General features: G+C 63.8%; 43 protein-coding genes and 2 tRNA genes. 24 read left to right on the plus strand and 21 right to left on the minus strand.

Features of this window, described 5'->3' with window-relative positions; translation table 11 throughout:
- Window positions 1-39 precede the first annotated feature (39 nt).
- Window positions 40-594, minus strand: coding sequence for a TetR/AcrR family transcriptional regulator (locus HMPREF2990_RS02175; protein ID WP_070762506.1), 555 nt, complete (start codon window positions 592-594; stop codon window positions 40-42).
- A 108-nt stretch (window positions 595-702) separates the two neighbouring features.
- On the opposite strand from HMPREF2990_RS02175, the gene HMPREF2990_RS02180 reads away from it, so the two are divergent.
- From HMPREF2990_RS02180 to HMPREF2990_RS02195, 4 genes are all read left to right on the plus strand, one after another.
- Window positions 703-1,284, plus strand: coding sequence for a DEAD/DEAH box helicase family protein (locus HMPREF2990_RS02180; protein WP_070762507.1), 582 nt, complete (start codon window positions 703-705; stop codon window positions 1,282-1,284).
- Window positions 1,281-3,374 (plus strand): YhgE/Pip domain-containing protein, encoded by a 2,094-nt coding sequence (locus tag HMPREF2990_RS02185; protein WP_070762508.1) that lies wholly within the window; start codon window positions 1,281-1,283, stop codon window positions 3,372-3,374. The genes HMPREF2990_RS02180 and HMPREF2990_RS02185 overlap by 4 nt, the downstream gene beginning before the upstream one ends.
- A gap of 69 nt (window positions 3,375-3,443) precedes the next feature.
- A complete protein-coding gene (locus tag HMPREF2990_RS02190) occupies window positions 3,444-3,875 on the plus strand; it encodes a DoxX family membrane protein (protein ID WP_070762509.1) in 432 nt (143 codons plus the stop codon).
- Between the two features lie 30 nt (window positions 3,876-3,905).
- A complete protein-coding gene (locus HMPREF2990_RS02195) occupies window positions 3,906-5,432 on the plus strand; it encodes a cutinase family protein (RefSeq protein ID WP_168167108.1) in 1,527 nt (508 codons plus the stop codon).
- A gap of 1 nt (window position 5,433) precedes the next feature.
- On the opposite strand, the gene HMPREF2990_RS02200 is transcribed toward HMPREF2990_RS02195, so the two are convergent.
- The 7 genes from HMPREF2990_RS02200 to gyrA form a co-directional block, all read right to left on the minus strand.
- A complete protein-coding gene (locus HMPREF2990_RS02200; protein WP_070762511.1) occupies window positions 5,434-8,583 on the minus strand; it encodes a hypothetical protein in 3,150 nt (1,049 codons plus the stop codon).
- A 215-nt stretch (window positions 8,584-8,798) separates the two neighbouring features.
- Window positions 8,799-13,319, minus strand: coding sequence for a hypothetical protein (locus HMPREF2990_RS02205; RefSeq protein ID WP_141757764.1), 4,521 nt, complete (start codon window positions 13,317-13,319; stop codon window positions 8,799-8,801).
- Between the two features lie 403 nt (window positions 13,320-13,722).
- Window positions 13,723-18,102, minus strand: coding sequence for a hypothetical protein (locus HMPREF2990_RS02210; protein WP_070762513.1), 4,380 nt, complete (start codon window positions 18,100-18,102; stop codon window positions 13,723-13,725).
- Between the two features lie 424 nt (window positions 18,103-18,526).
- Window positions 18,527-18,599, minus strand: a tRNA-Ala gene (locus HMPREF2990_RS02215).
- A gap of 32 nt (window positions 18,600-18,631) precedes the next feature.
- Window positions 18,632-18,705: transfer RNA gene (locus HMPREF2990_RS02220), tRNA-Ile, on the minus strand.
- 105 nt (window positions 18,706-18,810) lie between these two features.
- Window positions 18,811-19,155: a DUF3566 domain-containing protein gene (locus HMPREF2990_RS02225; protein ID WP_038587442.1), complete on the minus strand. Its 345-nt coding sequence runs from the start codon at window positions 19,153-19,155 to the stop codon at window positions 18,811-18,813.
- A gap of 3 nt (window positions 19,156-19,158) precedes the next feature.
- Window positions 19,159-21,723 (minus strand): DNA gyrase subunit A, encoded by a 2,565-nt coding sequence (gyrA, locus tag HMPREF2990_RS02230; protein ID WP_070762514.1) that lies wholly within the window; start codon window positions 21,721-21,723, stop codon window positions 19,159-19,161.
- Between the two features lie 84 nt (window positions 21,724-21,807).
- Between gyrA and HMPREF2990_RS02235 the strand changes: the two genes are divergently transcribed.
- Window positions 21,808-22,017 (plus strand): CopG family transcriptional regulator, encoded by a 210-nt coding sequence (locus tag HMPREF2990_RS02235; RefSeq protein ID WP_070762515.1) that lies wholly within the window; start codon window positions 21,808-21,810, stop codon window positions 22,015-22,017.
- 3 nt (window positions 22,018-22,020) lie between these two features.
- Entirely contained in the window at window positions 22,021-22,293 is a 273-nt protein-coding gene (locus HMPREF2990_RS02240; RefSeq protein ID WP_070762516.1) for a TetR family transcriptional regulator, read from the plus strand.
- 88 nt (window positions 22,294-22,381) lie between these two features.
- Here the strand turns inward: HMPREF2990_RS02240 and HMPREF2990_RS02245 are convergent, their stop codons facing one another.
- Complete coding sequence (locus tag HMPREF2990_RS02245; RefSeq protein WP_141757765.1) at window positions 22,382-23,293, minus strand: hypothetical protein; 912 nt, start codon at window positions 23,291-23,293, stop codon at window positions 22,382-22,384.
- A 97-nt stretch (window positions 23,294-23,390) separates the two neighbouring features.
- Between HMPREF2990_RS02245 and HMPREF2990_RS02250 the strand changes: the two genes are divergently transcribed.
- The 3 genes from HMPREF2990_RS02250 to HMPREF2990_RS02255 all read left to right on the plus strand — a co-directional run bounded on the left by HMPREF2990_RS02250 (window position 23,391) and on the right by HMPREF2990_RS02255 (window position 24,911).
- Window positions 23,391-23,831: a hypothetical protein gene (locus HMPREF2990_RS02250; RefSeq protein ID WP_070762518.1), complete on the plus strand. Its 441-nt coding sequence runs from the start codon at window positions 23,391-23,393 to the stop codon at window positions 23,829-23,831.
- A gap of 415 nt (window positions 23,832-24,246) precedes the next feature.
- Window positions 24,247-24,405 (plus strand): hypothetical protein, encoded by a 159-nt coding sequence (locus HMPREF2990_RS12865; RefSeq protein WP_168167109.1) that lies wholly within the window; start codon window positions 24,247-24,249, stop codon window positions 24,403-24,405.
- 71 nt (window positions 24,406-24,476) lie between these two features.
- Window positions 24,477-24,911, plus strand: coding sequence for a DUF6918 family protein (locus HMPREF2990_RS02255; RefSeq protein WP_070762519.1), 435 nt, complete (start codon window positions 24,477-24,479; stop codon window positions 24,909-24,911).
- A gap of 138 nt (window positions 24,912-25,049) precedes the next feature.
- On the opposite strand, the gene gyrB is transcribed toward HMPREF2990_RS02255, so the two are convergent.
- The 5 genes from gyrB to dnaA all read right to left on the minus strand — a co-directional run bounded on the left by gyrB (window position 25,050) and on the right by dnaA (window position 32,527).
- Entirely contained in the window at window positions 25,050-27,113 is a 2,064-nt protein-coding gene (gene gyrB / locus HMPREF2990_RS02260; protein WP_070762520.1) for a DNA topoisomerase (ATP-hydrolyzing) subunit B, read from the minus strand.
- Between the two features lie 132 nt (window positions 27,114-27,245).
- Window positions 27,246-27,845 carry a DciA family protein gene (locus HMPREF2990_RS02265; protein WP_070762521.1) on the minus strand — a complete coding sequence of 200 codons (600 nt, stop codon included), beginning with the start codon at window positions 27,843-27,845 and terminating at the stop codon, window positions 27,246-27,248.
- Complete coding sequence (gene recF / locus HMPREF2990_RS02270) at window positions 27,838-29,010, minus strand: DNA replication/repair protein RecF (RefSeq protein WP_070762522.1); 1,173 nt, start codon at window positions 29,008-29,010, stop codon at window positions 27,838-27,840. The genes HMPREF2990_RS02265 and recF overlap by 8 nt, the downstream gene beginning before the upstream one ends.
- 27 nt (window positions 29,011-29,037) lie before the next feature.
- Entirely contained in the window at window positions 29,038-30,249 is a 1,212-nt protein-coding gene (dnaN, locus tag HMPREF2990_RS02275; protein WP_070762523.1) for a DNA polymerase III subunit beta, read from the minus strand.
- Between the two features lie 685 nt (window positions 30,250-30,934).
- Complete coding sequence (dnaA, locus tag HMPREF2990_RS02280; RefSeq protein ID WP_070762524.1) at window positions 30,935-32,527, minus strand: chromosomal replication initiator protein DnaA; 1,593 nt, start codon at window positions 32,525-32,527, stop codon at window positions 30,935-30,937.
- 898 nt (window positions 32,528-33,425) lie between these two features.
- Between dnaA and rpmH the strand changes: the two genes are divergently transcribed.
- The 9 genes from rpmH to HMPREF2990_RS02325 all read left to right on the plus strand — a co-directional run bounded on the left by rpmH (window position 33,426) and on the right by HMPREF2990_RS02325 (window position 40,254).
- Complete coding sequence (gene rpmH / locus HMPREF2990_RS02285; RefSeq protein WP_038593492.1) at window positions 33,426-33,563, plus strand: 50S ribosomal protein L34; 138 nt, start codon at window positions 33,426-33,428, stop codon at window positions 33,561-33,563.
- Between the two features lie 25 nt (window positions 33,564-33,588).
- Entirely contained in the window at window positions 33,589-33,972 is a 384-nt protein-coding gene (gene rnpA, locus HMPREF2990_RS02290; RefSeq protein ID WP_070762525.1) for a ribonuclease P protein component, read from the plus strand.
- Complete coding sequence (yidD, locus tag HMPREF2990_RS02295; protein WP_070762526.1) at window positions 33,973-34,287, plus strand: membrane protein insertion efficiency factor YidD; 315 nt, start codon at window positions 33,973-33,975, stop codon at window positions 34,285-34,287.
- Window positions 34,288-34,296: 9 nt separating this feature from the next.
- Window positions 34,297-35,277, plus strand: a complete 981-nt coding sequence (gene yidC / locus HMPREF2990_RS02300) for a membrane protein insertase YidC (RefSeq protein ID WP_070762527.1) — start codon at window positions 34,297-34,299, stop codon at window positions 35,275-35,277.
- 199 nt (window positions 35,278-35,476) lie between these two features.
- On the plus strand, window positions 35,477-36,073 hold the full coding sequence (gene rsmG, locus HMPREF2990_RS02305; RefSeq protein WP_070762561.1) for a 16S rRNA (guanine(527)-N(7))-methyltransferase RsmG: 597 nt from the start codon (window positions 35,477-35,479) through the stop codon (window positions 36,071-36,073).
- 7 nt (window positions 36,074-36,080) lie between these two features.
- On the plus strand, window positions 36,081-37,046 hold the full coding sequence (locus HMPREF2990_RS02310) for a ParA family protein (protein WP_070762528.1): 966 nt from the start codon (window positions 36,081-36,083) through the stop codon (window positions 37,044-37,046).
- Window positions 37,047-37,056: 10 nt separating this feature from the next.
- The gene (locus HMPREF2990_RS02315) at window positions 37,057-38,187 is read left to right on the plus strand and encodes a ParB/RepB/Spo0J family partition protein (protein ID WP_070762529.1); all 1,131 of its coding nucleotides are present in this window, start codon (window positions 37,057-37,059) and stop codon (window positions 38,185-38,187) included.
- 4 nt (window positions 38,188-38,191) lie between these two features.
- On the plus strand, window positions 38,192-38,836 hold the full coding sequence (locus tag HMPREF2990_RS02320; protein WP_070762530.1) for a hypothetical protein: 645 nt from the start codon (window positions 38,192-38,194) through the stop codon (window positions 38,834-38,836).
- A 179-nt stretch (window positions 38,837-39,015) separates the two neighbouring features.
- Window positions 39,016-40,254, plus strand: coding sequence for an RNA-binding domain-containing protein (locus HMPREF2990_RS02325; RefSeq protein ID WP_246817406.1), 1,239 nt, complete (start codon window positions 39,016-39,018; stop codon window positions 40,252-40,254).
- A 1-nt stretch (window position 40,255) separates the two neighbouring features.
- Here the strand turns inward: HMPREF2990_RS02325 and HMPREF2990_RS02330 are convergent, their stop codons facing one another.
- The 7 genes from HMPREF2990_RS02330 to HMPREF2990_RS12335 all read right to left on the minus strand — a co-directional run bounded on the left by HMPREF2990_RS02330 (window position 40,256) and on the right by HMPREF2990_RS12335 (window position 50,941).
- Entirely contained in the window at window positions 40,256-41,437 is a 1,182-nt protein-coding gene (locus tag HMPREF2990_RS02330; RefSeq protein WP_070762532.1) for an N-acetylmuramoyl-L-alanine amidase, read from the minus strand.
- 106 nt (window positions 41,438-41,543) lie between these two features.
- Window positions 41,544-41,867: a thioredoxin gene (trxA, locus tag HMPREF2990_RS02335; protein ID WP_070762533.1), complete on the minus strand. Its 324-nt coding sequence runs from the start codon at window positions 41,865-41,867 to the stop codon at window positions 41,544-41,546.
- Between the two features lie 129 nt (window positions 41,868-41,996).
- Window positions 41,997-43,007 (minus strand): thioredoxin-disulfide reductase, encoded by a 1,011-nt coding sequence (trxB, locus tag HMPREF2990_RS02340; protein WP_083316957.1) that lies wholly within the window; start codon window positions 43,005-43,007, stop codon window positions 41,997-41,999.
- A gap of 65 nt (window positions 43,008-43,072) precedes the next feature.
- The gene (locus HMPREF2990_RS02345; protein WP_070762534.1) at window positions 43,073-43,627 is read right to left on the minus strand and encodes an RNA polymerase sigma factor; all 555 of its coding nucleotides are present in this window, start codon (window positions 43,625-43,627) and stop codon (window positions 43,073-43,075) included.
- Window positions 43,628-43,741: 114 nt separating this feature from the next.
- Window positions 43,742-47,422, minus strand: coding sequence for a murein biosynthesis integral membrane protein MurJ (murJ, locus tag HMPREF2990_RS02350; RefSeq protein WP_070762535.1), 3,681 nt, complete (start codon window positions 47,420-47,422; stop codon window positions 43,742-43,744).
- A 43-nt stretch (window positions 47,423-47,465) separates the two neighbouring features.
- Window positions 47,466-50,003 carry a hypothetical protein gene (locus HMPREF2990_RS02355; protein ID WP_070762536.1) on the minus strand — a complete coding sequence of 846 codons (2,538 nt, stop codon included), beginning with the start codon at window positions 50,001-50,003 and terminating at the stop codon, window positions 47,466-47,468.
- Window positions 50,000-50,941 carry an NUDIX hydrolase gene (locus HMPREF2990_RS12335; protein WP_083316958.1) on the minus strand — a complete coding sequence of 314 codons (942 nt, stop codon included), beginning with the start codon at window positions 50,939-50,941 and terminating at the stop codon, window positions 50,000-50,002. Before HMPREF2990_RS12335 ends, HMPREF2990_RS02355 begins: the two co-directional genes overlap by 4 nt.
- Before the next feature lie 162 nt (window positions 50,942-51,103).
- Between HMPREF2990_RS12335 and HMPREF2990_RS02365 the strand changes: the two genes are divergently transcribed.
- The 6 genes from HMPREF2990_RS02365 to HMPREF2990_RS12870 form a co-directional block, all read left to right on the plus strand.
- The gene (locus HMPREF2990_RS02365) at window positions 51,104-52,522 is read left to right on the plus strand and encodes a CCA tRNA nucleotidyltransferase (protein WP_070762564.1); all 1,419 of its coding nucleotides are present in this window, start codon (window positions 51,104-51,106) and stop codon (window positions 52,520-52,522) included.
- Window positions 52,515-53,105: a YqgE/AlgH family protein gene (locus tag HMPREF2990_RS02370; protein ID WP_070762537.1), complete on the plus strand. Its 591-nt coding sequence runs from the start codon at window positions 52,515-52,517 to the stop codon at window positions 53,103-53,105. Before HMPREF2990_RS02365 ends, HMPREF2990_RS02370 begins: the two co-directional genes overlap by 8 nt.
- A gap of 57 nt (window positions 53,106-53,162) precedes the next feature.
- On the plus strand, window positions 53,163-53,828 hold the full coding sequence (locus tag HMPREF2990_RS02375) for an AzlC family ABC transporter permease (protein WP_070762565.1): 666 nt from the start codon (window positions 53,163-53,165) through the stop codon (window positions 53,826-53,828).
- Window positions 53,828-54,166: a branched-chain amino acid transporter permease gene (locus tag HMPREF2990_RS02380; protein WP_070762538.1), complete on the plus strand. Its 339-nt coding sequence runs from the start codon at window positions 53,828-53,830 to the stop codon at window positions 54,164-54,166. The genes HMPREF2990_RS02375 and HMPREF2990_RS02380 overlap by 1 nt, the downstream gene beginning before the upstream one ends.
- Window positions 54,167-54,301: 135 nt before the next feature.
- The gene (locus HMPREF2990_RS02385) at window positions 54,302-54,769 is read left to right on the plus strand and encodes a hypothetical protein (RefSeq protein WP_070762539.1); all 468 of its coding nucleotides are present in this window, start codon (window positions 54,302-54,304) and stop codon (window positions 54,767-54,769) included.
- 235 nt (window positions 54,770-55,004) lie between these two features.
- On the plus strand, window positions 55,005-55,316 hold a 312-nt coding region (locus HMPREF2990_RS12870), incomplete at its 3' end, for a hypothetical protein (protein ID WP_168167110.1).

Consider the following 55,316-nt stretch of genomic DNA (forward strand, 5'->3'; position numbering starts at 1 on the left):
GGCCCGAAACGGAACCAACGACCCAAAACGAACGTCTAACTAGGGTTGGGCTGAAACTCGCCAGGCGGTGAGGAGGTGGCGGACGAGGCGTTCGCGGACGTCGGGAAACAGCGCGGTCAGCGTCTCGTCCATGGGGCGGGTCACCACGATGAGTTCGGAGGCAAGCTCGATGGGCGTGGCGTCAGGACTAACCAACCCGTGCGGCGCGGCCGTGTCGAGGAGGACTTGGACGTGGCGGAAGAACTCGTCGAGGCGCTCGGAGCTGGCGGGGTGCTCGGGGGCGAGGGCGCCGACGAGGATGCCCACGCCGGCGTCGACAAGTTGCCAGATGAAGCGCTCCCAATTGCCTTCTGGGTCGGCGGAGAAGTCGGTGAGTGTTTTGCCGAGGAGGACGTCGAGTTCGTCGATAAATCGCAGCGCGCACGCCTGTCGCAGCGCGGCGCGGGAGGGGAAGTGGCGGTAGAGTGTAGCGATACCAACACCTGCGTCTTTGGCTACGGCCTCCAGGGTGACTGCGGAGTTTGGGCGGGTCCGGAACTGCTCGGTGGCAGCTGTGATGATTTGGTCGCGCTTTGCGCGCGCGTCTGATCGCATGGGTGTCTCCTCGGGCGCGATACTCTTTCGTCTTGACATCGCCGAATCTGCGGAGCACCATAGCAGGAGTTTTAAGTGATAGCTAACCCTCCACTTGGAGTTTTGAAAATGACAACAATTCTCAGCGCCACAGACCTTGTGCTGCGCAAAGGCGACACGCCGGTGAGCGTCGACGCCGAAGAGGGGTTCAACTTCCTGCACGTCGGGCGCGAGTCCAGCGCCACGACGCTGGCCATGACGCTGGCCGGGCGCTACAAACAGCACTCGGGCGACGTCGACGGGCCGGGGTTCAAGCGCACCGCGCTCGCGGGCGTGCACCTGATTGACTCCCTCGACCGCCAGATCCCCGTGCGCGACTTGCTGCGCGAGCAGATCGCGTGGTCGCAGCCCTTCTTCAAGCCCACCCCGCGGCGCCCGCTGGAGCACGACACCGTCGAGCGCTGGCTGGAACCACTCGGGCTGGAGGACTTGGACGAGAAGACGAAGGTCGGCGAGCTGCACGTGCTCAACCGCTTCCGTCTGCGTATCCTGCTCGCGCTGGTGTCGCGCCCGGAGGCGGAGCTTTTGATCGTGGACGACGTGGACCAGATCCGCGACATGTCGCTGCGCGCCGAACTGCTAGAAAACCTGCACGCCGTGGCCGAGGACGTTGCCGTCCTGGTCATCAGCGCAAACGAGGAGGACCGATGAGCGGACTGCATATTGGCTCGAACTTCCGCAAGTTTCTGCACGGCAAGCTGCCGCCTCTGGCCATGCTTGCGATCATGGTGCTCCCGCTGTTGTTCGGCGGCCTGTTCGTGTGGAGCTACTTCGACCCGCTGGGCAACCTGAACAAGGTGCCGGTGGCGTTGGTGAACTCGGATGAGGGCGAGGCGGGGCAACAGGTCGTCGATAAGCTGCTCGAAGAAGACCCGATGGACTTTCGGGTGGTCAGCGCCGAGGAGGCGCGCGAAGGTATCGCCGACGGTACCTACTACTTAGGTATGGAGATTCCGCGCGACTTCACCGAGGCCGCGAAGAGTGTCAAAGAGGACGACCCGCACCAGGCGAAGATCAACGTCACGCTGAACGAGACCAACGGGTTTATCCCCACCATGCTGGGCAGCCAGGCGACCCGCATGATTACTGATGCGGTGTCGGTGACGGTCGGCTCGAAGGTGGTGGAGCAGCTCTTCGTGGGCTTCAACACCATCAACGACGGCATGGGCCAGGCCGCCGAGGGCGCCGGCAAGCTCAACGAGGGCGCGAAGAAGGCCGGCGAGGGCGGGCAGAAGCTTGACGACGGCGCGACCAAGCTCGACGACGGCATGCAGGAATTTAACTCGAAGCTGCAAGAGCTGCCGGGCGCGGCGCACAAGCTTGACGACGGCGTCGGGCGGCTTGCCGACGGCGCGAACCAGCTCAACACCGGCATCGGCACCGCCGCTGACGGCGCCAACCAGCTCTCCGAGGGCATGGTGACGCTGCAGTCCGGCACCGACAAGCTCGGCGCGGGCGCATCGCAGGTCGCCGGCGGTGTGGACAAGATCGCGGGCGTGGCGGGCCAGCTGGGCGCGGCGCAGGCCGCGTTCGCGGACATCGACGCTTCGCTGAGTCAGGTCATCCGCGACCTGGACGCCTCCCCGATCCCGGGCACCGCGGAGCTCGCGGCGCAGGCCCGTGCTACGCAGGCGAAGCTGCACAACGGTGCGCTGTCGTCGGCGATGGATTCGAGCCTGGTGGGCCAGCTGCAGCTGCTGCAGAACGGCGCGCACCAGATCGCGACTGAGCTGAACGACCCGAATGCGCAGTACCGCGGCGGCGTCAACCGTGCGACGGACGCCTCGCAGCAGCTGGCGGCCGGTCTGGCGAAGCTGCAGGACGGCTCCGGCACGCTGGTCGCCGGTGTGGCGCAGCTCAAAGACGGCACCTCGCAGCTGGTCGTGGCGGCGAATACTGCCTCGGACGCGTCCTCGCGTCTGGCGGACGGCTCCAACCAGTTGGTCGTGGGCCTGGGCGCGCTCAACGACGGCCTGGTGCAGCTGGACAGCGGCACCGGCGAGCTCAGCGTCAAGCTCCACGACGCGCAGGAGGAGGCCCCGACGTGGCGCGGCGATCGTCTGGACAAGGCGGTCGAGACGGCGTCGCAACCGGTGGTGCTCAACGACACGGGCGATGACCTGGCCTACTTCGGCAAGGGCCTGTCGCCGTTCTTCCTCTCGCTGTCGCTGTGGTTCGGCGGCCTGATCCTGTACATGATCATGAATCCGATCAACCGCCGCGCGATCGACTCGGGCACGCCGGTCTACCGCGTCATGCTGGATACGCTGGTGCCTTCCTTCCTCGTCGGCGCGGTGCAGGCCTTCTTCCTGTGGGCCGTGCAGGTCTTCCTGCTGGACATCGACCCGACGTACACGGGCACACTCCTGCTGGTGCTGGTGGGCGTGTCGTGGGCGTTCATCTCGTTCATCTATATGCTCAACTGCATTTTCGGGAAGGCGATCGCCCGCCTGCTCACCATGGCGCTGATGTCGCTGCAGCTGGTGGCGTCGAACGGCCTGTACCCGCCGGAGGTGCAGCCGAAGTTCATCCAGTGGGTACACAGCTGGGACCCGATGCGGTACTCGGTGGACCTGATGCGCTACGCGCTCTTTGGCACCAACGGCGGCGATCCCCGCATGATTCGGGCGACGCTGGTGCTCATCGGCATCGCGATTGCCTCCTGGATCGTGTCCTGCCTGGGGCTGAAGCACCTGCGTCAGATCCCGGAGAAGGATCTGCACCCGGAGCTGTCGGTGTAACGGTTGCCAGGAACAAATTGTAGACGTATCATCAACTTTGTAATGGACCCCACCTACAAAGGAGACACCATGTTCCGCAACGAGAAGAAGAACCCTAGCACCCGCCTGGCCGCTGCCCTGCTGCGCGTGCCCACCGGCCTGTTTATCCTGAACTCCGGCGCGGGCAAGCTCGGCGCCGACGAGGGCACCGCCCAGTTCCTCCACGGCATGGCACAGACCGGCATCCCGGCGCTGAAGGATGTGGACCCGAAGACCTTTGCCAAGTTCGTCGCCTACTCCGAGACCGGCATCGGCGCGGCCCTGCTCGCCCCCTTCGTGTCCAACCGCCTGGCGGGCGCAGCACTTGCCAGCTTCGGCGCGGGCCTTCTCACTATGTACTTCGGCAACGACGCCATGACCGAGGACGACGGCATCCGCCCGTCCCAGGAGGGCACCGCGCTGTCGAAAGACTCCTGGCTCGTGGCCATCGGTGCCGCGCTCATGGCACTGCCGCGCAAGTAAGCAAGCCGCGGCGCGACTAAAATGTTTCGCGTGAAACGTCTCGCCGCCCTCACGCTTATTACAGCTCTCGCCCCGGCCACCCCGGTTGCACAAGCGCAGCCGTGGGACCTGGTGGCGCCGAGCTGTACCCCGGTCCACGTCGTGCAAGCGGCGGGGTCCGGGTTTTCGCATTCCTGGGACCCATCCGCGCGCGAGTCGCTTTTCGACGACAACTCCTCCCCCGCCGCCGACCTCACCGAACACTTCGGCGCCCGCACCGTGCGCACCTACCAGGTCCGCTACCCCGCCTCGCTCGGCCGCTTCAGCGCGCTCGGCAGCGCCAGCGGCGGCATCGAGGGCACCGAAACCGCTACTTATGGCGAGTCCGTCACCCTCGGCACCGACGACGCCGCCCGCGAGATCCGCACCGTCGCCCGCAACTGCCCGCGCACCAGGTTTATCCTGATCGGCTACTCGCAGGGCGCGCACTTGATTGGCGATGTCGCGGCGGCAATCGGCCATGGCAAGGTGGCGGGCGTGGGGCCGGATCAGGTGGCTGCGGTGGTGTTGTTTGCGGATCCGGGGCGTTCGGGCGTCGTGAAGCAAAGGCCCTTAGGCGACGCGAAGCTGTACGCGCCTGCGCCGAAGGGGCAGCTGGCACGCGGCGGCGAGCTGGTCAACGGCGGCGGATCGGGCGTTGTGCCTGGTCGTGTGGGGTTGGCCGGCGAGCGGGCGCTGAGTTTTGCCGGGCTGGAGGGCAAGGTGCTGTCGCTGTGTAATGCGGCGGACATGGCGTGTTCGACGGATCCGGCGTCGGCGCTGCGCGATTTGGCGAATGTGGCGATGCGCGAGGAGGTCGTGGGCCCGCCGAACGCGGCGACCGGCATGCATGTGCTGGAGTTTTCGCGGCAGCTGGACGCCGGTGTTCCCCTGCAGCAGGCGGTGCGCGTCTCGGGGCTTTCGCTTCTCGACGCCACCACCGCCGCCCTCATCATCGGCGAAATCGGCCTCTTCGCCCAGGCCGCCGACCGCGCCACCAGCGCCGAGCAGGCGGCGACCCCAGCGGAGCAGCTCGCGGCCGTCACCTTAATGTCCGCGCTGCCGAACCTGGCGAAAGAGGGCGTGACCTGGACGTATTTGCTACCCGCGCTGGAGGGGCTGCGTGGGGCGATGCCTGAGGACAGCGAGGCGGCAGGCTGGTACGACGTCGCGCTGGAGGCGATGCGGGCGACCCAGGCCACCGAACGCTTCTACCTGCAGCTGGCTGGCGCGGGCGTGGTGCCGCGCGTGCCCACTCCCACCGAGCAACGCCAGGCCGCGACGCACGCCGCGGTGAGCGCGCTGATGGACCAGGTGGCTGGTGCTGCGGGACTGGACGCCGCGATGCGCAACCCGGCCAACGCGAACCTGTTGGCGTCAGCGGCGCAGGCCGGCGACTTCGGGCCGCGCCACATGTCCTACTACAAGCTGGGCTACACCGACAGCCCCGGCGGCTTCAACATCGACGGTCAGCGCGGCTACGACTACGTGCTCGACTGGCTCGACGACGTGGTCCGCGGGGTGCTGCGGGAGCGGTGAGCTACTTGAACGCCTTCGTCGCGTTGTCGATGGCGGCGTTAATCTGCGCGCGTACGCCCTCCAGCCCCGGGATCGGCAGCTGGGACACGGCGATCAGCGCGAGCAGCAGCACCAACGGAGTCGCGATACCCACGGAAGAGGCGACAGTCTTCGGGTCCGCGGAACCGTCCTTCGGGGTGTTGCCGTTATTGCTGGACTTCGTGTTGATGTCGAAGCTGTAGCCGGTGGTGTTCTGGACGTTGTCGATCACCGGGACGAACGACAGCGTGCCACGCACGCCCTGCTTCGGGGTAAGCACCATGGTGTTGCCCTCGCGGGTGATGTCGACGAGGTCGGTACCCTCGGCAATGCCGATGTCGCCGCCTGCCTTGTCGAAGGTAACGGTGATCGCGCCGGTGTCCGCGTCGCGCTTGGTGCTGGCGATGTCCTTGTTGCGTGCGTTGAACTCGTTGTCGGTCGGGGTGGTGCCGGGGAAGGTCAGCGACGTGGTCTTGCCCTGGACGATCCCCAGGTTGTAGGTGCTGATGACGTTGCCGTCCTCGTCCTGCTCCTCAATCACCACGGTCTTGCCCGCAGCGTCTGCCTTCGGTTTGGCCGACCACTGGTTGCCATCGGTACGCACGGTTTCGAGGTGCTCCTCGCCGTCGATGACGACGAACTTGTTGGACTTGTCCACCACGGATGCGCGGAATTCGCCGTTGGTGGAAATGTCGAAGTTGTAGACACGAGCGTCTTCGGGCTCCGTGATCGTGAGCTTGTAGGTCGCGAAGACGCCGAATCTGTCACTCAGCGCGATGGTGACGGTACCGATCTTTCCAGCGCGGCCGTTGATGACGAAAGCGCCGCTGTCCTCGCGCACGCGGACCAAATCGATGCCGTCAATGTCGTTGCCCTCCGAATCCGTGGCGGAGACGAACTTGTAGGTGTCGCCCTCCTCCTGGTTGATACGCGCGGTGGCAGCCCAGGTCATCTCCTTCTCGACGACCGTATCCCGCTCAGCAGGCGTGATGTTGACGATGGAGCGCTCAAAGACGTGGCCATCCTCGGTACGGTTCTCAATGACGACCTTGCCGCCTGCGCTGCGGTTCGGGGTGACCTCGATCTTGGACTCGCCCAGGGTCGGGACGCTCTGGAGCAGATCCTCGCCTTCGGTGACGTAGAGACTGGTGCCAGTCAGCCCCAACTCGTTGTAAGGCGTGATCGTGTACACGGACTCGATCGGCTCAAACGGGGTGACCGAGTAGATGTGCTCGGCGACTGGGGTGTTCTCGTAGCCGTTGTCCTTTTGTTCGAGGACGTTACCGATCTCGTCCATGACGACTTCCTGGTTGACCTTCCGAACAAACTCGGTGACCTTGAACTTGCCCTCCGCGCCCGGCTTAAACCTCAGCTGCAGGTCGTCTTGGAGATCCTTGCCCTCATAGGCCTCTGGGTTCTCGAAGAAGTCATCGAGACTTGCGCCATCCAGCGGTTCGACTGTGAAGTGATTGTCCTCGTAGTTGTGCGATCGGAGCTTGACCATCGAGAGATCAACAACTTCGTGTACCGGTGTGGAGTCTGGTCGCTTGGCCGCAATGTAGACGGTTACGTTTTGAACGAGACGACCTTCGCGGTCCTTGATGTTGATGACGGCGGTGCCACCGTTCTTCTTCAGCTCAGCGTCGTCCTCATTCGGAGTGACGATCCAACCATTCTCTGCCGCAGTGATGTTTACAAGCTCTTCGCCCTGGATAACGTCGTACTTCCCTCCAGCAGGGCGTGGCAGCTTCGTGCTTCCCATATACGGGAGGGACTCGTGGACGATACTCTTCGTCGCGTACTTCCGATTCACCACATCGAAGTCGTGGGGACGCTCGGTGCCGTCGGCGTCAGTGACCACTACGTGGGCCGTGCCTTCGTCGCCCTTGGTCGAAGGGATCACCTTCCACACCGGTGTGCCGTTGATCTCGGTCGCAGACACCGACAGCAAGTTCTGACCCGTCGTGACCTTTGCGGTGCCGCCGTTCCTGGCAATGTAGGCAACTGTGCTGGTGGGCAGCTGGCGGTACACGGTTTCCTCGGGAGCGCGTGGCGGGGCGTCGATAATCTGCTCCGGCTCCTTCGCCGGGGCCTCCGAGTTGATGGTGTTGTTGAGCTGCAGGTGGTAGATGTGCTCGTTCGCTTGCTCATCGGTGATGACGACCGTGGCGGTAGCGTCGCCCTCGAAGCCCGGGCGCGGTGCAAGCACGAGCTCGTGGTCACGCTCGCCGCGGGTGACCTGGACGTACTTCGCGCCCTCGGTAACGTCAAAGGTCCAGTGGCCCTTGATACGCAGGTCCAGGTCAATGGTCTTGGACTTCTCATCGGCGGTAAACCCTGCAAACAGGAAGTACTCCGTTGAGGTGCTCTCAGTCGCCTCGGCGTTGTCAGGCAGGTCGAGCCCTGGCTGGTAGAGGGAGAGCAGACGCTCGCCCTCCCCGCCGAGAAGCACGGTGATGTACTCATCCTCGCCCGCAGTGAGCTCCTCGATCTTCTGCGTATCCGGGACGAGGACGTAGTTCAGGGTCTCGTTCGCAGAGCCCGGCTGGGTCCTCTGCGCGACTTTGAAGCCGGTGAGCTCGTAGAAAGCGTTCGCGTGGTTGTTGAGGACGTCGGTACGTGCCGTGTTCAGGGTTGCAACGTCGTTGCCAAGCAGGGCCCGCGTAAAGAGCAGTTTCTGCTCAAGCTGCTGCTTCAGCGTGGTTGAAGGCGCGGATTCGTACTCCTGGAGATCCTTCTGAAGCGCTTTGACCAGATTGATCGCGGCGACACGAACCTGGGTATCCAGGCTCTCGCCTTCGCCCACGCGACCAGACTGGCCGGTCAGCTTGCGAACCCGAACGTCATCGAGGTTGTTTGCCGCGTCATCGATGCTCCAGGCTGGTCCGAGGTCAGTGCGAAGCGGTGCGACCGCCCCATCAAAACCTTTCGCTTGCTGGGCAAACTTTGGCTGGAGAGCCTTGAACTGGCGGAGTGTGCCGGGCGCGACAGGCTGGAATGCTGCTTCGGCGACCTTGTCTGCGGACATCTTGTCTTCAGCGAAAGCATTAGGAGTGATGACGGCAGTGGCGCTAGTAGCGAGGACGCTGGAAATAAGTGCGGCTATGGCGCGCTTCTTGAGGGAGGGTTGCAACGGGAATCCTTCGAACTTTCCGAGAAAGCACAACGCGAGGTTGGACTGTCCTGGAAATAAGGTGGGTAATGACAGTATCTATTCTGTCACACCGACGGACGCCTCGCCGCAGACTTCAATACGTCTTTGTGTTATGGAGAATCTCATGTGGGTAAGAAGCGGAAAGCCGCTTGCGTGGGGTTTCCACACAAGCGGCTTTCTTAAGGCGTTAGAGACTACTTCTCGTCAGCAGCCTTCTCATCCTCCGGCTTCGCAGCCTCGGACTCAGCAGGCTTACCGGACGAGCCGTACATCAACGTCTCGTTATCGGTAGCCTTGCCCAGCTGGTAGGAGGACGTTGCCTCCTGCTGGCCGCAAGCACGCAATACCGCGTCGCCAATCAGCAGGCCAGCGGTAATCAAGCCGAGACCGCCAGCAGCGATACCGATCATCTGCGAATTCTCAATCGCAAACGCGCCCTGGACACCTGCAGCACGCTGCGCGCGATCACGGTCGTAGATACCCAAACCCTGCTGGATACGATCATTCGCCTGCTTGATCGCAGCGTTGAGCTGACCACGCACACCCTCCAGACCCGGGATGTGCACCTGGGACAGGATGCCCAGCGGGATCAGCAGCAGCAGCGGCGAAGCCAAACCAACCAGCGAAGCAATGCACTTCGGGTCGGAGGAGCCAACGTTGACGTTGCCACCGCCCTGGTTGTTGCTGGTGTTGACTCGCACCTTTACTTCGGAAGCCGACTTGTTCTGGGAACCTTCAAGCACCGGGATGAAGATGACCGTGCCGTTTGCGCCCTGCTTCGGGGTGAGGATGATGTTGTTACCGTCGCGGCTCTGGTCGACGAGCTCGGAGCCCTCAGCGATCGCGACGTCGCCGCCTTCCTTGTCGAAGACAACGGTGATCTGGCCGGTCTTCTCATCACGGATGATCTTGGCAACATCGCGGTTGTCGCCCAGGAACGCACCGTTGGAGGTGAGGCTCTCCGGGATGATCAGCGAAGTGATCGTGCGGACCAGGATGCCATCCTTGTCGTACTCCTCGGTTACAACCGTCTTGTTGTCGGTGCCGGACTTCGGGGTCAGCGTGAAGTTGCCCTTGTCATCCTTGCCCGTGTTGACGTGGTCGGCACCCTGCACAACCTTGAAGGTGTTGCCCTCAGAGATCGGCTCGTAGGCCTTCGCCTGGCCAACGATCAGGTAGTCACGCAGGTGGCGGGAACCGCTGGTTGCGCCCTGGACGATCTTCAGGTTGTAGGTGTTCAGAACGTTGCCGTCCTGATCCCACTCCTCAACCGTCGCGGTCTTGCCCACGCCGCTCTGCTTCGGCTTCACGGTCCACTGGTTGCCATCGTTGTTCGGAGTCTCGAGGTACTCGCCACCGTCGATGACGACAAACTGGTTGGACTTCTCCACCAGGGTTGCGCGGAACTCTGCATTAGTGGAGATCTGGTAGTCGTAGACGCGTGCGCCCTCAGCCTCGTTGATGGTGAGCTTGTAGGTCGCGTACACACCACGGTTGTCGCTTACCGCAATGGTAACGGTACCGGTCTTGCCAGCGCGGCCGCTGACGACGAACTCACCATTCTCTTCCTTGACGCGGACGAGATCGTTGCCGTCGACGTCGTTGCCCTTCGCATCCTTAGCGGAGACAAACTTGTAAGTATGGCCCTCTTCCTTATTGATGCGTGCAACCCCGCTCCAGGTCATCGTCTTCTCGATGACATTGTCCTTGGAGGCTGCGCGGCCCGGGGTGATATTGAGGATGTAGCGCTCGAAGACGAAGCCGTCATCGGTGCGGTTCTCAATCACAACCTTGCCGTTAGCGTCAGCCTTCGGAACAAGCTTGAACTTGGACTCGCCATCAGTCGGAATGGATTCGAGCAGCTTCTGCCCCTCGGTGACGTAGAGCTTCTTGCCCTGCAGGTCGACCTCGTTGTCCGCCGTGATGGTGTAGGTAGACTCACTCGGCTGGAACGGCTTAACGGTGTAGACGTACTCGGTGATCGGGACGGGCTCTTTCTTGCCCTTAATGTGTTCGACAACGTTGCCCTTTTCATCCCGGACAATCTTATCTTCGCCAACTCGCCAAATGTACTCGGTGACCTTGAACTTACCCTCAGCGCCTGGCTTGAACTTCAGCTGGAGGTTATCCTTGATCTCCTTTCCTGCGTACTTTTCCGGCTCTTTGAAGAAATCGCCCAGGTTGGTGCCATCGAGTGGCTCAACAGCAAAGTAGTTGTTTTCGTTGTCGCCAAGGAAGACATTAACTGTGGAGCGGTCCGCGACCTCGCGTTCGCGCGTCACCTTCTCGACATCGCCGGTGACGTCACGCTCGATGTTGACGGTGAAGATCCCAACAAGGCGATCCTCGCTGTCCTTGATATTGATGACGGCAGTGCCGCCTTCTTCCTTCAGCTTAAGATCATCCTTGTTCGGAGTGATCTGCCAGACCTTCTTCCCGTCGGTTTCACGGGTCGTCTCCTCGATGTTGAGCTGCTCTTCATTCAGCAGGTGATCGCCCTTCACTACCTCATAGCGGTAATCCTCACGACGCTCAATCTCAACGTTGCCGGTGTAGTTGATGTTGTGCTGGACGACCTTTGGGCCACCGTTCGGGTCCTTAACTACCTCGAAGGTGAAGGTGTACTCAACGCCGTCCTTGTCGGTGAAGACGACGCGCGCGCTGCCCTCTTCGACCTTCGGAACGATCTTCCAAACCTTCTCGCCATTGACCTCGACCTGCTTAATATCGAGAACGTCCTCGCCCTCGATGATCTTAAAGTCGCCGCCGCGGTACTCAACGAAACCGACCGAGGTGTTCAGGATCGTACGGGTGACGTCGTACTTCGACTCCTTATTCTCGATCGTGATGATGTTCTCACGCTCGTTGCCCTGCTTATCGGTGATCGTCACAATCACTTCGCCGGAAGTCACGCCATCCTTCGGGGTGACGGTCAGGCTGCCCTTGCCGTCATCCTTAACCTCGACAAGCTCGCCGCCCTTGACCTTCTTCCAGGTCTCACCCTCGTTGTACTTCAGCACCTTGAAGCGGTCACCCTCGCCGCCGGTGTTGATGTTGTAGAAGAAGTTGTTCACCTTCACATTGATGGACTCATCAATGTTGACCGTGTTGTTGATGGTCAGGCGGTAGACGTGCTCACGACCCTGGTCATCGGTGACCACGATGGTGACCTTGTGCTCGCCATCAATGCCCGGGCGCGGGGTAACGATCAGCTGGCCGTCCTTCTCGCCACGCTCGACGATGACGTACTCAGAACCCTCAGTGATTCGGAAGCTCCATGAACCGCTGATGCGCTTGTCCAGCTCAATGACCTTGGACTTTTCTTCCTTGGTGAAGCCAGCGAACTGGTAGTACTCGTAGACTTCCTTGATGGACTCGTAGACCTTCTCGGTGTAGTACTTGGAGTCCTTGTTCACCGTGACGGTCGTCGGCTCGCCTGCAACGGTCTTGGTGACGGTGGTTTCGCCAGCAGGAACGGTGCGGGTTGTGGTGACCTCCGGGGTCTCGACCTGGGTAACAGTCTTCTTCTCACCAGGGACAGTCTCTGTGACGGTCGTATCGGCAACCGTCGAGGTGACCGTCTTGACGCCACCCTTCTTCGTCTCCGTGACGATCTCCGGTTCAGGCGTAATGGTCTTCGTCTCAGTAACCGGGGTACCGTTCTCGGTCCGCACAACCTCGGTGGTCTTCGCCGGGTGCGTCTTAGTGGTGGTGACGACCTCATCCGGCTCGGTAACCGTGGTAACGGTCGTGAAAGCCGGCAGCGTGCTGGTACGCGTGACCGTTGTCGGCTCCTCAGTCACGATCGTCTTGGTCGTCGGCTTGCCCGGCTCAGTCACCGTGGTGACGTGCTCCGGCATCGTGGTGACCTCAGTGAGGGTCTCTTTCGGGGTCTCCGTGACGGTGGTGCTGAAATCGTAATCTGGCTTCGGCTGCCACGACAGATCCAAGCCAGGCTGGTAAATCGTGATCAAGCGCTGGAAGGTCCATTCCTTGCGCTTGTTCATGTTCCAGTTGTAGTTCTTCGGAACAAGAACGGTAACAAACTCGTTCGGGCCGATCTTCTTCTTCATGTCGTCGAGCTTCGACTGGTTCGGGACCAGGCGGTAGTTGACGCCATCAGACGGGTTCTGCACGCGCGTGATGCTGAAGCCCGTGAGGTTTTGGAACTTAATCAGATCGCGATCGTGAATGAGCTCGCGGACGCCGTTCAGCTCACTCGGGTTGTTACCCAACAGTGCCTGAAGGTAGCGGTTCTTCGTCTGGATGTCTTTCTCCAGCGAGGAGGAAGAAGTCTCCTCCCACTGCTTGAAGTCCGTGAGCATCTGCTTAGTCAAGGTGATCGAAGCGATGCGGATGTTCTCGTCGATGGCATAGCCCTGACCAACACGGCCAGACTGACCGGTGAGCTTGCGCACCTCGAACCCGTCAGGGTTGTTCCACGAGCTATCAATACCCCAGTCGATGCACCAGCCAGGTCCCTGATTGGTGGACAGCACCTGCACTGGCTGAGTCCACTTCGGGTACCGTTTTGCAAGCTTGCTCTGCTCAATCTCGAATTGGCGCAGCGACGCCTCGTCGAGGCGCTGGTAGGCCTCTACGATCATCTGGTCTGCAGCAGAAGCCTCGGGGACAATAACAGCGGTGGTACCGGTAGCGAGGACACCGGAGATAAGCGCGGCCATAATGCGCTTCTTTAGATTTGCGTTTTGCAACGGCCCAATCCTTAAAACTTGTCGGAGATAATCGAAGCAGCCTGGAGATCTCCTGAACACGGATCTACACACTGACAGAGTTTCATTCAATCACAACCGTTTCGTGGAAAGTAGTCCACCATCCCCAAGGTGTGCGGAAAAACCGCATTACAACGGGCACAGGCGCTCACAAGCTTCGGGTCCACCCCGTTGACCTTGCCTTTTACAACCTGACAAAAACCCAAAAATCTTATCGTGATATGTGCCACATTTTTCCGTTTTTCACCTAGAAAAGGGGATTTGGCGCATAAAAACTTAGAATCAGCACAGAAATTTGTTGAACCTCAGATCGTACGCACGCATGCGGAAAGCCGCTTGTGTGGGCTTTCGACCCTCACAAGCGGCTTTCTTAAGGCGTTAGAGACTACTTCTCGTCAGCAGCCTTCTCATCCTCCGGCTTCGCAGCCTCGGACTCAGCAGGCTTACCGGACGAGCCGTACATCAACGTCTCGTTATCGGTAGCCTTGCCCAGCTGGTAGGAGGACGTTGCCTCCTGCTGGCCGCAAGCACGCAATACCGCGTCGCCAATCAGCAGGCCAGCAGTGATCACGCCAAGCGCACCAGCAGCCATACCAATCATCTGCGAATTCTCGATCGCGAACGCACCCTGCACACCTGCAGCACGCTGAGCACGATCATGATCGTAGATACCCAGACCCTGCTGGATACGGTCATTAGCGTCCTTGATCGCAGCATTGAGCTGACCACGCACACCCTCCAGACCCGGGATATGCACCTGGGACAAAATGCCCAGCGGAATCAGCAGCAGCAACGGCGAAGCCAGACCAACCAACGAAGCAATGCACTTCGGGTCAGACGAACCAACGTTCACATTGCCAGCACCAGAGCCCTGATTGTCGATGGTGATGTCCACGATCACACGGTTGTTGTTGTCCACAATGCCGTTGCCGGTCGGGGTGATCACCAGCGCGGTGGTGCCGTCAGGGATGCCACCGTTTTCGATGGTGTAGCTCCCGTTGCCGTTGTCCTTGATGTACTTCTCATCAATCGGCTTGAGGTTCTTGCAATCCTTCGCGTTCTTCGGCGGGTTCTTGTCAAGGCAGGCCTCGATGCCGAAGCCGCCCTTGCCATCAACGATGATGGTGATCGAGCCGTTGTTCTTCTCGTAGGAGATCTTCGGCGGCTCGATGGACGAACCACCGGAGGTCTCTGGGATCTCCCCTTCGATGATGCGGATCGGGTTGCCGTTGTTGTCGCGCTCCTCGATAACGATGGAGCCGGTGGAACCCGGGATCGGCTTGAGGTTGAACCTGCCGTGCTCGTCCGGCTCCGGGTTCTCAATCAGGTCGTAGCCGCGCACGATGTGCAGGGTGTTGCCCTTACCCGGGGTCTCCCAGCTGTCTATCTTCGGCTCGACCTTCTTGCGCACCTCGGTGAAGTTGAGCTTGCGCCCCTGCTCGGTGATCTCAATGATGTGGCGGTTGACCACAACACCGGTCTTGGTCTTCTCAATGACGGTGACGAAGTTACCGGAGGTGTCCTCCTTCGGGGTGAGAATCCACTTGCCGTCCTTGTCAACGACGGTGACGTACTCATTGCCCTTAACTACCTCGTAGGTGTTCTCGTTGCGCACGGTCACGGTGAAGTTGCCCAGCTCGGAGACCTTGAAGGTGCTCTCGCCAGTAGTACCGTCGCCGTTTGCGCCGCCACCAATCGGGTCGATGACAAGCACGTAACGGGTCTTCTGCGCACCGTTGGTGACCTCGACAACAGCAGTACCCTTGGCACCCTTGTTCGGGTTGACAACGATGTCGTTGCCGTTGCGCTCGACCTTGATCAGGTCCTGGCCCTCAACGATCTTGTAGGACGCGTTCTCCGGAGCCGTGAGCTTGACCTCGGAGCGGTCCGTGATCTTGTAGGTGAACTCGGACGGCTTCTTCGGCGTGAGGTTCAGGATCCAGCGCTGGATCGGCAGATCACGGGAGTTCTGCAGTTCGATGACGACTGTGCCCTCGGCACCGTCGACGAACTCCGGAATGAACTGCTTCTGGTCGTCCTTCGGGGCGTTCTTGAGCAGGTTCTCGCCCTCGACAACGACAAGGCGCTGCAGGTCGTTGTTGCGGTTGACGATCACCTTGGAGTCTTCGTTAACGGGCTGAGTTGTCTCGTCAACCTCGCTCTCGACAACGTTGATGGTGTAGCGAACGACCACATCGTCGCCGCGCTGCTCCTCCACGACAATCGTGCCGGTGAAGTCCTTGTCCGGCATCAGGCGGGTAACGGTCTTGCCGTCCTTCTCCACCTCAGCCACCGTGACGTTATCCTTGCCCTCGGTGACAACAATCTTGTGGTCGTCCTCGCCCTTGGTGATGTCGACCGTCTGGCGGTTCTTGATCTCGTGGCTGACCTCCTGGGTCTCCACCTTCGCACCCGCAGGAGTAGCGATAATGGTGTAGGTGCCTACGAGGACGCGCTCACCGTCAACCTTCTGGAAGAGGTTTGCCACGATGACGCCCTCGCCAGTCGGCGTGATGATGAACTTGCCGTTGTCCTTCTTCCAGTCGGCGATCTCCTCGCCCTGCTTGAAGTCCAGCTCGTAGCCACCGTCGGCTTCGATCCCGATCACGCTGCCAACGGTCACAGACTTGGTCACCACGTCCACGAGCACGTTGGTGCCCTGGCGGACGTCGAGGGTGAACTGGTGGGTGTTGCCTTGCGAATCCTTGATGGAGACAACGACCTTGCCGGTCTTGTCCGACTTCGGCGTCAGGACCCACACGCCCTGCTCATTCTTTTCCAGGGACGCAACGATGTCCTCGCCCTGGATGACGGTCGGCTCGCCCTGCGCGTCCTCGATCTCCAGCTTGTAGGCGTTGGAGTTACCAATCACGCGGTGCTTATCAAACTTGCTGTCCGGCGCAATGTTGAAGATGTAGTTGTTCTCGTTGCGCGGACGCTCGCCCGGCTCGTGCACCGTGATCTTCGCGGTAGCGCTGATGACACCCTCGTTCGGAGTGACGACGATCTTGCCGTCCTTCTCCTCGGTGGTGATGTACGCGCCACCCTCCTCGATCTCGTAGGTCCAGCCCTTCGGGATCTCGATCTCCTGGGACGCGCCAGCGACGGTGATGTTGAAGAAGTGGTTGTTCACCACAACGTCCTTCTCCGTGATCTCCTTCTGCGCCTTGTTGATCACGTGGATGGTGTATTCGTGGCGGTTGCCCTCGCCATCCACGATCACGATGCGGACGTCGCCCTCACCCTCCTTGATCGGCTTGATATCAAGACCCTTGCCGTCCTTGGACTTGGTGACCTTGACCAGGCCGTTGGAGTCGTCGATGAAGTCGATCTTCCAATCGCCGAGCTTCTCCACCTCGATGTGGCGCTCGTCCTTCTTCTGGGAGAAGTCGAAGGCGTACTCGTACTTGCGGAAGTAGCGCTCAACAACGCGCGTGCTCTCGATGGTCTCGTGCGTGATGTTCTCCACCGTGGTGGTCACCGTTGCCTCCGGCGCAGCGGTCACGGTCTTCACCACGGTGCTCGGTGCGAGCGTGGAGGTCTGCGTGACCGTCTTCGGCTCAGCAGTCTTGGTGCTGGTGACGGTGTCGGGTGCATCCGTCTCGGTGACGGTGGCTTCGGCGCCCTTGTACACCGTGGTGGTGGTATCCGGCTCGCGCTCCTCCACCACGATGGTCTCCGGAGCCTCGGTCACGGTCGAGGTCACCGTCTCGGTGCTGTCGCGCTTGACCACGGTCTTGGTCACCGTCGGGGTGACGTCCTTGACGTCGGTGCGGGTCGCGCGGACGGTCTCCGTGCGCTCGTGGACCGGCTGCACGTACTTGGTCACCGTGCGCTCGGGGCGCTCGGTCACGTGTGCCGTCTCGGTCGGGCCCTCGGCCTGCACCGTCTTGGTCACGGTCTTACCCGGGATGGTGCTCGTCACCGTCGTGACCGCCTCCGCCGGCTTGGTCACCGTCACGGTCTCCACGGAGACGTTCGGGCCGCCCGGACGCGGGTTGAAACCCTTCAGGCCCGGCTGCGCGATGGTGATGATGCGCTGGGTGGTGCCCTCATCGCCGATCTTGTCGCTGAGGTTGTAGTTCTTCGGCATCAGGATGGTGACGTACTCACCCTGCTCCACGTTGGACGTGACCTTGTCAAAAGAGTCCGACTTGGCCAGGTAGTAACGGGACTGGCCGAGCTGGTTGCCAAAGTTGGCCTTGATCTCAAAACCGGTCCACTGGGTGAACTCGGCGGCCGTGATCATCGGCATGCCGGAGCCCGCGACCTCGCGGCGGATCTGGCCACGGACCAGGTCAAGGGTCTCCTTGTGGTTGGACAGCAGGGCCTGCAGCGCGTAGTTGATGCGCTTGACCTCTGCGTAGTTGCCGTTGTTGTACTCGGTCAGCATCCGCTTGGTACCGGCGACAGCAGCCTTCTGCACGTCCGGGTCAATCTTCAGCGTGCCGCCATCAACCTTGTTGTAACCCACCAGGCCGGACATACCGTCAAGCTTGCGCACCTCGTACTGAGAATCGTAACGGGGTGCCGGCTGCGCAATATCAATGCACCAGCCCGGGCCGTAATTGGTGGCGTAAACCATCTGCGCAGACTCACCAACGTGCTTGGAGATCTGCTGCTTGATGTTAAAGTCCACGGCGTCCTGCAGCTCATCGCCCGCGAGCTGGGAGTACACCTTCGTCACCTTCTCGTCTGCCTGAGCAGCCGGGGTGATAGCAACTGCACCGCTCGCGACGACAGCGGTGGAAATGAGCGCAGACATAATGCGCTTCTTTAGATTTGCGTTTTGCAACGGCCCAATCCTTAAAACTTGTCGGAGATAATCGAAGCAGCCTGGAGATCTCCTGAACACGGATCTACACACTGACAGAGTTTCATTCAATCACAACCGTTTCGTGGAAAGTAGTCCACCATCCCCAAGGTGTGCGGAAAAACCGCATTACAACGCGCACAGGCGGACCTAAGCCAGTCGACAAAGGCGCTGACCTTGGCCTTTTCAACCTGACAAAAACCCAAAAATGTTTGAGTGATATGTGCCACATTTTCGTATTAGTCACTCAGAAAAGGGGGTATGCGTGCAAAAAACTTAAAATCAGCACAGAAAACCAGCTCCCCACGCAAACTAAGCACGCAACGCAATAACCCCCGCACCGTGTCTGTGACGGCGCGGGGGTTATCCCACACTGTGGAGCATAGGAGAATCGAACTCCTGACATCCTGCTTGCAAAGCAGGTGCTCTACCAACTGAGCTAATGCCCCATTGCCGAGACCCTATATTACTAGTGTCTCCGTGGGCCTAGCAAGAATCGAACTTGCGACCTCATCGTTATCAGCGATGCGCTCTAACCGACTGAGCTATAGGCCCTGGCAACGGATAAGAATATTACGCACCATTGCCATAACCACCAAATCGCCAGGTCAGGGTGCGTATCGGCACCTGCAACGTGGCGTCGATAAGCACCCCTTAGCCCTACTTTGCGCGGTTGGACATAGTGAAGCTGACGCCGCCTACAAGATCAGCGATGCTGTTGTAAATCACCACGGTCAGCGGCGCCATGATGGCGGTAAACACCACGCCGATCAGGCCCAGCAGGCCGGCGGCTGACAGGCAGACCTTCATATCGATGACCTGGTCGCCGCCGACGCCGCCGATGAGCGAGTTCACCGAGTCGATCACCCCGGCCTGCTCCAGGCCGAAGTAGACGATGGTCACGCCGATCATCCACGCCACGAACCCGATGAGCGCCAGGATCGTCGCCACCTTGAACATCGAGCTCGCGCCGATGTTGCGGATGGTTACCTTCCGTGCGGCCATCGCTTACTCCTCACCCTCGGGGCCACCGCTTATCGACGACTGCGTCGCCTCCTGCGCCTCCTCAAGGGTCTTCTCACCCTTCGCCACTGCAGTGGCCTCCTCCTCGCCGGAGTCCTCGACGTTGACGTCGATAGCCAGGAGCTCGACATCGTCGGCAAGATCCACCAGGCGCACACCCATGGTCGCGCGCGAGGACGGCCGGATCTGGTTGACCTCGGTGCGGATCACGCCGCCGGCGGAGGTGATGGCGAAGATCTGGTCCTCCTCGTCGACTGCGAGCGCGCCGATCAGCTTGCCGCGCTTCGGCGTGTACTTGAACGTCATCACGCCCATGCCGCCGCGGCCCTGCTGGTTGTACTCCTCAATGGCGGTGCGCTTGCCGTAGCCGCCGGAGGTGGCCACGAGCAGGTACTCGCCGTCCTGCACCACCGTCATGGCCAGGAGCTGGTCGTCGTCGCGGAAGCGCATGCCCTTCACGCCGGCGGTCGCGCGGCCCATCGGGCGCAGCTGGTCGTCGTCAGCCGCGAAGCGGATCGCCTGGCCCTGCTCGGAGACCAACAGGATGTCGTCCTCCTCGTTGGTCAGCGCGGCGCCGATGAGCGCGTCGCCCTCGTTGAGGTTGATGGCGATCAGCCCTGCGGAGCGTGCCGACTCGTAGTCGGTCAGGCGCGACTTCTTCACGCGGCCATCGCGGGTGGCCAGCACCAGGTAGGGCGCGTCCTCGTAGGACTGGATCTGGATGATCTGGGCGATCTTCTCCTCCGGCTGGAACTCCAGCAGGTTCGCCACGTGCTGGCCGCGGGCAGTGCGGCCCGCCTCCGGCAGCTCGTAGGCCTTCAGCCGGTAGACGCGGCCGAAGTTGGTGAAGAAGAGGATCCAGTCGTGCGTGGAGCAGATGAAGAAGTGCTTGACCACATCGTCCTGCTTCAGCTCCGCGCCGCGCACGCCCTTGCCGCCGCGCTTCTGGCTCTTGTACGCATCCACCTTGGTGCGCTTGGCGTAGCCGGTGGAGGTGATGGTGACCACGACGTTCTCGCGCGCGATCAGGTCCTCCTCCGTCACGTCGCCGGTGGCAGCCACGATCTGGGTGCGGCGCTCGTCGCCGAACTTGTCCACGATCTCCTTGAGCTCGGTCGCCACGATCTCGCGCTGGCGCTCCGGCTTGGCCAGGATGTCCTTGTAGTCCGCGATCTGGCGCTCGATCTCCGCCAAGTCGTCCACGATCTTCTGGCGCTCCAGGGCGGCCAGGCGACGCAGCTGCATGGCGAGGATCTCGTTGGCTTGGATCTCGTCGACGTCGAGAAGCTTCATGAGCCCCTGGCGCGCATCGTCCACCGTCGGGCTGCGACGAATGAGCGCGATGACCTCGTCCAACGCGTCGAGGGCCTTGACCAGGCCGCGCAGGATGTGGGCGCGCTTCTCCGCCTCGTCCAAGCGGTACTGGGTGCGGCGAACGATGACCTCGATCTGGTGCTGCACGTAGTAACGCAGCATCTGATCCAGGCGCAGGGTGCGCGGCACACCATCGACGATGGAGAGCATGTTGGCCGAGAAGTTCGTCTCCAGCTGCGAGTGCTTATACAGGTTGTTCAGCACCACGCGCGGCACGGCGTCGCGCTTGAGCCTGACCACGATGCGCATACCGATGCGGTCCGAAGACTCGTCGTCAATGCTGGCGATGCCCGCCATCTTGCCCGCGTTGACCTGATCTGCGATGTTGTGGATGAAGTTATCCGGGTTGACCTGGTACGGCAGCTCCGTGATCACGATGACCTGGCGGTTGCCCACCTCCTCGATCTCGGTCACGCCGCGCATGCGGATCGAGCCGCGGCCCGTGGTGTAGGCCTCCTTGATGCCCTTGTCGCCCACGATCAGGCCGGCGGTGGGGAAATCCGGGCCCTTGACGTACTTGAGCACCGCGTCCAGAGTGGTCTTCTCGTCCGCGTCGTGGTTGTCCAGGATCCAGTAGATGGCCTCGGCCAACTCGTTCAAGTTGTGCGGCGGAATGTTCGTGGCCATGCCGACCGCGATGCCGTTCGAGCCGTTCATGAGCAGGTTCGGCACGCGCGAGGGCAGCACATCCGGCTCGCGGGTCTTCGAGTCGAAGTTGGGCGAGAAATCCACCGCGTTCTCGCGGATGTCGCGCACCATCTCCATCGCCAGCGGGGTGAGCTTGCACTCCGTGTAACGCATAGCAGCCGGGCCGTCGTTGCCCGGCGAGCCGAAGTTGCCCTGCCCGTGCACCAGCGGGTAACGCATCGCCCACGGCTGCGCCATGCGCACCAGGGTGTCGTAGATCGCGCTATCACCGTGCGGGTGGTAGTTACTCATCGTCTCGCCGACGGCCTTCACGCTCTTCACAAACGAGCGCTCCGGACGGAAACCGGCGTCGTACATCGCGTAAATGACGCGGCGGTGCACCGGCTTCATGCCGTCGCGCACCTCGGGCAGCGCGCGGCCCACGATCACGCTCATCGCGTAATCGATGTAGCTGGTCTGCATCTCCTCGTTGATATCAATGGGCTGGATGGCGTCGAAACCGCCGCCACCTAGAGTGTCATCACTCATTGCTCACCTTTCTTTACTTGGCCTAGAACGCAGTTTACCGGCCCTGTAACGCTTTGCCGCGTTGAGCAGTGGTATCAATGTGGTATGGCTATGACACTCCGGCTCACCGCTGACGAAGACAAGGCGCTCGTCCTACTCGCCTCCGCGTGGGGCTGCTCCAAGCAGGAGGCCGCCCGCCGCGCCGTGGTCACCGCCGCCACTCGCCTGCTTGACGACGCCACCGTCACCGACCTCGCACGCTCCACCATCCCCGGCTACACAGCGATGGAATCGCGCATCCGGCAGGCCAGGTAGCCCATGCGAGGAATGAGTGCGGAACAGCTTTTGGCTGTTGCCGACGAGTACTGCGTGGTCACAGGAGCCCGGGTGCGCTCCTTTTCCGCGCTGGTCGCCTGCGCCGCCGTCCCCGGTGCGCGGGTGCACGGGGTGCCTGTGTTTGACACTGCTTCGCGGGCTGCGGAGGAGCTGGCTGCAGCGGTGCGCAGGATGGAGCCGTTGACCGCTGGCAATTCCGGCTTCGCGGAGGTGGTTGCGGAGGTGTATAGAAGGTGGGCCGGGTTGACTGCGTGACTGCGTGAAACTTTCCACCACAGCAAACACCCAGGTTGGCGTTTCCGCAGGTGGCTGGGAACTACATTGGATGCCTATGCGAAATCTCTCACGGACTCCGCCGCAGAACCTCCTCAACGGCCTCGGGGAGCCTCGCTAACGTCCCCTCGGCGAAGCGCAACACCTGCCACCCCTGCGCAACCAGCTCGATCTGAATCACCGAATCCCTGGTGCGCTGCTGCTTGTCCCAGTGGTGTGCGCCGTCGTACATCAGGCCGATCCGCGGTTCCACCAACGCTAGGTCCAGGTCGGTGACGCGCTTGCCCCATGCATTGCGGATCACCACCTGTTCGGCCAAGGTCAACCCATGTTTCCGAGCTAACGGAGCCGCAAGCAGGCGCATCTCTGTTTCTTTGGGCGAATCCGCTAGCGCACTCGACGCACCCAGCACCTTGGACAGCCACCTGCGATCCAGGCGCCCAAACGCAGAAGCGCGGATGGATTCGGGGTTGAGGTTGCAGAAGCGACGGGTGGCGTCGATAAGCTGCACGGCGCGTACACACGTACTGGGCGCGGGCCATGCACACTCGCCGCGACGGATGCTCACAAGCGCATCCACCACAGCGACCGGGGGCGATGCCACGGAGATCGGCTGGCCCGCGCACATCACGGTCCAGGTCTCACCCGCGCGCAGATCGCGGCGCCATAGTGCCGGGGAAAGCTCCGTGGCCGGCCGATTCTTGCGGATGCCGCGGCCAAGCAGCACGGTGTCACAACTATCCGCCAGGAAAGGCAGGCCGTAGAGCGCCAGCGCGCCCATACCGGTTACCGTCGTGCCCGGATAGGCCAACGCGTGCGCAACAGCGCGGTCGGTGGCGGGCACGGGGTACGCGATCCCGCGCGGGTGGTGCCTCGCCGCATGGGCAACGAAGTGCGGCTCACGCAACATCGCCCCGGGCAGCGAAAACTTGTGGTTAATCGGCACACCTAGCTCCCTCGGCACCACGTGCGCCCCAGCCATGATGTGCATCCCATTGTGAAGTCTCCCCATACCTGTTAGACGCCGCGCACGGCACGCCGGTTCCCCCAAACCCGCCGACATGCATAAAGTGTTGGGCATGAGAAAACGCTCGCTCGCCGCGCTCACCGCGCTCGCTCTCGCCTCCACCGTCCCCGCGCCCGCGCACGCAGGTGTGACCGAACTGTCTTCCGCCGGTTCATCGGGCTCCTCCAGCTCGAAGGTCCCCGAGGGCAAGGTCCCCGAGGACGGGCCGAAAGTCCCCGAGCAGCCCGCCCTTGGCAGCGCGTACACAGGATCGGCCCCGCTATCGCTAGGCATCGCTGCGGCCGCGACCTTCATCGCGGTGCAATTGCTTATCGACGCCACCCCGCCCCTCCGCCAGGCCGTCGACGACATCGCCAAGCAGGCGGGCTTAAGCGGCGTCTACGGGTCTTCGGAGGGCAACCGCATCTTCGACGTGCCCGCCTGGATTGCACTGGCCGAGCAGTTCGCAGGCCAGCAGCTGCCGATGCCGCAGTTGCCGCAAATGCCCCGCTAGGACGGGGTTTCCGCGGTCGCGTTCCACCCTCAGACCACCTGACATGGCGGCGCTATTGAGGCCGTGCTAAGTTTGTCACAGTTGTGGTTGCAGTGACTCATGTGACTCGTGAGGATGACGCTTCCCTCCGGTACGCCGCCCTTTCCCGTGGCATACCGATTTCAGAAGATGCGCAAGCGTTTCCCTACGGCATCACACAGCCCGAGCACTGTGGCGGAAGAGCCACAACCCACCGTTGACAGGGCGGTCCCGGAGAGCCGGGGCCGCCCTATTTTTGTGGGGTAGCTGACCGGAAGCTGTGTACAGATTCCCGCCAAGTGTAAAAATAGTTCCCGTTTTCCCGCGCGCTACACGTTTGTCTGTTTTATACTCAGGTTCGACATTCAAACCGTCTACTACTCCTAAGGACATCATCATGATTACTACCATCGTTGGTTCACTTGTCGGTCTCGCTTCCTCCGTTGCAACCATCTGGGCTGTGCTCGAGGTCTACACCGTTTCCCAGCGCCACCCGGGCATGCCGATCGACCGCGCAGCTCGCATCGCTGCTGCCAAGTACGGCATCCGCTTCTAAGCTGTACGGTGCAACGCTGAGCCCGCCCACTGTGGCGGGCTTTTTGCATTCCCGGAAGTAGACTGTGTGCCATGTCTGATTTGCAGAAACTGCTCGATGCACAAACCCGCCCCGCAGTGGCCAAGGACCTGGCTGAGCTGGCAGAGACCACCACGGCCAAACAGTCCGGCCTGACCGGCATGGCGATGAAATCCGCACTGGCCGCCGGGAAGAAGGCAGACGCAGACGCCATCCCCAAGGGCATGAACAAGGTCCTGCCGAAGGTGGTAGACGGGTTGCAGCCCCACTGGTCCAAGTTCGAGGCAGAGAACGGTGCCGACTTTGGCCGCTACCTTTCCGACCACGAGGATGAAGTCGTCGACGACCTCATCAAGGCCGCCGACGCCGCCGTGGATTCGCTGCCGGGGCCGGTGAAGAAGGTCTACACCTCGCTGCGCAATAAAGCGGCGAAGATTGTCGGCCCGGCCCTGCCCGAGCTGGGGCAGATCGTGCAGAAGCACGCGTAATACCGTGAAAGATCCGACATCGCTTTTGCGTTTCCGCAGGTGAATTTTCCCACCTCGAGAATATGTGCGGAATCTTTCACACATGAATAGCAAAAGGCGCGGCCCCCAACAGGGACCGCGCCTTCGCCGTACAACCAGCTACACGTCGAGGAAGCGAACGTCCTTTGCCTTGCGGGTGATGAAGCTGCGGCGGGCCGCCACGTCATCGCCCATAAGGATGCTGAACAGCTCGTCGGCGCGCTGCGCGTCTTCGAGCTCGACGCGGCGCAGGATGCGCGTTTCCGGGTTGAGCGTGGTCTCCCACAGCTCCTTCGCATTCATCTCACCCAGGCCCTTGTAGCGCTGGATGCCGTCGTCGGTGTTGATCTTGCGGTTGGCTTCGAGGCCTTCGGCCAGGAGGCGGTCGCGGTCGGCGTCGGTAAACGCGTAGCCCGGCTGGCCCTTCGCCCACTTCAGCTTGTACAGCGGCGGGTTCGCCAGGTAGACGTGCCCATCCGTGACCAGGTCCGGCATGAAGCGGAACAGCAGGGTCAGCAGCAGGGTGGCGATGTGCTGGCCGTCCACATCAGCATCGGCCATAAGCACGATCTTGTGGTAGCGCAGCTTGTTGATGTCAAACTCGTCGTGAATACCGGTACCCAACGCCGTGATGATGGCCTGGACCTCGGCGTTCTTCAGTACGCGGTCCATGCGCGCCTTCTCCACGTTCAGGATCTTGCCGCGCAGCGGCAGGATGGCCTGGTACATGGAGTCACGCCCGCCCTTCGCGGAGCCGCCTGCGGAGTCGCCCTCCACGATAAACAGCTCGGACTTCACCGGGTCCTTCGAGCGGCAGTCCGCCAGCTTGCCGGGCAGCCCGCCCAGGTCGGAAGCGGACTTGCGACGCACCAGGTCGCGCGCCTTACGCGCCGCCTGACGGGCCTGGGAGGAGGACACGGCCTTGTTGACAATGGCCTTCGCCTCCGCAGGGTTGGCGTCGAACCAGTCGGAGAGGTGCTCGTTGACGGTGCGCTGCACAAAGCCCTTGATCTCGGTGTTGCCCAGCTTCGTCTTCGTCTGGCCCTCGAACTGCGGGTCCGCCACGCGCACGGAAACAATGGCGGCGATGCCCTCGCGGCAGTCGTCGCCGGTGAGGTTCGGCTCCTTGTCCTTGAGCAGCTTGTGTTCGCGGGCGTACCGGTTCATCAGCGTGGTCAGCGCCGCGCGGAAGCCCTCCTCGTGCGTGCCGCCCTCGTGGGTGTTAATCGTGTTGGCAAAGGTGTGCACCGACTGCTTGTAGGAGTTGTTCCACTGCAGTGCGACCTCCGCCTCGTGCTCCTCGCCCTTCTGCTCAAAACCGATAACGGACGGGTGGATCGCGCTCTTGCCCTTGTTGATGTACTCGACGTAGTCGATCAGACCATTCGGGTAGTGGAAGGTGGCCTTCTTCTCGCGCTTCTTCTTCTTGCTTGGCGCGACTTCCTCAGAACCGGAAGCGTCGTCCACGACCGTCTCGTCGTCGAAGGACTCCTCCTCCACCAGGGCGGCGGTCTCGCCTTCCTCGGCGATGGCTTCGAGCTCGAGTTCCTCGTCGGTGACGCGCTCGTCCTTGAGTGTAATGGTCAGGCCCTTGTTCAGGAATGCCATTTCCTGGAGGCGGCGCGAAATCGTGTCGTAATCAAACTCGACGGTTTCAAAAATCTCCGGGTCCGGCCAGAAGCGGATGGCCGTGCCGGTGCCGCGGGCGTTGCCGCCCTCCTCCAGCTTCTCCGGCACCGCGTTGGCAAAGCGCTGGTACCAGTGCTTACCGTCGCGCTTGATGTCCGCCTCCACGCGGGTGGACAGCGCGTTGACCACGGAAATACCCACGCCGTGCAGACCACCGGAGACCGCGTAGGACTCAGAGTCGAACTTGCCGCCGGCGTGCAGCTGCGTCATGACCACCTGCACGGTCGGCGCGCCGGACGGGTGCATTTCCACCGGGATACCACGGCCGTTATCCACGACCTCGACCCCGCCGTCGGCCAGCAGGGTGACATCGACGCGGTCGGCGTAGCCCGCCATGGCCTCGTCGACCGAGTTGTCCACGACCTCCCACACCAGGTGGTGCAGGCCGCGCGCGCCGGTGGAACCGATGTACATGCCGGGGCGCTTGCGGACAGCCTCGAGACCCTCAAGGATAGTAATCGATGACGCGTCGTAATGAGGTTGATGTTCAGCCACTGCTTGGACTCTCCTCTATAAAGCAATATGTGCCAAAAGCGTGTTTAACCCGCTCTATCTTACACGGTGTGGGGACCATTTAGGGCACCAGGCGAGCCAGCGAGAGGGCGTTTCTCGCGCGGTATTCGCGCTCTACCCGTACGTGTCCCGCGGCCCGCGCCCCTTCACGTGCAGCGGCCCGTAGCGCCAACTCTTCGTGCGCGGACCGAAGATGTGCAGCTTTGTAATCACATCCGGCCCGAGCTTCTCCGCGAGCGCCCGCAGGATGGTGGACTGCATATACTTCATCTGGGTGGCCCAGGCGGTCGTGTCGCACGTGATGTGGACCTCACCGTCCTTGATCATCTCCACCTTCGTGTGCTGCGCAATCTTGGCGCCGACCAGCGATTCCCAGTTGCCCATCACCCAGCCGTAGGCCATGTGCTCGGTCCAGTCGCGCTGACGCACCTCCTTGCCCAAAAGCGCCGAAAACGAAGCCACCTCGTAACTGCGCGGCAGTGCCCGCCCGTCCTGCCCCGTCGGCCGCCCGCGTCTGACCCACGGCCGCTTCTTCTCCTCGGCAAAGTTCAGGCCAGGCACCTGCACCTCGGTGGCGTTCGTGAGCATTCGCTTATCGACGCTCCGACGCGGCACCACATTCACACCCTGCCTCTTCAAATTCGGCAGCTTCCTCCCGCCGTGCCGCGCCGTTTCACGCAACTGCTCAAAAGTCTGCTGCACCAGGTCACTCAAGGAACGACACCCCCTCGTCCATCCGCACGGTGTAGCGGGCCGAGACAGCGTTGTCCAGGTTGCCGGGCAGGTCGTCTCCCACCGCGGCGGTAATGAGTACCTGCTCCGCTTCCTCGGCCACGTGGACCAAACGCTCGCGGCGCTTCGCATCCAGCTCGGCGAAGACGTCGTCCAGGATCAGCACCGGCTCCACCCCATCCTGCACGAGCAGGGCGTATTCCCCTAAGTGCAGCGCGAGCGCGAACGACCAGGTCTCGCCGTGGGAGGCGTAACCCTTGGCCGGCGCATCGCCCAGCATGAGCACCAGGTCGTCGCGGTGCGGGCCAACAAGCGTGGTGCCGCGGTCGAGTTCCTCCTCGCGGCGTCGCCCCAGCTCGGCGAGCATCGCTGCTTCCAGGATGGCCGGGTCCTGCGAGGCCTCGCCGGCCAGTTCCCGCACGGCTTTGTCCAGGGTGGAGGTGTAGTGGACTGCCGCTGGTCGGGATTCGGGGGCGACTGCGGTGTAGGACTCGGTGATGTGGGGCGACAGGGCGTCGATAAGCGCGAGGCGACCCGCAATCACCTGGGCGCCGAGCGTGGCGAGCTGCCCATCCCACACATCGAGCGTGCTCAGCGCGCTCGCACCCTGCGCATCGCTGTAGCCGCGGCGCAGTACCATGTTCGAGCGCTTCAAAAGCGCGTTGCGCTGGCGCAATACCTTGTCATAGTCCGCCTTCACTCCGCCCAAGCGGCGGGTGCGCAGCGCGGCGAGTGCATCGAGGAAGCGGCGGCGCTCCGCGGGCTCACCTGTGACCAGGCGCAGATCCTCCGGTGAGAACATCACCGTGCGCAGCACCCCGGCCAGCTCGCGGGGGGATTTCAGGCGCGTGCGGTTGATCTGAGCCTGGTTCGCGCCCGCGGCTTTGAGCAGCAGGTGCGTGGTCAGGGCGCGGCCCTCGTTGATGATCGTGGCGGAGATGCGCGCGTTTTCCGCGCCCGAGCGCACCAGCGGGCCGTCCGTGCTCACGCGGTGGCTGCCCAGCACCGAGGTGTAATACACCGCCTCGACGATGTTGGTTTTGCCGTGCCCGTTGCGGCCGGAAAACACCGTGACCCCCGGTTCGAGCTCCACGTTGAGCTCGGGCCAAGAGCGGAAATCGCGCAGGTCAAGCTGGCTTACGTACACGAATTGCCCTTGAGAGCTCTCTCCGGCTTAACCCGGCAGGCGCACCGGCATGAGCAGGTACGTGAAGTGGGTATCCGGCGTGGGGAACTCGCCCTGCGCGTCCGCCTCCGGCAGTTCCTCCGGCTCCGGGATCATAATCGCGGGGCGGGAGGGCTCGGTGAATCCGAAGACGACGCGATCCGTGTCCACCACCGACAGGCCGTCGCGCAGGTAGCCGGCGTTAAACGCGATGAGCAGCTCGTCGGCGCCGGTGAACGCGCACGCGAGCGACTCGCTGGCCTCGCCCGAATCCGCGCCGGAGGCGTGCAGGGAGACCTCGCCCGGCGTGAAGTGCAGGCGCACCTGCGCGTTGCGGTCCGCCACCAGGGAGACGCGGCGGATGGACTCCATCAGCGGTGCGACCTCGACCGTGGCCATGGACGTGTGCACCTTGGGCAGCAGCGGCTCCACGTTGGGGAAGTCCGCATCCAGCATGCGCGTGGTGGTCTCGCGGTTGCCCACGTGCATGCCGAAAAGGCCCTCGGCGCCGACGTTGCCCTCGGCACCCACGGCGATTTCGACCGGATCCTCCAGGTGGGTATCCAGGGTGCGGGCGTTGTCCAGCAGGGTCTTGGCCGGGACCAGAAGCTTGGCTTCCACCTCCGGGCTCTTCGGCTCCCACTCGAGGGTGCGCAGCGCAAGACGGAAACGGTCCGTGGCGGTCAGGCGGAGCTTCTCGCCGCGGATCTCCATGTGAATACCGGTGAGCATGGGCAACGTGTCATCCCGGCCCGCCGCGGAGGCGACCTGGGTGACAGCCTGGGTCAGCGCCGCCGGGGCGATCTGGCCGGTGGTCTCCGGCAGGTCCGGGACCTGCGGGTAATCGTCCAGGGACATCAGGGGCAGTTCGAAGCGGGCCTTGCCGCCCACCAACTTCATCGTGTTGCCGTCCGTGGAGACCTCCACCGGCTGGTTCGGCATGTACGCAACAATTTCAGCAAGCAGTTTGCCTGCTACCGCGACCTTGCCCGGGTGCTCAATCTCAGCTCCGAGGCGCACCCGCGTCGAGATCTCGTAATCAAAGCCCGCGAGCTCCAGGCCCTCCTCATCGGCGGTAATGACAATCGCGCGAAGAATTGGCTGCGTGCTCTTGGTGGGCAAGCTTCGCGCTACCCACGCGACGGCGTCGGAGAGGTCCTCCTTGTGGACCCGAAATGACACGCCAGTGCCAGCGGAGTTGTCACCGATGCTTTCGACCATGACGGCGTAACGCTCCCTTGCTTGTCGTTCCTAGGCGGATGTGTGGTTTACCAGCTCCGGGCGAGACGGATTCCCCTCGAGCACCGGGTGTGTAATTTACGTTCTCACTCTAGGCGGAAAGGGAGACCGTTGCCAGCTTGGGTAGGAAAACTTGTAATTCCAAGAATTGGGGCGGCAGGGACCGGGCGGCGAGCGGAAGTGCACAGGCTCTCTTTCTCTTAGAGGAATTACAAGTAAAAGAGTTGGTAACAACAGTAGGTGCTGTGCAATCTGTGGATTTCGGGGTTTTGGCCGTGGTAGTAGCGCGAATCTGGGGTGTGATTCCGCGTGTGTAATGCCTGTGGATAACTCGGTGCGATTGTGGATAACTTCCGGTCCCGGAAATCCATCCACACGAGACCCGGAGTTGTCCACCGCCTGTTCACATGCGGATATGGGGTTGTCCACACCCGAAAACCGCAGGTCGCGCTTTGCGACGAGCTGACGTTCCGGTTGGGGATAACCGCTGAAAAGTGAGCAAGATCTCCAAGTTACAACGGCGTAATTACACAGGTGTGGAGAACGCTGTGGATAGTGGTAGCCGTGTGATTTATGTGGTCATTGGTGATTTTGAGGTTTGAGGGGTGCGCATGACAAAACCCACCCGGCTACACCTAGGTGGGTTCTCTGGTCTCAGCGTGCGCGTCTAGCCCTGGCGCGCCTTGTTCTTGATGATCTGGGTAAGCTCCTGGATCTCGTCGTACGTCGAGCGAGTCTCCGTCATTTCCTTACGGATCTTCCGATCGGCGTACATCACGGTCGTGTGATCCTTACCGCCGAACTCGTCGCCGATCTTCGGCAGCGACAGGTCGGTCAGCTCGCGGCACAGGTACATGGCGATCTGGCGCGCATGCGCCACCTGGCGGGCCTTACCGGCACCCGTGAGCTGCTCCAGGGTCAGGCTGAAGTACTCTGCGGCCGCATCTTTAATAGTGTCGGCGGTGAGCTTCACATCGGCCTCATCAGGCAAGATGTCGCGCAGCGCGGCGCGGGCGTTCTCCAGCGTGATCGGCTCGTTGGACAGCGAGGAGTACGCGGACACGCGGATGAAGGCACCTTCGAGCTCGCGGATAGACGCCTCGAAGTGGGAGGCGATCAGCTCGAAGACGGCGTCGTCGACCACGGTGCCGTCCGCGGCCGCCTTCTTCATCAGAATTGCAATGCGGGTCTCCAGGTCCGGCGGTTGGACGTCGGTAATCAGCCCGCCCTCGAAGCGGGTGCGCAGGCGGTCCTCCAGGGTGGTCAGCTGCTTCGGCGGGCGGTCCGAGGACAAGATGATCTGCTTATCCGCCTGGTGCAGCGCGTTGAAGGTGTGGAAGAACTCCTCCTGCGTACCTTCCTTGCCTTGCAGGAACTGGATGTCGTCCACCATCAGGATGTCCAGGTCGCGGTAACGGCGTTTGAAGGATTCCTGGCGGTCGTCGCGCACCGAATTGATGTAGTCGTTGGTGAATTCCTCGGAGGAGACGTACTTGACCCGCAGGTTTGGCTGCAGGACCTGGGCGTAGTTGCCCGCCGCGTGCAGCAGGTGGGTCTTGCCCAGGCCGGAACCGCCCCATATAAACAGTGGATTATATGCGCGGGCCGGGGTCTCGGCGACGGCGAGCGCGGCACCATTGGCGAAGCGGTTGGAGGAACCGGTGACGAAGTTCTCGAAGGTGTAATTCGGGTTCAGGCTGGTCGAACGGTCCGGATCGTGCGCGGGCTTTTCGCGCGGAATACGCCGCGGCACCGTCGGGTGGCCCTGGGCGGGCTGTTGCTTGGCGTGCATCTGCGCCAGCTCATCCAGGCTCATCGGGATCTGCTCCCCGGGCGCAGTGCTCTCAGGGCGCGGCTGGGACACAGGCTGAACTGGAGGTTGTGCCGGAGGCTGGGTGGGCTGCTGCACAGGTTCCGGCGTGAACTCTTCCGGCACCGAGGTTGGGGCCTCGGCCGGTGCTGCAGTTGCCGGCGGTGGGGTCGGTGCTACCGAGACTGCCAGCGCAAAAGGGGTGCCCATGTGAGAGGCCAGCAGCGAGGTGATGTGGGGAGCGAGCGACTCCTCCACCACGGTTTTGGCGGCGGCGTGGGGTGCGGACAGGACTGCGTAGCCGTCGACAAGCATGATGGGCTTGACTAGCTGCAGGTAGGAGCGCTGCTGGTAGGTCAGCTGCGGGACCGAGGAATCCGGGCGCTCGGAGAGCTGCAGGAGCTCGGTGACAATGTCGCGCCACAGCGATTCAACGTGTTGCTCGGCCACTTGGAGCTCCCCTTCTTCGGTCGGTGTCGGTGCATGCAATACAAGGGAGGCGCGCGATGGGGCTCGCGGCGGGTGAAACATGTAATTTCAAAACCCACCGCGGAATCCACCGGAATTCGCGGTGCCTCCACAAGTTTGTGAGGACCCCGCGGGGCCCTCACCTCATCTTCCACAAGTTTATCCACACCTGTGGATAGATTTGCGTTTGGGTTCTATCCACAACGGGTGCATAACCCTGTGGATAACTTTGTCACAGATGCGAAACGGCGATGAGCTGCGAAAACGCGCAGCTTTCCGCGAAAGTCTCAACCTGTACTTCAGAGTTATCCACAGCTTTGCCGCTCGCTGTGAACAAAAGTGATGTGAAATTGTGGTGATAAAACATTGTTACCCGCTGTCACCTCGCAGTGTCTAGATGAGCGCGAAGCGCGGAATGTGGATAACCCGAAGACTTCGAACACGTGTCGGGTAAGACGGGCCGACAAAGTCGGGGTTCGCGCACTACGCGCCCTAAGAACCCGGCCCTACCTGCGAAAAAACACACTGTTGTAATTCCGGGGGTACCCGCCACCACCCTCTGTATCGCGGGGCGTGTCGATTTGTCGCGCGGGGGAAACCTCACGTACCCTAGTGAAGTCTGTCGCGCCTGTTGCGCCTGGCGCTGCCACCCGATACGGCCCAAGTATCCGGCAGCCCGGGCACACCTTGCGCGCTTGAGAGCGCCACCCGCGCCGAGTACCGGGCCCCCGCAAGGGCGAGTCTGTGCAGGTGGGGCATGCGGAACCTTGGAATACGCAATCTCAACACAACTTTTTTAACGGAGGCGGCCTCTGCCCCGGGAGGTACGCAGTACGCTGCGCACCGCTGGCCGCCGTGATGTAACTACAAGGAGTCCATCGTGTCTAAGCGGACTTTTCAGCCCAATAACCGTCGTCGCGCACGCAAGCACGGCTTCCGCGCCCGCATGCGTACCCGCGCCGGCCGCGCCATCGTTTCCGCGCGCCGCAAGAAGGGCCGCGCAAAGCTGAGCGCGTAAAGCCCTTCAAGCCACTAAAGCCACCGTGCTGCCTTCCTCGCTGAAGCTCGCCACCTCGCGCGATTTTCGTCGCACGATGCGCGGCTCGCGTGCAGGGTCACGCACCCTGGTGGTCCACCTGCGAGCCCGAACCGAGACCGCTATTTACGGCGGGCCCCGGTTCGGGCTCGTGGTGTCTAAGCAGGTGGGCAACGCCGTGACCAGGCACGCGGTCTCCCGCAAACTGCGCGCGATCGCGCGCGCACACGCGGAGTCGCTGCCGCGCGAGTTCGACGTGGTCATTCGCGCGCTGCCAGCCGCGGCAACAGCGACGAGTGCCGAGCTGGATCGCGACTTCGGCCGCGCGCTGGCGAAAGCTCAAAACAAAGCCCGGCACAAGGCAGCGGACACACCGACGCGCACAACGTAGATGGCGTACTACAACTTCGCGGGCGGCGAGATCCCCGCACCCCGCGGACCTGTCGCATCCGCGCTGGTGAAGCTGGTGCGCCTCTACCAAAAGTATCTCTCACCCCTTAAGCTGGGTGGGCCCTGCCGTTTTCTGCCTGTGTGTAGCGCGTACGCGCTGGAGGCCGTCGCAAGGCATGGTGCCGTGAAAGGCACGTGGCTTGCGGCTGCGCGGGTGGCGAAGTGTGGGCCCTGGCATCCGGGCGGCTACGATCCGGTCCCGGGAAGTATCCCGCACGCTGCGGAAACGAACACACGACGAACCGATGAGGAGTAACTGCCGAAAGTGCTGAACTTCATTTATTGGCCGATTTCATGGGTGTTGTGGGCCTACCACAAACTCTTCGGCGCGATTCTCTCACCAGACTCGGGTATGGCCTGGGCGCTGTCCATCATTATGCTCACGGTGACGATCCGTGCACTGTTGGTCAAGCCGATGGTCAACCAGATGCGATCTATGCGCCGGATGCAGGAGATGCAGCCGCGGATGCAGGAGATCCGCACGAAGTACAAAAACGACCAGCAGAAGATGGCCGAGGAGACCCAGAAGCTCTACAAGGAGATGGGCACCAACCCGCTCGCCTCCTGCCTGGTGCCCCTGGTCCAGATGCCGGTGTTCATTGGCCTGTTCCACGTGCTGCGCTCCTTTAACCGCACCGGCACGGGCCCGGGCGCGCTGGGCTTGTCGGTTGAGGAAAACCGCAATATTGCCAACTACGCCTTCTCCCCGGAGGATGTCCGCTCCTTCCTGGACGCCGACATCTTCGGCGTCCCGCTTTCGGCGTACATGTCTATGCCGGAGGACGCATTCGCGGCCTTTACCGGTGTGGATGAGCTCACCCGCGCGCACATTATTGCGGTGTGCCTCCCGCTGGTCATCCTGTCCGCGACGTTTACGCACCTCAACGCCCGCATGTCCATCCAGCGTCAGCAGGCCCGCCGCGCCGCCGGCAAGGTGAACACCCCGCAGGGTGACAACGCGCAGATGATGGACCAGCAGATGCAGATGATGAACAAGATGATGCTGTGGTTCCTCCCGGGCATGATCCTGTTCACCGGCTTCGTGTGGCACGTCGGCCTGCTCTTCTACTCCCTGTCCAACAACATTTGGACCTTCTTCCAGACCCGGATTGTCTACGCCAAGATGGACCAGGAAGAGGAGGAGGAAGAGGCCGCGAAGCGCGAGGCGAAGCGCGCCTCCGCACCTCAGGTCGGTGCTCGTACCGTGGATAAGCGCACGAAGAAGCAGCGCAAGCAGGGCAAGTAGCCCGCTCAAGCCCCAACCCGTCGCCTGTGCAAAGGCGGCGGGTTTTTTGCGTGTGGGGCCCTTGTTGCTTGTCGACGCCACGATTGCCCCAAAGTTTGGCGCATTTACTAGAGTCGGTTGCTAGAGAATTCCCCTTGCCGCGAAGGAGTGCACAGCCGTGTCGGAACCCAGCCCGCAAGCAACCCCAAATGCCGAGCTTATGCGCACCGTCTTTGGTGATCGCGTCGAGTTGGCGCAGGCCTACCACGATTCGCTGGCCACGGTAGCCGCCGAGCGCGGCTTCATCGGCCCCAAGGAAGTGGACCGGCTGTGGGAGCGTCACATCCTCAACTGCGCGGTTGCTGCCGAGGCTTTCGACGAGGGTGCCTCTGTCGCCGACGTTGGCTCTGGCGCGGGCCTGCCCGGCGTCCCGCTCGCCATTGCGCGCCCGGATCTGCAGCTGACCCTGATCGAGCCGCTGCTGAAGCGCTCGACCTACCTCAAGGAAGTGAAGACCGAGCTGGGCCTGGACAACGTGACGGTCGTGCGGGGCCGTGCCGAAGAGCAGAAGCGCGGGCAGTTCGACGCGGTGACCTCGCGCGCGGTCGCGCCCTTGGGCAAGCTCGTCGGCTGGTCGCTGCCGCTGGTGCGGCACGGGGGTGCCATGGTGGCGATGAAGGGGGCGTCGGTAAGCGAAGAGCTCGAGCGCGATGGGGCGCAGATCCGCAAGGCCGGCGGTGTGGACGCGGAGATTTTCCAGGTCGGCGAGGGGTTGCTTGCGCAGCCGACCACCCTGATCCGGATCGTGCGAAAGTAGGGGGAGCATGGACGAGCAAAACTACGACGACACGCCGATCATGGCGGCTGCACAGCGGGCCGCGCAGATGACTTCGGGGCGCAAGACTCTACCGAAGCCGGACCACCCACGGCTGCTTACTATCGCCAACCAGAAGGGCGGGGTGGGCAAGACGACGACGGCGGTGAACATGGCGGCGTCGCTGAGCAAGCAGGGCCTGAAGGTGCTTGTGGTCGACCTGGACCCGCAGGGCAACGCCTCGACTGCGCTCGGCGCCGAGCACACCTCCGGGACCGTGTCCAGCTACGAGATTCTCATCGGCGAGGCCGAGGCGAAAGATGCGGTGCAGGAGAGCCCGAACAACCCGAATCTCTTTTGCATCCCGGCGACGATTGACCTGGCGGGCGCTGAGATCGAGCTGGTGTCCATGGTGCGACGCGAGTACCGCCTGCACGATGCGCTGCGGCGCGGTTTTTTGGATGAGTACGGCTTTGACTACGTGTTCATTGACTGCCCGCCGTCGCTGGGCCTGCTCACGATTAACGCGATGACTGTGGTGGACGAGGTGCTCATCCCGATCCAGTGCGAGTACTACGCGCTGGAGGGAGTCGGCCAGTTGCTGGGCAACATCGGGATGATCCGCGAGCATTTGAACCACAACCTGCATATCTCGGCGATCCTGCTGACAATGTACGACGCGCGCACGAAGCTTGCAGCTGAGGTGGCAGCAGAGGTGCGCGACCAGTTCGGCCAGGTGGTGCTGAACAACGTGATCCCGCGCTCGGTGAAGGTCTCTGAGGCGCCCGGCTATGGGCAGACCGTGATCGAGTACGACCCGGGTTCGCGCGGTGCGCTCGCCTACTTTGACGCGGCGCGCGAGCTGGCGACGCGTGGGGACTACCAGCCGCACGAAACGACCGGGCCGATTGGTGTGAGCCCGGCGGTGTATGCGGAGCTTGATGGCAGTTCAGACAGCGCGGACGAGGGAAACTAAGGAGAAATTCATGGCACAACAACGTAAAGGTGGACTTGGCCGCGGCCTTGCCGCGCTGATCCCGTCCGCCCCCGCATCAACAGATACCACCGGCAAGACCGGCGCGATTGGTAACAACGCCTCCGACATCATTTTCGGAGACAACGCCGGGGCCCGCGATCGTCGCGACGCTGAGCAGGAGCAGGCCGCGCAGGACAAGAAAGATAAAGGTGCGCCGAAGAAGAAGGTCAAGGGTGCCCCGACCTTGGGCGGCACGCCGCGCGGGCCGGTGAAGGGTGCGCCGACGGTGACGGCGGCGAAAGACAACGTGATGCAGCCGGTGCCGGTTGGCGCGCGCTACCAAGAGGTGCCGCTGGGCCAGATCATCCCCAACCCGAAGCAGCCGCGCCAGGTCTTCGACGAGGACGAGCTTGCCGAGCTGGTCCACTCCATCCGCGAGTTCGGCCTGCTGCAGCCGATCGTGGTGCGCGACACCAAGGACGGCTTCGAGCTGATCATGGGCGAGCGCCGCTGGCGCGCCGCCTCCAAGGCGGGACTCAAGCACATCCCGGCGATCGTGCGCGAGACCTCCGATGAGGACATGCTGCGCGACGCGCTGTTGGAGAACATCCACCGCGTCCAGCTCAACCCGCTGGAAGAGGCCGCCGCCTACGAGCAGCTGCTCAAGGAATTCGGGGTGACCCAGGAGCAGCTCGCCGACAAGCTGGGCCGCTCTCGCCCCGTAATCACCAACGCGATCCGCCTGCTTCGTCTGCCGGTTGATGTGCAGCGCCGCGTGGCTGCGGGCGTGCTTTCCGCAGGCCATGCCCGCGCGCTGCTCGGTGTGAAGTTGGACAGCGAGGCAGCGACGTCGGCCGCGCAGAACGAGCTGGCCAACCGCATCGTCGCCGAGGGCTTGAGCGTCCGTGCGACCGAGGAGGCCGTCACGCTGCTGAACAACAACGGCGCGCTTCCCGAGAAGAAGAAACGCGAACCCGTCCCCCAGCCGGAGTACCTCACCAACGCCGCAAACAGCCTCGCGGACGCCTGGGACACCAAGGTCTCGGTGACCATGGGCAAGCGCAAGGGCAAGATCGTCGTCGAGTTCGGCGACAAGGACGACTTCGAGCGCATCATGGGGCTCATCCAGGGCGAAGACTAGCACCATGGCGCTACCCGGGGGACAGCTCGTCGCGCTCGAGGAATCGACGCTCGCACGCGTCCACCCGCGCGCAGCCGACAGCGTCTTCTGGGAGCTGGACCCGGCAGCGACCAGCGAGAACCCCACCTCAGAGCTGGACAAGGGCGCGTGGCTGCTCGCTCGCTGCTACGCGCAGAACCCAATTGGCTTTTCCATCGCCGAGCCCACGACCACCACCGGCGCGCTCGCGACCTGCCTGTTCTGCCCGCCGGAGCACGCCCCGGGCGCTGCCCGCATGCCCACGGCACCCATGAGTAACGACGCATGGGTTGTCACTAGCCTGCACATCGCCACCAGCGCGAAGAATCGCGGCTGGGAAGCAGTGCTTCTCGACGCCACCATCACCGCCGCCACCAGCTCCGGCGCCCAAGCCCTCGAGGTCTTTGGGCTGCGCCCCGACGCCGACGCCGCCGACTCTGCAGTTGCGCGCATCGCCCGCCACGCCGCCTCGATCGGCCTGACCGAGGTGTCCATCCTCGAATCTGCGGGCTTCCGCGTGGTGGCCGACCACCCGGTACTCCCCCGCCTGCGGCTTGCCTTGCCGCCGGCGTTCGACCTCATGGCAGCCCACGAAATCGCCGATCTGCTCGCCGCCGTACCCGCAGGCTAAGTAGATTCACTCATTCAATCAATCAATGCCATCATTTCCGCCAGTGCGGTGCGTGAATGACAATGATGTAAGATAGCTGCATGGCTGCCGCGGATATCCATGAATCAATCGCTCAGGGACAAGGCCTGACCAGGGTGTTCGCGCGCCGCAAATCGGGCGCATTTATTAATGAACGCCGCGTGATTGAAACAATGGCATCGCTCGCTAACACCGACGGCGGCACCCTTTTCATCGGTGTTGATAGCGACGGTTCCATCAGTGGATGCTACCCTTTCCACGGCGAGCGTACCGACCCGGCAGAGCTCGCCATGGCGGTCCGGCGCTATACGAATCCGCCGCTTCACGTGGAGGTGGAGACGGCCACGCTCGACGGCGCTGAGGTCGTCGCGGTGAGTACCGACGCGCATCCGAGCCCCGTCGCCACCACGTGGGGCACCTATCTCGCCCGCCGTCTCAACGGGCAAGGCGTCGCCGAGAGCGTCGGCATGGACCCCACATACCTGTTCACCCGCTACCGCGACGCCAACGGGATCGACTGGGCGCTGCTGCCCGCCGAGGGCGCCACGCCAGCCGACCTCGACCCGGCCGCAGTCCAACACTTCCGTGACCTGGCCGCCGCGCATGGAGGCGATGCGCTGCTTGCCAAGCGCAGCGACGACGGCCTGGTGCGCTCCCTGGGCTTCCGCGACGACTCTCCTACCCCGCTGACCCTCGGCGCCATCGCGCTGTTCGGCCGCGCCGAGGCGATCGCGAAACACCTCCCCTACCACCAGCTAGTGTTCTCGGATCGGCGGCACACCCACCAGACGCATCGGACTTCCGGACCCGTCGCGTCAATCTTGCACGCCCTCAATGAGCAGCGCACAACGCTTGGCCCCGCATTTCCGCTGGCCATCAATGCGCTGACTCACCGCGACTACTTCCAGCCCGGCCCGGTGTATGTGGCCTTAGAGGAGGAACGCTCGACGGTGTCGAGTCCCGGCGGACTGCCCCGCGGCGTGGATGCGCGCGAACTGGCAGCGGGCACACCCACCTACGCGCCGCGCTCGCTCCACCTGGCCACCGCAGTTGCGATGACGGGGCTGACTCGGGCGGCGGGCACGGGTATGCCGGACCTGCGCGAACAGATCGACGCCGCGGGTCTTGAGCCGCTGAGCTTCGCGGGCACGCACGGCCGCGGCGTGACCGTCACCGTGACCCACGCCGGCGCGGCCGTAGACCACGAGCTCAAGGGCAACGAAGCGCTCGTCTTTGGCGCTGTGCAGCGCGCGGGAAGAAACGGCCTGGCCAGCGGCGAGGTCGCCGAGCAGACGGGCCTGAGCCAGCAGCAGGCCTACCGGGCGCTGCGCAAGTGCGTCGACGCCGCGTTGCTCCGCCGCATCGGCACCACCCGCACCACGCGCTACTTCATCAAGTAGCCTAAGCGCGCTCCTCGCGCAGCAGGTCCTGGAAGGAGTAGGTGCCGGTCGGCTGCGTGTCCGACTCCATGAGGTAGAGGCGCTTGACCGCAACGACTATGGCCTCGGCGATCGCGTCGCGCTGCGCCGGATCGGTGAGCACGGCCAGGTCACCCGGGTTGGTGAGGTAGCCGGCGACGACCTCCACCGTGGGCATCTTGGTCATGCGTAGCAATTCCCAGGTGCGCGCGTGGTTGTGGCAGTTCTGCAGCCGGGTGCGCGCGGCGATCTCACGCTGGATGTAGCCGGACAGGGTTTCGCCCGTCATCGACGAGCTGCCGATCTCGCTGCCGAAGTAGAAGGTGGCCACACCGTTGGCCTTCTCGTTCTGGTACTGATCCAGCTGCAGGGAGATGACCAGGTCAGCGCTGAAGCTGTTGGCCAGGTCAGCGCGCGACTTAGTGGAGGGGTTATCGCCGCGGGTGCGGGAAATAATGGTCTCCACCCCGGCGGCGATCATCCGGCCCTCGACGCGTTGCGCCAGGTCCCAGACTATTTCCTCCTCGGTGATCGGCCCGTAGGGGCCCTCAACCGTGAGACCGCGCTCGGTGCCACCCAGTGCCGGGTCGATGACCACACGCTTGCCAGTCAGCTGTGGTCCTGCCTGGCGGACGTGCTCGCGCTCGCGGATCGCGGTGGCGGAGCCGCCTGTGATGCGGCGGCCCAAAAGGCTGAGTGCGTGCAGGGTGTCGGGCCCGCAGGTGCCGTCGTCCTCCAGCCCGGAGTTGAGCTGGTAGGCCACGAGCGCCTCGTGCGTGCGGGCACCGAAGCGCCCGTCGATGCGGTGGGAGTAAAAGCCCAGCTCGTGGAGCTGCGTCTGCAGCTGCACCACGTCATCACCGACGAGCTCCTGGCCCGGTTGGTAGCTCAGGACGCGGTTGCCCAGCTTGTACGAGGCCTGGCGCAGCTCGCGCAGCGTGATGTCGTCGATGTTGCCGGTCGGCATGATGCCGCGCGACTGTTGGAAGGCTTTGATGGTGTCGGCCAACGCCTCGTCGAAAAGCATCTCTTCTTGCGAGAACTTCCGGGAGTTCCAGTCATCCAATGACCCCTCATACTCCGTCAACATGCCGAGGCGCGCGAGCGTGGTGCGGGCCTCAGCAACACGAGCGCTGGAATCGCCGACGCGAAGAGTTGCACGCACTTTTGGCCTTTCTGTGTTGGGGAGCAGGTAAGAGGAGGTCAGCAGACCTAGTTAGCACTATCTTACGTGGGGCGGGCCCGGCTTAGCGAACCCGCGTGCCACGGGCTTAAAGGTGCGTCTGCACCCGCTCAACGATCTCGTTCTTCGGGCGCAGACCGATGAACTCGTCGACCTTCTGGCCGCCCTTGAACACCATGACGGTGGGCATGGACATCACCTGGTACATCATGGCCAGGGTGCGCTCGGCGTCCACGTCAATCTTGGCCACCTTGACCTGGCCGTCGAACTGCTGGGCAACCTCGTCGAGGATGGGAGAAAGCTTCTTGCACGGCCCACACCAGGTGGCCCAAAAGTCCACGATAACCGGGATGTCAGACTCGATGACCTCGGACTTGAACGTCTGCTGGGTGACATCAACTGGTGCGCTCATAAGGTTTTTCGCTCCTCGATACATTCTTTACACGGTTGCCTTCCCACCTTAGTGCCGCGCGCACGATCGCCGGGAGGCGCGACCGTGGAGCGCGGTAACAGATGGGTCACAGGTTGCGTAGAACGCGACCTAGAGCGTGGCGAGGTAGTGCTGCGCGTCAAGCGCTGCGCGGCAGCCAGCGCCCGCGGCGGTAATGGCCTGGCGGTAAATGTTGTCCACCACGTCACCTGCGGCGAAAACGCCAGGCACGCTCGTCGCCGTGGTTGGGGCCTCGACCTGGATGTAGCCGGCCTCGTCCACCGCGACCTGGCCCTCGAGGAAGGCGGAGCGCGGGTCGTGCCCGATGGCGACGAACAGCGCGGTGGCGTCGAGCATCTGCTCCTCGCCGGTGACAGTGTTGCGCAGCTTCAGGCCGCCGACCTTGCCGTCGGCCTCCTGGACCTCTTCGACGACCGTGTTGGTGATGAACTCGATCTTCTCGTTCGCGCGGGCGCGCTCCAGCATGATCTTGGAGGCGCGGAAGTTCTCCGAGCGGTGGATCAGGCTCACCTTGGAGCCGAAGGTGGTGAGGAAGGTGGCCTCCTCCATCGCGGAGTCGCCGCCGCCGACCACGGCGATGTGGTGGTCCTTAAAGAAGAAGCCATCGCAGGTCGCGCAGGTGGACACACCGCGGCCCGTGAGCTGCTCCTCGCCCGGGATGCCCAGGTGGCGCGGGGCGGCACCCGTGGCCAGGATGACAGCGCGGGCACGGTACTCCTCGCCGTCGACGTACACCTTCTTTTCCTCGCCGCTAAAGTCGACGCGCTCGACGAGCTCGGGGCGCAGGTCCGCGCCGAACTTCTCGGCCTGCTCGCGCATATTCGACATCAAATCCGGGCCCATGACGCCCTCGGCGAAGCCCGGGAAGTTCTCAACCTCGGTGGTGTTCATCAGCTCGCCGCCAAACTCGTAACCCTCAAACACCAGGGGCTTAAGCTCGGCGCGCGCCGCGTACAGGGCGGCGGTGTAGCCGGCCGGCCCGGAGCCGACGATGATCACGTCGTGCAACATGTCCGCGGCGGCGGACTCCTCTGCCGGCGCAGCCTTCTCGGAGCTGCCGAGCTTATCGACGTTGACCAGGTTAAAACCGGGGTTGGTCATCTTCTTCCACCTTTATCTCATACGACAGTGCGCTATTTACGGTTCCACAGTGTACTGCCCTACTTCTAGATCCGGTCCATCATCGCTTCCGCCACCACCGAGCGGGCCCGGTAGCGGCGGGACTTCACGGTGCCGGGGCGCACGCCGAGCTCTTCGGCGGCGCGTTCGACGGACATGCCGTGGACGTCGATAAGCAATAGAGCGCGGCGCTGGGCGCGCGGCAACTTGGCCACCTCGTTGCGAAGTGCCATGGCCGAGGCGAGGCCGCGCAGCGGGTCGTGTGACAGGCGAGTGTTGCGCTCGATGCCGAGTTTGTCCTCGTCGTCGATGCTGATTTCGCGGTCTTTGCGCGAGACGCGGCGCTTGTGGTCGATGGCCGTATTGACCGTGGTGCGGTGCAGCCAGGTGGAAAGCTGTGCCTCCCCGCGGTAATTGCGCAGGTTGCGGTAGGCCTTGAGCAGCGCCTCCTGGACGACGTCCTGCGCATCGTGCTCGTTGTGCGAATAGTTGTAGGCCACCCGCAGCAGGTGCGGGCTGTGCTTGCGGACGATGTCTGCAAAGGCGTCCTGCTCGCCGCGGGCGTGCGCGCGCAACAGTTCGCGGTCAGTGCGAAATTGCATGGTTTTCCCCCAAAAACTCCCCCAAGTTCAATGATGTAGGCACAAGTATGCCCGACCCCCGCGGTTCGCGCGCGGGGGCCGGGCAATTTTATTCAGCGTTGGAGGCTTGCCGGATTAGCGCAGCTCGGTGAACCCGATGAGCGAGACCTCCCGCACCTGAATTTCAGCGGACTTCTCGCTCGCCGGCAGGGAGAGGAACACCCCGCGCAGCGGGCCGGAGTCGTCCACGTCCACGCTGTTCTGGCCCGGGTGGAAGGTGCCCTCGGCGAGCGTGGGCAGGGCTTCCGCGGTGAGTGGGCCCTCGTAGTTCACCGGGATGGCGTGGACACTGTACGGACCGCCGTCGGAGGTGGTGTCGATGAGCAGCTGCTCCACGCTGACCTCGCCAGCCGTGGTTGGCGGGGTGAACGCGATGCCGCCGCCGCGGGCGGTGGTCCAGCCGGTGGTGCGGTCTCCGTCCACGGTGGCGGCGGGGCCCTCGGCATCCTTGTCCGGCTTTTCGGTGTCCCCGTCGTTGGCGCTGTCGCCGGTGCCGGGCTCGCCCGCGGGCTGGCCTTGGGCGTCGATAGGCTGCGCGGAAAGCGGGCTGATGATCACGGGCAGGCCGACGTGCTCGGTGGCCTCCTCCTCGATGTGTTGCTCGCCCTGCTGGACGGAGTCGTGCGTGACCGGGGAGTTGGTGTCGTCGCCGGAGAGGAAGCCGATCAGCGAGATCGTCAGCGCGGCGATGAGCACCACTGCCCCCACCGCGATGGCGGACAGCAGCACGGTGGTGACCGTGCCGAGGCGGCGCGAGCCGAAGCCGCCGCGCAGCTCGTCCGGGTCGTCAGTGTCCTCGGCGACGGGCTCGACGTACTCGGCGAAGCCGGAGTCCTCTTCATCCTCGGTCGCACCCGTCGTGGGCTCTGCGGTTGCCTCGGGTGCTGCGTCCAGATCCTCGTCGACGCCAGTCACCTCCTCGCCCGGTGCGGGCAGATTCGCCTCCTTGCGGAGTGCCACTTCGAGATCGTGGAAGTCGCTGTCTTCGATGGCGTCGGCGTCGACAAGCGCGCGGGTGCGCTTCGTGATGCCCTCGAGCGCGTCCGAGTTGACGTTGGTGGTGAGCAGCTGCAGCGCGGAGGCGAAGGCGTCGGCGTCGGCGGGGCCGGAGGCATCCGGCAGAATGGCCGGGAAGGCGAGGCGGACGTGGCCGTCGGTATCCACGCGCAGGCGCTGGCGGTTGTCTAGGCCGAGCGGGATGCCGGCCTCGTGCGCGGCGGCGAGCGCCCCGGCGAGCGGGGCGAGCGCGTTGGCGACGGCCTCGGTGTGCAGCGTCTGGCCGCTCTCCGCGACCGCCTTGACCGAGGAGCCCTCGATCCAGTCCGCGACGATGAGCGAGCCGGTGCGGTACGAGAGGATCTCGATGTTGTCGGCCACGGCCGGGTGGTGCAGGTTGGCCAGCTTGCGGGTGCGGCGCGCCACGCCCGCTGCCTGGAGCGCGGCCTCGCGCGGGGTGGCCGGCGCCATGGGCGCGGCACCGGTGGTGTCCACAAACGTCAGCGCGACCGGTGCGCCGGTGGCCACTTCGCGGGCTTGCCAGAAGCGGGCCCCGGTGGTGGCGCCGTGGTCGCGGATGAGACGGAAGCGTCCGTCGGAGACACTGGCGCCCGGCACCAGGCGCGGGCCGCGGACCACACCGGCGGACATCGGCGGCGGGACCGGGTTGGCGTTGAAGGTGTCGGAGGCGAGGAATTGCGTGGACATGTCGCGCGGGTCGACCTCGCCGACCTCGATGGCGGCCTCGTCGTCCGGGGTGATGAAGCGGGACAGGCCCGGGATGCGCGCCAGCGCGCGGCCGAGGTTCTGCACCTCGGGAAGCTTGGAGCGCGACAGGACCAGGCCGGTGACGATGACGAAGATGATGCCAAGGATCATCACTTCGATGAGGAAGCCGAGCGAGGGCAGCCCGATCAGGCGGCCGAGTGCGCCCGGGATGTCCACACCCGCGAGATCGCGCACGAGCCAGCGCAGCAGGTAGGTCGCCGCGATGCCGACGAGTGCGGCGGCGAACGCCCAGATGGAGGTGCGCATGACGGTGGCGGCCTGCAGGGTGCCGAGCTTGCGGCGCAGCAGGAAGGCACCGATGAGCGCGCCGGCGATGAAGCCGAAGCCGTTGGCCGCGCCGAGTAGCACGACCACGGACTGGGTGGAGTCGGCCACCATGGGCGCGAGGTAGCTCAGCACGATCTTGGTGGCGGTGATACCGGCGATGATCATCGTCGGCGTCCACGCCTCCTCGCGCGCGTAGAAGACACGCAGGTGCAGCATGACGAGCGCGTACGGGATGAGCGTGAACGCGGAGAAGCTGATCGTCAGGCCGAGGATGCGGGCGGTGTCGCCGTCGAAGTTGCCGTAGGCAAACAGCGCGTGCCCGATGTCGGGGCCGAGCGCCGTCATGAACACGATGATCGGGATCAGCGCGATAAACGTCAGCTTGGTGCCGAGCGTGAGGTCGCGGACCACGGCCTCGTCGTCGCCGTCGGCGGCGTTGCGCGACAGTCGCGGCATGATCGCGGTGAGCAGCGTGACGCCGATGATGCCGTAGGGCACCTGCAGCAGCATCCAGTGCTGCTGGTAGATGATCGGGGCGGCCTCGCTCGCCGTCGAGGCGATACGCGTGGTGACGATGTAGCCGGCCTGGCTGATCGCCACATACGTGATAATCGCCAGCGCCATCCCGCCGAACTGCTTGAGGCGCTCATCGATGCCCCACAGCGGCCGCAGATCAATGCGCAGCTTGCGCAGCGCGGGCACCATGATCAGGCACTGCACCACCACACCGAGGGTCGTGCCCAGGCCGAGCAGCGCCACGTGCGGATTGCTTATCGACGCTGGCGCCGCCGGATGCAAGTGCCCCGGCACCAACATGTAGAGCAGGAGCACCGCGATAGAAACGACATTGTTGGCCACCGGAGCCCAGGCTCCTGGCCGGAAGTGTTCCTTGGTGTTCAGGATCGCCATGAAGAGCGAGAACATGCCGTAGAAGAAGATCTGCGGCAGCACCAGGTAGGCGAACGAGGTCGCCTGGACCACGTTGACCTTGCCCGCGTCGTTGAGGAAGAGCCTGGTCAGCCACGGGGCGGCAAGTACCGCGATGACGGAGACGACAGCCATGAGCGTAAACGTCAGCGTAAACAGCTGCCGGATGAACCGGGCGCCGTGGTCCTCGTCCTCTTTTTCCGCGCGCACGAGCACCGGCACCACGAGGGCGGTGAGCACGGAGCCGAGCACGATCTCGGTAATGATGTTGGGCAGCGTGTTCGCCGTGTTGAAGGCCGATGCCACCGCCGGGCCGAGTGCGGCGCCGATGAGCACGGTGCGGATGAACCCGGTGATGCGCGAGATGAGCGTGGCCACTGCCATGGAGCCGGTGGCGCGCACGACCGAGGCGTTGGAGGTGCCCTCCTCCCCCGCTTCTTCCGTATCGGTCTCGCGGGTGACGGTCGCGACGGCAGCGGCCTGCGTGGCGGGTGCCGCCTGCTCGGCGGCGGCCGGCTCGGGTGCGTCGACAGCCTGGATGGTGTCGGTGGTCTCCGCCTTCGTCGGTGCGTCGCTGCCCTTCGCGCCGGCTGTTTTTGCCGGCGCCGTGCGCTCGCCCTTGGGGCTGGTGGTCAGCATCGACTTGTCGGGCTGCTCCGGGTTTTCCGCGGGGCCTTGCAGCTTGGCCGGTGGCTTGGGCACCGGTGCCGGCGGGGCGGGGGTGACTATGCGACGTCGCAAGCCAGCCGCGTGCGCCGCGTCATCCTGCTGTGTCACGGAAGCTTCTCCAATCAGGTGTGGTGGTCTGTACCGAAGTGTCTTAGGGTGCAGCTGCACTTGGCGGGTCGGCACCAGTCTCGGTCGCGGCCCCTCGCGCGGCGGCACCGCGGCGGCGCTGGCGCCAGATCGCGAAGAAGACGAAGGCGGCGATCAGCGCCGCCATCGCGGGCAGAAGGACGGAGCCGCGGATGGCCATCGCTGCGGTGCGCACGGTGATGTCCACCGGCTGCGACATGGCTGCGCCGTGCGGGCCGGCGAGGAAGAGCTGCAGCTTGGTTTCCTTGCTCTCCTCCGGAAGGTCCGCCGTCATCTGGACGGTGACGGAGCCGCGAGCTGGGATCCGCATCTCGGCAGGGACGTTGAGGCGCGCCCCCTCGGGCCCGCGGTACTGGATGGAGGTGCGCACCGGCAACGGCATGCCGTTCTGCGCGACGATCAAAAGCGGGCTCGACGGCGAGGTCCGCGTGTAGACGTTGCCGGGCGGGATGAGCGCCACCGAGTTGCGCAGCTCGGTGAGCGTGTCGCGCGAGCCGGCAAGCGTCCGGCTGGTGGTGGATACCGCGTCCGCGTAGCCGTGCAGCGAGCGGCGCTGGCCGGGGCTCAGCGCGGTGATGAGGTCGCGCCGCAGCGGTAGCGTGTAGCCGTAGCGGGTCAGCGCGATGGAGGGGTCGGGGGTAAGGAGCGCGGTGAGGTCGTTGATGAAGCGGGCCTGCTGGGTCGCCGCGAGGATTTCCGAATCGGCGTAGGTGCCAGGGTCGGAATAGGGACTGCCGATCGTCTGGGCCGGCGGCACGACCGTATCCGCGGGCGGCTCCAGGTAGCGCGTAAGCGACAGCGGTGCTGCCCCGCCGTGGGTGACCAGGTCGGAGACTGTGCCGAGCAGCGTGGCGGCGCTGTCGGCGTCCCACGTCGCCGGGGGGTTGACAAAGACGGGTTCGGTGTCGGGCTGGTCCTCGAAGGCCCACGCCTGCTGCGCGGCGAGCCGAATCGCGCTCGCCGCGTTGGTAGCGCGGGACGCGGCGGAATCCTGTGTTGCGTCGAAGCGGGTGAACTCGGGCGCGTATGTCGCCGTGATTGGATTCGGCCCCACCGAGGCGAGCACCGAGGCGAGCGAAGATTGGTAGCCCACCGCAAGCACGTTGGGCGCGGACCACGCGAAGCGCTGTGCGTCTGCCGATGTTTCACGTGAAACATCGGGATCCGTCTGGATCGTATTGGCGGGGAGCAGGACTCGCACGGTCGTCTCCGGCCGTGGCGCGGCGGCGGTGCGCGCGGAGCCGGGGGTGCGCACATCAAGGTTGCTCTGGGAGGTGTTCTCCCTCGACGTGGTCTCCTCCGTCGCTGCCTGGTCGAGTTCCCACGCCGCCTGCATCCCGCTTTCAGGCACGGTCGAGTGCGCGTGGTCGGCCCACCCCAGTGCCGGGGCGGTCGCGTGCTCGATCGCGTTGCCCGCGACGACGACGTTGTGCATGCCGGGGGTGCCAAGCACCCGTTCCAGGACGAAAGGGCCGCGCTCGACGGTCTCCCGGATCAACCAGGGATCCCCCGTGCGTGCTACCGCGTCTAAGTCCGCGTTGGCCCACGGGAGGGCGACGGTGCAGCCGGTTCGCGCGATCTCGCGCAGCGTCTCTAAGAATCTGGCCGCGTCCTGCGCGCCGGTCCCGGGGGTGCCGTCGGTATCGTTCGCGGCGCTGCCCCAGCTGTCGCGCAGGCGCTGGGGCTCTTTGACGACGGGCGCGCGCTCGGTATCCACCGCGTACCCGTCAGCCATGCGGTCGACGGTGTCGACGAGCGCTGGGTCGATCGCGGCGCACGTCGCCTCGCGCACCTGCGGGGTGTCGAGCGCCTCGAGGTAGGCGGTGGCCAGCCGGTCGAGGCGGCCGCCAGGTTTAAGTTGGTCGGCAAGCCGCTCGGACTGCAACAGCAGCTGCGGGTCCTCGGGGGCCTCGCCGGTCTCCCCCGGCATCAGGTCGACGGGGGCGGAGATCGGGTAGAGCGCGCTGAGCGCGCCCGGACGTGCGCCGTCGGCGAGCCCGCGGACCGTCAGGTGGAAGCGTTCGGAGTCGAGGGGGGTGCCCGTGGCGTCGAGAAGCGAAAGGGCGAGCGGGTAGCTGCCGATGTCGCCCATGGCGAGCGCGTCGGTGTCGAAGTCGAGCTCCAGCTCGGTGGACTCGCCGGGCGCGAGCGCTTGCACCGTCTGGGCCTGGCCGATGAGCCCGTAGTCGGCGAGCGAGGCGATGGTGGCCATGCGCTGGTCGGTGACCGAGCCGGTGAGCGGGCCGCGGCGGGGCACGAGCTGGAGGCCCTCGAGCGGGGCGTCGGAGGTGTTGCGAACGCGAAGTTTCACGTGAAACGGATCGTGCGCGCGGATCGACTCCGGCAGCTCGATCGCCTCGATGGTGGCGCGCTCGCCCTCGCCCACGCGCACGTTGGGGTTGACCCACTGCGCGGCGACCTCGGGGTTGTCCGGGTTGGTGGGCACCGGCAGGGTGTCGGCGGCCACAGGCTGCGCGCCCGCCGCGAGTGCCAACCCCGCAACCGCGAAGGTGGGCAGCGCCGCGCCTGCGGGCCCCCTCATCGCGGAGTGGCCCTTCCGGCCTCGGCCTCCGCCCGCGCCAGGTTGGGCATCTTGTCATAGGCCACGCGCGCCAGCTTGCGCTCATCCGCGTACGCGAGGCGCTCGATCAGTTCGCTCATGGGCACCCACGTGACCTCGGTGACCTCCGGGTCCTCGTCGTTGAGGATGCCGTCGACGTAGCGCAGCAGGTTGTGGTGCACGGTCTTGTGGATGCGCACCCCGTCGGAGACGAACCAGTAGTCGATGGTGCCGAGGGTGTCGAAGGCCTCGCCGGTAATGCCGGTCTCCTCCCACACCTCGCGCTCCGCGGTCCGCCACTGGTGCTCCCCGTCTTCCACGTGCCCCTTCGGCATGGACCACAGCAGGCGGCGGCGCCGATCGAGCCGCCCAATCAGGGCGACGTAGATCTGCGACATGTCCACCTTATTGTTCTCCGGGTTGACCGCCTCGGCCATCCCGGAGACCACCAGGCCGCCGGCCGAGGTCTCGTCCCGCGTTTCCATCCCCGACTGTGAGCGGTGGCTGTACTGCGACTGGCGACGGTTACTCCCCTGCCCGCGCCCGCGCTTCCGCCTTGCCGGGTGCTTGCCCGACTGGTTGCGGTTGTTGCTGCCGCTTTTTGCTCCGGAGCGGTTGCGGTTGCGACGGCGCTTGCCGCCTTGGCCGCCGCGGCCCTCCCCCGCCTCGCTCGCGCCGTGGCTGGAGTGCTGGTTGTGCTGTTCCTTATTCTGGCCCTGCTGGTTCTGGTTGCTGTGGTTGCTGTGGTTGCTGCCCGACCGGTTGCCGCGCCCGCGCCTGCGACGGCGGCGTCGCTTCGGCCGCTGCTGGCCCCCACCGGCACCATTCTCCCCGCCGACGCCGCCCTTTTCGCGCGCGCCAGCACCGCCGACGCTGTTGGAGCTGCCGGCGGTGCGGTTGGGCCGTGTGTTGTCAGTCATCCGCCTTATCGTATCCGTCCCAGCGCCGGTTGTGGTATTTCACAACGCCCTTCCTCTCCTTTGACGTGTCCGGGTAACGTGAGCATGGTGACTACGCCGAAATCTTCTTCGCCCCTGTTCGACCTCCCCGACGCGGACGACCCCAATGCGGTCGCCGTGCTGATGGCGCGCGCGCAGCGAGGCGTCATGGAGCTCGCCGACTTCCTCACCCCGCTGGCGCAGTGTTTCGCGGAGCGCAGCGAGACCTTATATATGGTCGGCGGTCCGGTGCGCGATGCGATGCTGGGCAAGCTCGGCCACGACCTCGACTTCACCACCTCCGCGCGCCCGGAGGTGACCCAGGAGATCCTTGATGCCTGGGGCGAGAAGACCTGGGACGCGGGCATCGAGTTCGGCACCGTCGCCGCGGTCAAGCAGGGGAAACAGGTCGAGATCACCACCTTCCGCGCCGATTTGTACGACGGCGTGACCCGCAACCCGGAGGTCACCTTCGGCGACACGCTCGAAGGCGACCTGATCCGCCGCGACTTCGCCTGCAATGCGATGGCGATCGAGCTTTCGCTTGTCGACGGCGCGTTGGCCCCCACCTTCCACGACCCCGTCGGCGGACTCGAGGATCTGCTCGCGCGCCGCCTGGATACGCCCCAGGCTCCGGAAGTGTCGTTCCGGGACGACCCGCTGCGCATGCTGCGGGCCGCCCGTTTTGTCTCCCAGCTTGGCTTCGAGGTTGCGCCGCGCGTCTTCGAGGCGATGCGGGAGATGGCCGAGGAGATCAACCGGATCACGGTGGAGCGCGTACAGGCCGAGCTGGACAAGCTCATGCTCGGCGCACGCCCCTGGGAGGGCATCGACGTGCTGGTGAAGACCGGCCTGGCCGGCGAGATTCTGCCGGAGATTCCTGCCCTGCAGTTGGAGCAGGATGAGCACATGCAGCACAAGGACGTGTACTGGCACTCGCTGACCGTGTTGCGCCAGGCCACCGAGCTGGAGGACGAGGGCCCGGACCTCAAGCTGCGCTGGGCGGCGCTTCTACACGACATCGGCAAGCCGGACACCCGCGCGGTGAAGCCGGGCGGCGGCGTGAGCTTCCACCACCACGAGGTGGTCGGGGCGAAGATGACGCGCAAGCGCATGCGCAAGCTGAAGTACCCCAAGCACGTGACCGAGGACGTCGGCCAGCTCGTCTTCCTGCACATGCGCTTCCATGGCTTCGGCGAGGGTCAGTGGACGGACTCCGCCGTGCGTCGCTATGTGACGGACGCAGGCGAGCTCCTCCCCCGCTTACACAAGCTTGTGCGCGCCGATTGCACCACCAGGAATCCAAAGAAGGCGCGCAGGCTCCAGCGCACCTACGATCACTTGGAGGAGCGCATCGCCGACATCGCGGCCAAGGAGGACTTGGCCCGGGTGCGCCCCGACTTGGACGGGAACGAAATAATGCAGATTCTCGGGCTCGAACCGGGCCCGGAGGTGGGGAAAGCATGGAAATACATGAAGGAATTGCGGCTCGAGCGCGGCGAGCTCGAGCGCGACGAAGCAATCGCGGAGCTGAAGAAGTGGTGGGAGGCGCAGCATGGCTGATCGCCTAATCCCAGGTGATCGCGGCCTGGGATCGCTCAAGCCTGGCAAGCTGTTGGTGGCCAACCCTGAGCTCAAGGAGCCGTTGGTCGAGCGCTCCGTGTTCTTGGTCCTGGACATTTACCCGCAGGACAACGAGGTAGAGGCGCTTATGCTGCACCTGCCGATGAAGAAGAAGGTCAACGACCACTACGACGGATGGGACAATTTTCTCACCGGCGACAGCGCGTACTTCCGTGTCGGCGGCCTCGCGGAGGTCTCCTCGGCGCGTTTCGTCGGCGTGCCCAAGGATGGCATCGACCCGAGCGCGCACCTGCACATGAACCCGCTGACGGACAAGCTCGCGGTCTTGCACGGATCGAAGGAGCCGGAGCGGCTGATGCGCGACGTCGAGGACGCGCGCATGTACATCGGTGTGACCTACTTCGACCTAGCGATGCTCCGCGATGACCTCGGCACGGGCCAGTGGCTGCTTGCCGACGCCCTGCCGGAGGACGTCCTCTGCCCCATCGACGGCGACCTGTGGAGCGACGTCATGCGCCGCGAACCCGTACGCTGGCAGGCCAACCCCGAGAATTCGGAGTAGGTGAGCGTGACTGTTTCACGTGAAACATTGGAGGAAATTCGCGGCGGCATCAGCGACATGTGGCTCGTTGGGCTGGGGCTGATTCCGCTCGGCCTTGCCTTCGGACTGCTCATGACCCAGGCAGGATACGCCTGGTGGTGGACGCCGATCTTTTCAATCGTGATCTACGCCGGCTCGATGGAGTTCCTGGCTATCAACATGGTCGCCTCCGGCATCGGTCCGCTCTCCGCGGCGATCACCGGCTTCATGGTGAACTTCCGCCACATCTTCTACGGACTCACCTACCCGCGCCACAGGATCCGCTCCTGGTGGGGCCGCCGCTACTCGGCTTACGCGCTTACCGACGAGTCCTACGCCGTCGTCTCAGCCCGCGGGCCCAACGCGCCAGTGACCGGCACCCGGCTTTTGACCATCCAGGTGGTCTGTCAGCTGCTCTGGGTCGTCCCGGGCATCATCGGTGCGCTCGCTGGGCAGATCTTTCCTTCCTCGGTGCAGGGCATGGAGTTCGCGCTCAACGCCCTCTTTATTGTCTTGGCCTACGAGGCATTCAAATCCTCGCGCGACCTCGGAGCGGTCGTGATCGCGGCTGGCATGGGTGTGCTTGCCTTTGTGCTGGCGCCCTCCTCCATGCTCATGGTCGCACTCATCGCCTACTTCCTCCTGTTGCTCGTGCGCTACTGGGTGCCGACACTAGATAAGAAACTCACGTGGAGGTTGCGTTAATGGGACTGCCCGCAGGCGTAACCCCCGCGATGGTGTGGGCGGTACTCATCCCGGTGTGTATCGTCACAGTGGCGTTAAGGGCCCTACCCTACTCCTTCCTTAAGCTGCTCAAAGGGAGCCCGTTTATCGAGTTTCTCGGCGTCTACATGCCCGTCGGGGTGATGACCGTGCTCGTTGTCTACACCATCGGCGGAGCGACCGACTCCCCCGGTGGCGTTGCGGCCGCGCTCATCGCGGGCGCACTGACGCTTGGGCTCCACGCTTGGCGACGCGCACCCGGCCTCTCCATCTTCACCGGCACCCTCGTGTACATGGCCTTGGTGAACCTGGTTTTCTAAACGTGCGCTGGCCTGGAGCTTTGGCGTGCATGACTGCCGCGGGTGGAAAATACTAAAAAGTAGCGCTACTCTGGCATCACTGCCCGCATAGTTGGCACGTGTCAATCGAGCTTCACAAGTACAGAAGGAGACAACATGAAGCGCATTCTTGCCGCCGGTCTCGCTGGCGTGACCGCACTCTCACTCGCAGTCGCACCCGCACAGGCAGCGGAAGGAAACAGCGACTTTATCGACGGTGTTCGCGAGAAGGCTAAAGATTCCGAGTTGATTGACGGCATTCGCGACGCCGCTGAAGGCCCGAAAGGTGTCGTGGAGGGCGCGCTCGAGGGTGCTGAGGAAGGTGCCCGACAGGGCATTGAGAAGCGGAAGCTGGACAAGAAGCTCGAAGAAGACGGGTACGGTGCTGCCCCGCAAACCGATGGTGCCAAGGACATGATGGTTGGCTCCGTCGAGCGCGGCTCCAGCGCGGACCAGGCGTACAAGGCGTCGCAGGCGGGCTGGATCCTGACCTGGCTCGCAGTCGCTGCTGCTGGCATCGGCGCAGTTGGCTTCGTCGCCAACCAGGCTGGCCTGCTGCCGAACATGCCGAACCTGCCGTTCTAAGGCATCGGGTTTTTCGGAACTTCCCCACTTCTCGCACTTGCGGGGGTGGGGAATTTTTGTGTTCGGACTCTTGCTCTAGCGGCGGTAGCGCCGGCTTTCCTCTTCGTAGGGCCGTGAAGTAAATCCCTGTGTGAAACAAATTTCTCAAAGTTCCGCTGAGAATTCGGGGTTCACGATATGCTGTGGGCATTGCCATACACTTGGCATCTAACTTCAACACCACTAGGAGATTCCAATGAAGCGTATTGCCGCAGCGTCCCTGGCCGCAGTTACTGCTCTGTCCCTGGCAGCAGCACCCGCACAGGCACTCAAGGGGTACGGCTACGATTCTTCCTCGAAAGTGACGGACGTCGAGCTTGGCGCCTACGCGGGGTACGCAGGTCTCGCCGAATTTACTGAGGAGGGTAAGGGGGTGTCGAAGCCTTACAAGAAGTCCTCTGACTCCGGGGTTCTTGATTCGAGCAAGGGCGACAATGGCACGTACCTCAACGGTGGCCTGACCTCCTCTGGAAAGAATGATGCGAACCAGGGCTACCCGCTTGGCACG

Source organism: Corynebacterium sp. HMSC071B10 (genome assembly GCF_001814825.1).
Lineage (GTDB): Bacteria > Actinomycetota > Actinomycetes > Mycobacteriales > Mycobacteriaceae > Corynebacterium.

Bases quoted from the DNA above. Each gene is read 5' to 3' on its own strand.
- HMPREF2990_RS02315 (WP_070762529.1), top strand. From the start codon at position 37,057: ATGGCACAACAACGTAAAGGTGGACTTGGCCGCGGCCTTGCCGCGCTG.
- HMPREF2990_RS02175 (WP_070762506.1), bottom strand. From the start codon at position 594: ATGCGATCAGACGCGCGCGCAAAGCGCGACCAAATCATCACAGCTGCC.
- HMPREF2990_RS02375 (WP_070762565.1), top strand. From the start codon at position 53,163: ATGTGGCTCGTTGGGCTGGGGCTGATTCCGCTCGGCCTTGCCTTCGGA.
- HMPREF2990_RS02190 (WP_070762509.1), top strand. From the start codon at position 3,444: ATGTTCCGCAACGAGAAGAAGAACCCTAGCACCCGCCTGGCCGCTGCC.
- HMPREF2990_RS02380 (WP_070762538.1), top strand. From the start codon at position 53,828: ATGGGACTGCCCGCAGGCGTAACCCCCGCGATGGTGTGGGCGGTACTC.
- HMPREF2990_RS02355 (WP_070762536.1), bottom strand. From the start codon at position 50,003: ATGAGGGGGCCCGCAGGCGCGGCGCTGCCCACCTTCGCGGTTGCGGGG.
- trxA (WP_070762533.1), bottom strand. From the start codon at position 41,867: ATGAGCGCACCAGTTGATGTCACCCAGCAGACGTTCAAGTCCGAGGTC.
- HMPREF2990_RS02185 (WP_070762508.1), top strand. From the start codon at position 1,281: ATGAGCGGACTGCATATTGGCTCGAACTTCCGCAAGTTTCTGCACGGC.
- HMPREF2990_RS02245 (WP_141757765.1), bottom strand. From the start codon at position 23,293: ATGGCTGGGGCGCACGTGGTGCCGAGGGAGCTAGGTGTGCCGATTAAC.
- HMPREF2990_RS02225 (WP_038587442.1), bottom strand. From the start codon at position 19,155: ATGGCCGCACGGAAGGTAACCATCCGCAACATCGGCGCGAGCTCGATG.
- HMPREF2990_RS02255 (WP_070762519.1), top strand. From the start codon at position 24,477: ATGTCTGATTTGCAGAAACTGCTCGATGCACAAACCCGCCCCGCAGTG.
- HMPREF2990_RS12865 (WP_168167109.1), top strand. From the start codon at position 24,247: ATGATTACTACCATCGTTGGTTCACTTGTCGGTCTCGCTTCCTCCGTT.
- HMPREF2990_RS02345 (WP_070762534.1), bottom strand. From the start codon at position 43,627: ATGCAATTTCGCACTGACCGCGAACTGTTGCGCGCGCACGCCCGCGGC.
- HMPREF2990_RS02250 (WP_070762518.1), top strand. From the start codon at position 23,391: ATGAGAAAACGCTCGCTCGCCGCGCTCACCGCGCTCGCTCTCGCCTCC.
- HMPREF2990_RS02365 (WP_070762564.1), top strand. From the start codon at position 51,104: ATGGCGCGCGCGCAGCGAGGCGTCATGGAGCTCGCCGACTTCCTCACC.
- HMPREF2990_RS02210 (WP_070762513.1), bottom strand. From the start codon at position 18,102: ATGTCTGCGCTCATTTCCACCGCTGTCGTCGCGAGCGGTGCAGTTGCT.
- HMPREF2990_RS02180 (WP_070762507.1), top strand. From the start codon at position 703: ATGACAACAATTCTCAGCGCCACAGACCTTGTGCTGCGCAAAGGCGAC.
- trxB (WP_083316957.1), bottom strand. From the start codon at position 43,007: ATGACCAACCCCGGTTTTAACCTGGTCAACGTCGATAAGCTCGGCAGC.
- yidD (WP_070762526.1), top strand. From the start codon at position 33,973: ATGGCGTACTACAACTTCGCGGGCGGCGAGATCCCCGCACCCCGCGGA.
- HMPREF2990_RS02320 (WP_070762530.1), top strand. From the start codon at position 38,192: ATGGCGCTACCCGGGGGACAGCTCGTCGCGCTCGAGGAATCGACGCTC.
- HMPREF2990_RS02385 (WP_070762539.1), top strand. From the start codon at position 54,302: ATGAAGCGCATTCTTGCCGCCGGTCTCGCTGGCGTGACCGCACTCTCA.
- gyrA (WP_070762514.1), bottom strand. From the start codon at position 21,723: ATGAGTGATGACACTCTAGGTGGCGGCGGTTTCGACGCCATCCAGCCC.
- HMPREF2990_RS02310 (WP_070762528.1), top strand. From the start codon at position 36,081: ATGGACGAGCAAAACTACGACGACACGCCGATCATGGCGGCTGCACAG.
- rsmG (WP_070762561.1), top strand. From the start codon at position 35,477: ATGCGCACCGTCTTTGGTGATCGCGTCGAGTTGGCGCAGGCCTACCAC.
- HMPREF2990_RS02240 (WP_070762516.1), top strand. From the start codon at position 22,021: ATGCGAGGAATGAGTGCGGAACAGCTTTTGGCTGTTGCCGACGAGTAC.
- dnaN (WP_070762523.1), bottom strand. From the start codon at position 30,249: ATGGTCGAAAGCATCGGTGACAACTCCGCTGGCACTGGCGTGTCATTT.
- HMPREF2990_RS02370 (WP_070762537.1), top strand. From the start codon at position 52,515: ATGGCTGATCGCCTAATCCCAGGTGATCGCGGCCTGGGATCGCTCAAG.
- HMPREF2990_RS02235 (WP_070762515.1), top strand. From the start codon at position 21,808: ATGGCTATGACACTCCGGCTCACCGCTGACGAAGACAAGGCGCTCGTC.
- HMPREF2990_RS12335 (WP_083316958.1), bottom strand. From the start codon at position 50,941: ATGACTGACAACACACGGCCCAACCGCACCGCCGGCAGCTCCAACAGC.